Origin of the sequence: Paenibacillus sp. VTT E-133280, assembly GCF_002264385.1 — a bacterium.
Classification (GTDB): domain Bacteria; phylum Bacillota; class Bacilli; order Paenibacillales; family Paenibacillaceae; genus Paenibacillus_AQ; species Paenibacillus_AQ nitricinens.
The window spans coordinates 1-53,430 of record NZ_NFUX01000055.1; the positions used below are offsets into that span (position 1 = coordinate 1).

Here is a 53,430-nt window from a genome sequence, read left to right on the forward strand (position 1 = left end):
CTTCATCCAATCTTCTCGGTGCTGAAAACCATACTTTTTGAACTCGCACTTACAGTAGCTTCTCACTAACTGCCGCAGCTGTTGTTTCTTTATTGATAATGGACTGCTCACTTGTTCTTTTGAAATATTCTACATATAGAATATCCAGCAGATAGAGCTGTGAGATCTTTGCAGATAATGAACCGCCCTGCAGAGGACCCTCATTAGCACCACAAAGTAAGGTAAGATCCGAATACGACGTTAAAGGTGACTTCTCAAATCTCGTAATGGATACCACCTTAGCGCCTCGTTCCTTTGCTTTTCTTGCAACCTCGATACTATCTTTAGTTGAACCGGAGTAAGAAATGATTACAGCTACATCTCGGTTAGACATTAGCGCCGCAGACATCATCTGCAGATGTGAATCCATCAAACACTCCGTTTTGTTTGTGATGCGCATAAATTTAATTTTAGCTTCCATCGCCGTGATTAATGAAGAGCCTACACCGAAAAAAGATACTCGTTCCGCATTTATCATATAATCAATAGCTTCATTGATCTTCTGTATATCAATTAAATTATAGGTCTCGTTCAGTGCACTTACATTTGTGGTCAGCACTTTAGAAGCCACGGCTTCCGTAGTGTCATCCATTAGAATTTGATCCGTAAGCTGCGGGATCTCATTCTCCACAGTGATACTATGAGCAAGTGCAATCTTGAACTCTTGATACCCTTTATAACTTAAAGATTTGCAAAATCGAAAAATACTTGATTCACCTACATCGCACGCGTCTGCAAGATCAGTAATCGACATATAGACAACACTTCTCGTGTTCTCAAGGACGTAGTCCGCTACCTTCTTCTCCGTATTCGTCAAATTATTGTACTTGGAATGAATCGAAGAAAAAATACTGATTGTTCGCAAATAAGCCCCTCCTTTATAATGATTTAATGTGCGAATAAAGAGGAAGCGCCTAGCAAGCCTGCCTTATTCCCAAGTGAGGCCTTAACAATTCTTACACCCGCGAAACTCTCCATAATTAAAGATTTCGTCCGTTCCTCAACCCTTTGAACTAAATCTTCTTGCTCCATAACGCCGCCTCCAATAATTATAGCGGATGGATTGAAAATATGAATAATTGAAGCTAAGCCCACGGACACCTCAGTTACCCATGAATCCAAAATCTGTTTTAGAGCTTCGTCCCCTTTGTTGATTTTATCAAAAAGGACTTTTCCGTCTATACATTCAGGATCTGCCTGCTGAGCCGCCTTTACCAAGGCAGTGGTTGAAGCATACTTCTCATAAAAAGGCAGTCCCTCCACCGCATCTGACAATGGATGTGTCAGGATATGACCAAATTCGGCCGCCACCCCATCTGCTCCTTTATAGATTTGGCGGTTCATTACTATGGCACCACCAATGCCCGTGCCAAACGTCAAACATAAGAAATTGTTAAAGTTGTGGGCAGCACCATAATGAGCCTCGCCTAATGCTGCTGAATTCACATCGTTCTCTACCATAACAGGTTTATGAAAATGATTAGTTACAATTTCCTTAATCTTCATCCCTGTATATCTAGGTATATTTTCGTTAGCATAGACTATAATTCCTTCTTCAGCATTGACTTGACCGGCCGTACTTATAGCAATGGCATCAAAATCATCATTTTCTGCAATTTTATCAAGTAATCTTGAGATTACATGCGGCCCTCCCAAGAGGCTCTCTGTTGCATACTCCTTAAAGTTATGAACATTCCCAAGTTGATCACATATACACATCTTGGTATTGGTACCGCCAATATCTACAGCGAGAATTCTCATCCTTATCTACCCTCTCCGGCAATCTACTGAATAGCGTCTACAAACCTTTTGGTAATCTCCATTGGTCTTGTAATCGCTGAGCCGACTACTGCTGAATAAACACCCAGATCGAACATTGTCTTCAGTTCTTCAGGAGTGGAAACACCGCCTTCAGCTATCACAGGCACAGAGAAGTTGGTCACGATTTGTTTGACTAGCTCAAAATCCGGGAGTGAACGGTCTTTCGTATACTTTGTGTATCCACTTAAGGTGGTTCCTATAAGATCAAATCCCAGCTCAACAGCTTTAGCAGCTTCTTCAAATGTAGAGCAATCTGCCATAAACAGTTGATCTTTATAGGTCTCTCTTATGTGAGGAAATAGTTCTGAGATGGTTGATCCATCCGGCCGAGTCCGGTCTGTCGCGTCCATAGCAATGATATCTACCCCTTCGCGGTAAAGCTCATCTACTTCCTTCAGGGTTGGTGTAATAAACACTTCAGAACCTTCATATACCCTTTTGATGATCCCAATGATAGGTAAATCCACTGTTTTCTTAATTTCTTGAATATCTGCTACACTATTTGCCCGAATGCCTGAAGCACCGCCCAAGTATGCTGCATAAGCCATTCTTCCCATTATAAACGGACTATGCAGCGGTTCTTCGGGTAAGGCTTGACTGGAGACGACTAGTTTATGTTTTATCTTTTTAAGTACATTATTTTCAGTATTCATCAGTAACCCACTCCACATTTTTATTTATTCTTTCACTGCTCCTGCTGTAATTCCATTGGTGAAGAACCGCTGAAATAACATGAACACTAGCAACATCGGAATTGCAGCAATGGTGGCTCCGGCCATTTTATATGCGAAATTAGGATTCAGATCCTGCATTAAGGTTGCAGTACCAACCATTAATGTTTTCATTTTGTTCTCTTGGCCTATAACCAGCTGCCACAAATAATCATTCCAGACTTGCACAAAATTCAGAATAAATAAGGCTCCGATACCAGGTTTAATAATAGGCACCATGATGCGAGTGAAGATCCTCCATTCATTTGCACCATCTATTCTCCCGGCTTCTCTTAAAGCATTAGGGGTTAAATCGAAGAATCCTTTTAATAAGAACACTCCAAATGCACCCGCAACGTTCGGCCAAATCATACCGTTATACGAATTCACCATTCCAAATTGCTGTGTAATCCGGAATAAAGGCACGATCATAATTTCTTTAGGAATCATCAAGCTAGATATGAAAATAATGAAGATGATATCTTTACCTTTAAAATTGATCTTTGAGAACGCATAGGCAGCCATAGCGCCTACAATAATAACGATAATCGTAGATACGCCTGAAACATAAATACTATTAAACGTCCATCTCAAAGCCGGTTGGTTCTGAAACACATCCACATAGTTGGAGAAAGTGATCGATTTAGGCCACCAGTCTGGAGGCATCTTCACGACATCTGAACTGTTCTTGAGAGAACTTGTGAATAACCAATATAATGGAAAAAGATTAAGGAGCGCGAAGAGGACAATGATCACATTCGATATCACATCAAACTTCTCTCTCTTCTTCTTATTTCTTATTTTCGACATGTTGTATTCCCCCTCACTTCACCTTAATCATGCTTCGTAGCTGAGGCACAGATAATAACAATGTAATCACGAACATGATAACGCCTACCGCAGAAGCTACGCCGAGTTGGTTGTACTTAAAGGCATTATTATAGAGGTAGTACATCAAGGTTACCGATGAATTGTTCGGACCACCGCCAGTTAATAACTGGATGACTACAAATATTTTTAGAACAGCAATAATATTGATAATCGTAATATAGGTCGTTGTTGGTCCTACAGAAGGAATGAGGATCTTCGTAATCACTTGCCATCTGCTTGCACCGTCGATTTCTGCTGCTTCAAAAAGCTCTTTAGATACACCAATCATCGAAGCAATATACAGAATAATGGCTTGGCCCACGTTAGTCGCGAAGGTCACAAAGATCACCACTGGCAAAACTGTCTTTGGATTTCCTAGAAGATTAATCGTCCCAAGTCCCATATCTTTATATATAAAAGAAATAAGTCCGTTAGCAGGATTCAGCAGGAAGCTCCATACCATACTCATAACAACCATGGATACCATGACCGGGATATAATAACTCCCTCTTATAAAGGAAACGTACTTAGCGTTCTTATCAAATACAGCCGAGGCTACAAATAAGGCAAAGCCCACTGTAAGCAGGACGATAAAGACTACGAATATAATCGTATTGAAGATCGCCTTGAAGAATACCGGATCATTAAACAATGTGGTGTAATTAGCCAAACCCACAAACTTCTCACTATCATAATTAATTTGGTATAAGCTCAGGCGCATCCCTTCTAAGATCGGATAGACAAGAAAGGCTAAGAATACGATCATCTGAGGTAAAATAAACAGATAACCTGTAATATTCTCTTTTAGGTAATTACTACGTAGTTTCATATCGTTTACCTTTCTAATTAACAGCCCTTGGAGCCTCTTCAGACTCTAAAGGCTGTTAATCGTTTATTGTTTACCTGTTCTTAGATTATTGGAAAATGACAGAGCTAGCTTTATTCGTATCAATCACTTTATTACCATTGGTCTGATAATCTTGTACAAACTGTTCTGGTGTCTTTGCTCCCATGTAAAGCGCCTGTAGATCAGGGTACAAAACTTCTCTTAATTGGCTATATCCTGGAACGTTGCCCGTGAAGTTAAACAAATATTTTGAGTTGGCATCATAAGCAGCAAAGAGAGGATTCTCCGACTTAAGTTCTTCAGCCACCGAGCTTCTCACAGGAATACCATTCTTAGAGGATTTAACTAGTTCAGGATCACTTGAAAAGAACTTCACGAAATCTTTAGCCACTTCAGTCTTCTTCGCATCTTTGGACTTAAATACACTAGCACCAACTACATAAGTAAAGGATAGAGGATCTCCGCTTTCGGACGGAATATTAGCAAGACGCATATCAAACTTAGCAGACGTGCCGGATTCCATATTTGCTTTTGTTCCATTAAACAGGATTGGATTGGTGAAACTGATCGCCAGCTGCTGATTCTGGAACATGGCATTGGCATCATTGGAGGATACAGATTCAGCGCCTGGATTTGTATATCCGCCGTCATATAATTTTTTCAGCCATGTTGCAGCTTTAACTCCATTCGCATCATTCAGAACAATGTTCCCTTGATCATCGAAGAACTTGTTGCCGAACATTCTTAAGTATGCAAGGTTCCATGTATCTCCTTGGTTATTCACAGCGTACAGTGCCATTGGATAGGCATTAGAATATTTGTCTTTCGGAAGATTATTTTTCAGACCGTCCAAGATTTGTTGATACTCATCCAAGTTCCAAGTCTTAATTTCGGACTCTCCACCTACGAACTTGTCTAAACCAGCCGCTTTAAACATGTCTGCGTTGTAGACCAAAGTGCCTGGATTGTGTTGGAATGGGTAGAAGTACACATCTTTTCCGAACGTTACTGCATCCCAGTAATTTTGTGCGATATCACTTTTTGCGCCCTCATCGATGATGTCAGTCAAAGGCTCCAAAGCTCCACGATGAACATAATCGCCCATTGGGAATACGCTTTCAAAGAAGACATTTGGTGGAGTTCCTCCGCTCAAGTTAACGTTGAGGAGTTGGTCGCGCTGATCTCCGGCAATAACTTCAACCTGAATGTCTGCATCATATTTATCATATTGTGCCTTGAATTTCTCAGCTGCAGCCTTAAGGAAGCTATCATAGTCAGCTCCTTGTTCCGTTGCATCCACAACACCTTTCCACTGAGGGGTCAGCCATACTTTAATCGCGACTTTTTCCTTGCCAGATTTAGCAGTATTATCGGATGTATTAGAACTTGCTGCATTGTTACCAGAGCATCCTGAAATCAATGAAATAATTACCATTAATGCAACCATTGTTGAGAGTACACGTTTCTTCTTCATTTTAAATCCTCCCCTATTCTAATATCCGTTTGACATGATATTTCACTAAATCAGCCATGTTCCGATGCCCTTGTCGATCAAGATGCATGTAGTCTATTTCATTCATCGATACATCTTCGCTGGCATCCATAAAGTGGATGTCTGTCCCTCTAAGAAAATTCCCGAGATGCTGAGAGATCTCTATGGATTTCTCACTACAATTACTCCCCATTGGCTTACCAATGGGAGTATGAATATACGCTGCCCCAATGGGGGGCGGTGCGATCACAAGTACTTCCGGTGCTTTTCCCGCTGGTCCTGTCCCGCTCCCTCTAGCTTTATGAGCGAGTCTAACAATACCTTGTGCGATGTTATACGAAGTTAATGCAAATCTTTCTTTCGTATCATTCGTCCCAAGCATGATTACTACCAAATGAAGTGGTGCATGTGACATGAGGCATGGATAGAGATAAGATATTCCGGCTAACCCTTCAAATAACGGATCCTCACTAACACTGGTTCTACCGGGAAGCCCTTCTTCTATGACACGATAAGTGTTGTACAATTCTGATTGAAGAAGTCCGGTCCAACGTATTTCATCATTAAACCTTTGGTCCGTCTCTGCGTCGTAGCCCCAAGTATTGGAATCACCAAAGCATACGATCGTTCTCTTCATTTCATTAACCACAATATTTTTCGATTGCTTGATCAATCAATTTCATAATGTCTGCGATTGGACCCGCATCTTCAGCGGCTACCCCTTCAAGCGGTGCTCTTACACTACCAATGTTTACACCTCTCAATCTCAGAACCTCTTTAATTTCCGCATACATAGAACCCTTGAGGGAACAAAGCGCGATGATGATATCGTTAATATCACTTTGAAGTTGTCCTGCTTCTTCAAACTTCCCAGCGAGTACAAATTTATTAGCCTGCAAGAACAACTCCGGCATCACCGCATAAGTACCACCAATGCCTGCATCGGCTCCCATGATTCTTCCCGCTACATACTGTTCATCCGGTCCATTAAAGACCACTACATCTTTTCCACCCACTCTTTTAAATCTTTCAATATCCATAGTTGGCATAGAAGAATTCTTAACACCGATAACCTTATCATTAGCAAGAAGCTTCTGGAATAAAGCCGGGGTCAGTGTATACCCTGTAGTCTGAGGAATGTTGTAGATAATGAACGGTAGCGGAGTTGCGTCCATAATATCGCTCCAATATTTAGAGACTGCGCTATCAGGTAATTTGAAATAGATAGGTGGGATTGCGGATAGTGCATCATATCCTAAGCTCGCCGCATGTTTTGCTAATTCGATACTATCTCTAGTGGAAGGGGCTCCAACATGAGCAATCAGTGTCATTTTACCTTTCAGGTTACTAGCTACATAGCTAAGTACCGCTTTGCGTTCGTCCAGACTCTGGTAGATACATTCTCCAGAACTTCCTCCCACATAAACACCTTGAACTCCTTTTTCAAATAAGTAATCACATAAGGTATGCGTCCGGGATTCCGAAATATTTCCTTGATCATCGTAGCAAGCATAGAAGGCAGGTATAATTCCGTGAAACTTTTCCAAAATCATTGTTAATCCCCCTTAAGATGTGAACGGTTTCTTTTCTACATATTCAAGATATCACTTAAATTTGATTCTGTAAATTATTTTCTCTATTTTTTATAAAATAAAATTTATTTCCACCAGAAGAACAATCATTACTAGAAAAATAATTTCATTTAAGTGAATGCCCATAAAAGAAGACCTTATTTTCCATTTAAAAATAGAATATCGTACGCTATAAGCTGCTGTTCTTATTATCAGAGTAACACTATCTACGAGCTTAAAATCATTCGCCGGAATAGTAATTACTAGAAATTGTTCGCAACGCTTAGGGGCAATTGATTATCCTTTTAAATCTAATGAAAGTGTCTCCTACCAGGAGACGATTTTCTCCATAGGAAGCACAAACCCTAATTAACACACAATGTTCACTTAAAAACTGTGTTTTTCACGTGGACACAGCTTTAAAAAACTAATTTCCATGATATAATGAAAGCGTAACCAGAACAATATAAAATACATTGTTTCTTCGCCAAAGGAGGCTGGAGGAAATGCTAGCAGGTCTTAAGGAACTTAAAAATTGGGTAACGGAAAATTGGAATCCAACGATGAATTCAGGTAATGAGGATTATCAAAAAATGGAATATTCTGTGCAACGCCACTTGCACACTCCAAGATCCCCAAAACCACTCACTTATGAAGAAGAAGCTCGTATCAAGACTGTTAAATTCCATTAATCTCACCACCTTTAGATACAGATTGACCCTATAATAGAATCTTGTCCTAAGGCCGCAGATCCGGAAGTTATTCCAGTAGAGCGGTCTTTTATTATGCCTTGAGATTATGTAAAGAAAAACCTTCCCCACCCTAAGGGTGAGGAAGGCTAAGGGGTTATTTCTTCATTTTCCGATAAATCTAAGGCTTATCTTCCTAGTATCATTTTATCTTATATTCTTCTTTCTTCTGCAAGTCCGAAAGCTTGACAGCCTGACCTGCATTCAATCTCGAATGTTCCGACGCGAATGCGATCAAATGACTCTGCAGGGATGCCGTCGCCGAGGTCAAGCCTTGCGATGGATTGCTGTCAAATTGACGCACATTCCGCAGGAATGAGCCTACCATACGGTCATCGCCGCCTCCATGACCATCACCTTCCACATTGCAGCCAATCTCAACCTTCTCGCCCGATACATAGCGGTATAGCGTGAAGGATCCTTTGTCCATATCCCCAATGATCTCGCCTTGCGTTCCCATAATTTGAACCCGACGCGTGCCGCTCTGTGTCAGCCCTGACATGATAAACGATGCGTTCGCTCCGTTCTCGAACTCCATGTTGACCACCTGGTGATCCACAACATTATTATCGCAGTGATACACGCAGCGACCCCACGGTCCTTCCTTCAGCGCCTTCAAGATCCCCTCTTGCGACAAATCATTCGTCATATAGCGTGCCCAAGGATGTCCCGGGGGCTGAATATATATTTTCATCGCCGAGAAGGCGCATTCCTTCTCAACCTCACAGCCGTTGATACAGCGATCCGTGGAGCCTTCCGGAGCGTTCTCTGCCCTGAAATGCAGTAATGATCCGTACGAGCTCACGCTTGTACACGGTTGATTCATAAGCCAGGAGATGAGATCCAGATCATGGCATGATTTGGCCAGGATCATGGGACTCGTCTCCTCCGAATTACGCCAATTCCCGCGGACATAACTGTGTGTCATATGCAGGTAGCCCACATTTTCGGTTAATTGAATCGTACCTATCGTTCCGAGTTCACCGTCTTCAATGCATTTTTTGATCCCAGACCAGAATGGGGAATATCGCAGGACATGGGTTACGACGAGCAATCGCTTATACCGAAGCGAAGCTTGCTCCAATTCGATGCATTCTTCCATGGAAGGAGACATCGGCTTCTCTAGCATAACATGATAGCCTAGCTCCATCGCTTTCATCGCTGGTATATAATGCATCCGATCGAGCGTAGCAATTATCATCACGTCCGCAATTTGACCCTGATCGAATACTTTCTCCCAAGAATCGTAAACATGCTCTGGGGCAATTCTATGAATCTCTGCAAATCGATTTCTACGTTCATCATCCGGCTCAGCTACGGCAACAATCTTTAATTCATTCGGGAACTTCTCCGCGTAGGGCCCATAAATATATCTTCCTCGACTGCCAGCGCCAAGTAATACAGCTGTTAATGTTCTCAAGACTACTCCTCCTCTTGCGCACCTAGTGTACTTCCATTGTAAGGCGGTAGGAACGGAGGCAAAAGAGATCGTTACTGACATTTCATATACATTTATTGACCTTGATTCTGTATATGGATCCTTGCCATACGGAAATCTTGCGGCGTCGTTTCGTTCTGCTTCTTGAAGAAGCGAATAAACGCAAGCGCGGAGTTGTACCCCAGGGCAGCAGCAATTTCATTCACTTTCATCGATGTGTTGAGCAGCATATCTTTGGCGATCAGGTTACGATAGTCGTTCACATATTTAGATAACCCCATTCCAGTGATTTGCTTATAAAGCCGGGATAAATACGATGGATTCAAGCTAACGTAATCGGCCAGCGCATTTAAGGAGATATCCGTGGAAATATGTTCTTCAATATATCGATGTACTTTATTCACGACCTCTGTCGGCAATTGCGTACCCCGCAGCGCATTCCATTCGAAGAAGCAATCCGCCATTTGCGAGAAGTATTGAATCAGCTCCGACCATGATGCGGAATCTCCATAGCGATATAACTTATCCAGATCCATCAGCGTATTGATATAATCCCGAATTTCCCGATTCTTATGGATATAGAACAGAAAAATAGCTGAAAGTGAATGATACAGTTCGATCTTCCGCTCATTCGGCGACTCCTCATCATTCCAAATGGACGTTAGTTCGGCATACAGCTTGTTGAATTGTTCCCGATGATTATTCTCGAGACAAGACATCAGCAATTGAACACGGGCGTGATAGAAGGCATCGCGGTAGTTCCCACTCAGATCACCGTTCACTTCTCTTTGAATGTCTTTATCGGTCAATATGACCTCATCAAATAATCCATGTCCTTGTACCAGACCGTATTTGATCGAGTGAAACCGATCAGATATGTTATCCCATGTCGTTGCTTCACTTCCAAGAAGGAAAGAAACCGACAAACTCAGCAATCTCTTGCAATTTCCCTGCACAGTCTCCAGAATACCGCTCGTATACCGATGAGCTCTGATCCAATCCTGATCCCCGTATTCGATAGACGATCTATCCGGGATTTTCGGTTGAATCATCCAGATGATTTTGGATAACTCGAATACAACGGAATAGCATCTGACCTGCGTGGACAAATACTCATCGCAAATGTTCTGTACGGCGTAAGTCAATAACGCTTTATCCGGCGTCGTGAACATTTCTTTCCATGCGTCTACCCTGCCTATGAGCAAGTAAACCGGCAATGTCGCATCAAGCGGGATATCGATTTCTTTGAACGCCTGCTTTAATTGGCTATCCGATACATGCTTGCCTTGAAAGAGCTCCCACACATACTCTTTTTGCAGAGAGGGCAATGCCAGTCTCATTTTGGATTGCGCTCTAGCAATCATCTGTTCTTGGTTATTTTCTTCTTCAATTTTCTCAATCGCCCGTTCTACGGACTGAATAATTTTCTCATCACTTTCGACCTTCAGAATATAATCGAACCCACCGTACGTAATTGCGCTCTTAGCATAATGAAAATCATTGTATCCTGTTAAGAAAATAACTTTGCAGGCCGGCCACTGGGATTTGATTTCCCGAAGCAGCTCAATCCCTTCCAGTCCAGGCATCTTAATGTCGGAAATCACGATATCAATACGATGATGAGACAGTACCTCCAGTGCTTCTTCACCTGAATATGCCTTCATAACCTCGAGTTGTAAATGATCGGTCTCATTGAATAGCTCCAGAAGACCATCGACAATAATGGGAAGGTCATCGACGATTAGCAGTCGGTACATGCTGATTCCTCCTCTAGTTCGCGCTCAGATTGATTCTTACTTGAAGTCCACCAAGAGCAGAACGTGACACTGTAATGCCATATTCCTCACCGTACCGCAGCTGTATTCTGCGATGTACATTTATGATTCCGGTTGTTTCCTCCATCCGAGTGGTGGATTGACGCAGCCGCTTCTGAAGCTGTTCGATCTCCGCATCGGAGATGCTTCGGCCGTTATCTTCGACATAGATGGAGAATACATCACCCACCCGCTCACAGTGAACCCATAGCTCACCCTGCTGAATCATATTGCCCAAGGCATGCTTATAAGCATTTTCGATGATCGGCTGCAGAATCAGCCTCGGCACGAAGAAATCGGGAACATCACCTTCGAACTTGACTTGAATACGGTCTCCGTAACATATGGTTTGCATGTCTACATACGTGCGAGAATGATTGACCTCCAGCCCCAGCGGAATATCATCCTCGTCATCGCGAGTAATGAACTGAAAATATTGTCCGATGTACAGGCAGAATTGATAAGCCTTTTCCTTCTGATTCTCGGATTTAATTAACCGGCACAATACAAAAAAACAATTATATAAAAAATGAGGATTAATTTGCGATTGCAATCGTTTCAGTTCGGAACGCTGGTTCCTGATTTGCTGCTCGTAATTTTCCTCGATTAGTGTTTTCAAGGATCGGATCGTATTATTAAAAGCGTGGTACAAATACCCGAACTCATCAGCTCCGCGATCGATCACGATCGGTTCCAGCCTATTCTGCTGAACGCGCCGAAAGGAATGCACAAGTTTCATTAATGGCCGATAGATAAATCGTAATAGAAAGTAGGAGAAGAAAACGACAATACCTACAGCTAGCACGCAAGCCCACCAGAACAATGCTCGATAGATCTCAAGGGAACCCAAGATCTTCTCCTCGGGAATGCACATAATCGAATAGGAATTCCAGAGACTGGAGTATTTATATACCGTAAGAAACCGCTTACTATTATACATAATCGTTTCGTATCCTTCGTCTTTTTGCAATTCCCGCTTATCCGCAGCGAAGGATTTCATGTGTTCCAACAGTTCAGGATCCATGTCACTCTCGATCTCCCAACCACGTTCCAGATTGAGTAATACGCTCTGTCCACCACGCGAGCTGCCGATTTGAGATAACGTTTCTCTGATTTTGGTAGTCGATAATTCAACCGCTACGATATAAATCGGATTTTTAACGGTATTAATGGGGTATTGCATGGAAATAAATAATCGATCATTCCAGTAAATGAAAGGTTCTTCGTATAATCCCTTGTTTTGCTGCATAGAAGCATATTCCTGCATATTCGTCGAAGTTTCAAATTTATTGCTAAGTATCGTTCGGTCGATAAGAGGGATATACGCCCTTGCTTCTTGTATAAATGGACTTGAGTTCTTCATCAATTCAAGCCGTCTTTGGATATCTAATATTTTTTGCGCACGATCGTAATAACTCATGTAATTGCCTGTAGTTGCAATTTCCATCAAGTCTTTGTCCATCACATAGTTCGGCAAATAACGGCTGATCCGGTCTGCTTCCTTGTCGAGTGAATCCAGATAGAAGCGAGTCGTATTTAGAATAGACTCGGAAATCTCACTCCGAATATTGTCCGAACCCTTCTCATTAATCAACCAGGTAATCGCCATGAGCGGAAACAAGGCTGCCAGAAAGGCAGCCATTATTTTCTGGAATATAGAGGAATCTTTAATCAAGAATCGGATTTTCATCGTTTGTTCTCCTGCAATGCAATGTCTTAGTTTGAGTGCCCTATTTTATTCTTTGACACTCCCCATCACAATTCCTTTAATGAAGAACCGCTGCAAGAACGGATACACGATTAGAATCGGAAATGCTGCTACGAAAATTTGAGCGGCTCTGCTCGTACGATCGGACAATTTGAGCATTAATTCTGCCCTCTCAGGTTTAATAAAGCGGAAATCCATTTTGATAATGATCGTCTGCAGGAAGGTCTGCAGCGGATAATTCTCGGGATGATTCATATAAATCATACCGTCAAACCAGCTATTCCAATGCCCCACCATGGTGAAAAGACCTGTCGTTGCCAATGCCGGCAACGATAGCGGCACATATATTTTCCATAAGGTAGTAAATTGACCCGCCCCATCGAGCAGCGAAGATTCCTCAAGTTCTTTGGGCAGACTGCGATAGAAATTCAGCAGCAGAATAACGTTGAACACCATAATCGCTCCTGGCAGCACCAAAGCCCAGATTGTATCGAGCATCCCAAGGTTCTTCACGGTTAAATAGTTTGGAATAAGCCCGCCACTGAATAAAATCGTGAATACGAAGAACCATGAATAGAAGGTCCGCAGCCGAAATTGGCGAGAATCTTTGGATAATGGATAGGCCGTGATAATCGTCAGGAACATGCTGATTGTCGTTCCCATAAGGACCCGCTGAATCGATACCCAGAATGCACGTAAATATTCAGGTTTTCCAAATACGTTAGCATAAGCAGCCGTTGTGAATTCAACTGGCCACAGGATGACTTTTCCGGCGGATGCTGCCTGCCCGGAGCTGAACGAGAGCGCCAAAATATGAATAATAGGCATGAGGCATAAGAAAGATACGGATCCCAGAAAAATGAAATTACATATCAAAAACAATTTCCTTCCGAATGATCTGTTAGTACGCACGATGTGTCTCCCTTCTGAATTACCGACGATCGCATTAGAAAATGCGGTAATTCGCTACACGATAGGCTAAGATATAGGACATAGATACGAATACGAAAGAGATGACTGATTTCAGTAGTCCTACGGCCGTAGCGAAACCGAACTGTGCTTGCTCAATCCCCATACGATATACGAAGGTATCGATAATATCCGCACTCTCATAGACCGGAGGACTGTATAGATTGAAGATTTGATCAAATCCGGCATTCAGTACATTCCCGATACTAAGCGTGAACATGAGGACGATAATAGGAAGCATCCCCGGCAGCGTCACATGTAACGTCTGCTTAAAGCGTCCTGCGCCGTCGATCTCCGCTGCCTCGTATAGTGACGGATTAATACTGGTAAGCGCAGCCAGATAGACAATCGTACCAAATCCGAACTCTTTCCATACATCCGATATGACCATGACATAAGGGAACCATTTATTGTCTCCCAGGAAAAAAACAGGGTCGATACCAAACAAGCCAAGCACTTGATTGAGAATACCGGAAGATGGAGACAATACATCGATTAGAATACCGCTTAACAAGACCCATGATAGAAAATGCGGCAAGTACACGAGCGTCTGGAAGGTCCGTTTGACCCATTCTTTCCGCAGCTCATTCAGCAGTATCGCTATGGTGACCGGAACGACCATGCCTGCTACAATTTTCATCACCGCAATGTATACTGTATTGAAGAATATCCGGCCGATATCGGGGTAATCCATCAGTAACTGAAAGTTTTTAAGACCAATAAATGGGGAGCCGAACAACCCTTTATTCGGTACGTATTTCTGAAAGGCCATCATAATGCCGGCCATCGGGATATAACTGAAGATGAGGACCAATACGATCCCAGGAACCAACATCAAGTGAAGCGGCCACTCCCTTTTCCACATACGCGTTAATACATTCATGCCATCCACCTCGCTATAGGACTAAAAAATTAAAAACTAGGTTAAAGAAAAGAGAGGTCGTTTGTGTCCAACCCCTCGATTCTCCTGCTATCATTGTTTGTTAGTCGCGTACCATTCATTGACTTCTTTGGTCATTTCGTCGCCGCCAAGCTTTTTCCACTCTTCCACGAATTTATCGAATTCATCCACGGATACTTGATTCATCATAATCTTGAAGTATACTTCATCCCGCTTCTTCTTCAGGATTTCTTGTCGATCTGCCATGGTTGGAGTCGGTGCGCCGTAGAATTTGTTCTGTAGGTACTGTTTATTGTTCTGAATTTCAGGAACAAGTGAATATGCGCCTTTTGGACCTGAAATCAGATATTCCCACCACATGTTGATATCCGTACCGTCAACATACTTCATGGCACGCTCGTAACGAGTTTTTTGATCTTTCGTCTCCAAAATGCTCTCGTCTTTGTTCTCGATCGCTTTTGGCAATATTTCACCGTTATTATCCTTTTGTTTACCAACACGAAGCGGGCTTAGAAGCCAGTAGTTGTTGCCTTTCTCCTTCAGGTCTTTACCATACTCATACACTTTCTGTTCTGGCGTCGGATGATTATCCACGACAATCCAATGGTTCAGCAATTTAATAACGCCTTCCGGATGCTTCGCTTGCTTGGAGATAACATAATATTCGTCAACACCCAAACCGATCTGTGATAGTGCAGGTTCGCTATCCACCGATGGAATCGGGAATACGCCCCACTCTTGTACGACTTTACCATCCTTTACTGCGCCTTTAGCGAGCTGAGCCGGCACCCAAGACTGGCCGTATACGATACCTGCATTGTTGTTGTAGAGGAGCTCTGCCGCTTTCTCCACATCTTTAACAGAGAACTCAGGATCAATCAATCCTTTCTTAAACATTTCCTGCATCGCCTTAAGTGCGTCTTTCACTTGAGGCTGAATGTCACTGTTGACCAAATTGCCATTTCCGTCTTCCATCCAAAGATTTTCATAAGCATGGTAACTATTCAAGAATGCTATTAGTCCTGTAACACCTGTGGAATGGTTAAATGGATCTTTGCTAATTGCAATTCCATACGGTTTCCCAGTGCCGCCTGGATCTTTTGTTTTGAACGCTTCGGCGATCGTCATGAGATCCGCCATCGTCTTTGGTTCCGGCAGGTTCAATTTCTTCAGCCAGTCCGTGCGTACATAGAGGAACTGATACTGGTACGGATTATAAGAACTTGGAATCCCCATGAGTTTACCGTCGAAAGTGGCGGTCTTCAGTTGCATTCCGCCATCCATCGATAAGAATTTCTTCGTCTCATCCGTCGCATTCTTGTCATATACGTCCGTGATATCCATAATCATATCCGCTTCGGTCAGCTCTTTCAGCTGTGTAGCATTAACCTTCATGAAGTCCGGAAGATCATTGGAGGCGATGGACATCTTCACTTTCTCCTTGAATTGAACGTCATCGGCGGACACCCATTTATTCGTGAGCTTCACGCCGATATCTTTCTCATACGCATCATAGACCGAGTTCTTCTCAAAGCTCTCGCCCTCATCGAATTTGAGATACTGATCGCTTGCCGAAACTGTTGAAACTTCAATCACTTCATTTTTTTGTTCCACAGGTGTATCTGACTGCTTCTCTGGCTGCTTCTCCCCTTCATTTGTGGTTTTGCCGCATGCCGTGATAGTTAAACTTAGGATCAATGCGACGATCAGAAGTATTTTACTTTTTTTCTTCATATTACCCCTCCACATGGTCTCAAAATAGGTCGTGCATCTACTTCATGCAGCTTCTCTTCCTAGTTCTAGTATAGGAAAGGGAGTGATCCCCATCTATATACTAGTCTTTACTTTCGTATACACCTCTTGACTACCGTCAGGCTTGCCCCTAGAACGCACAAGAGAGGGGGAGTCTCCCCTAGGTTAGGTTGACTCCCCCTTCGCTTCGTTGAAACGTTATCGTGTAATAACTCGAATATTCAGCTCCCAAAGGCTAATGGTTATTCCCTCAGCTTTCAATAAACCTAAGCGCGCGTTCAGATTGATAATCAGCTAAACCTTTTGCGAATTGTTGATCAGGGAATCCTCTATGCAGTAGCTTTAAACCCGCTGAGGTTAATGATATATGGTGGTGAAGTTGATAAAATAGCAGTCTGTCAGGGTCAAGCCTATCGTTCTTAAGGTACCGGTAGAAATCCCCAAATCGCATCTCCAAAAAACTATGCTCATGCTCAATATCAAAAAACATGGCCCCTTCGATATCGATCAAAAAGGGTTCCAGCTTATCATTAACCAATACATGGTCAGGACCCATTTCCCCGTGAATAAATCCATACTGCTTTCTAGGCTTCATTCTTGCTTCTAACGCGTACAGCTTATCGAGTAGTTTACTTTGATTAGCCCTGATCTTCTCCATATGTTGAGAGGCATAAGCTAGCTGTACTTTCGCATTTTCCATTTTTAACAAATGACATGGTTCTGTGCTGATCTCGTTAGCATTGACTTTCCCAAAAATTCGCCTCTCGTTGGTATGCATAGTTGTAAGCATATCCCCTAGCCGCTGAAACACTTTATCTTGAACACGTAAATCAGCATGATGAAAATAGTCTTCTGCCTTACGTCCATCTATATATTCAACGAGCGCATAATCAAATGGGTAACGATCTTTTTCATTATTTAGATCATAAAGTGCAGGGGTCTGGATTCCATGTTGTATTAAGAACTTGTTGTTTAATTCAAATAATTCACTTCCATAGGACTGTTCATTTATATCTTCATTCGCTTTTTCTTCTTCAAAATAATTCATAGAAAGATCCCACACATACAAAACGCAGGAAAATCCATTACTGCACTCCATCTTGTAGACCACCTTTTGTGCGCCACCATGCATTCGTGAAACACAATTAACTACATAACTGGTACCAAAAATCCGTCCAATATAATCCTGTAAGTCGGCCTGATCAAGATGATAGGTAACGTCCATTAACAACACTCCATTTATTAAGTTTTGCCGGCTTCACAATAGTAAATAAAATCCAGCCCAAAGTATAGACTTTTTCTTTCTGATCAATTATGATGTTGAATAAGGTCTTGAAAAAAATAAGCATACAAAAAGCCTTTGGATTTTATTCCAAAAGGCTTTTTTTGATGAAATTTGTTGCGAGTGTTTGCAGTGCAAATACTGAATATTATACTTACTGAGAACGACATGCTGGAGCCATGCCTACTCTGAAATCAAAAAAAGACTTTCTGCTGTAACAGCAAGAAAGCCTCTTTTGTTATTTTATTCTAAGCTCAGCGTAATGAATCAATACACCTGACCAAGCAACTGGTAAGCATCTTCTTTGGATTTAACTGCTAAGAGCTCTTCCCTGAAATCATCATCCATCAGCTTGCGGGATAAGATTTGCAGCACTTTAAGATGGGCGTTCCCCTTACTGCTCCGCGGCACCGCAATCATAAAGATCAGTTTAGCTTCGCTTCCGTCTAAGCTGTTCCAATCTACTCCGTTCTGCTTGATACCAAACACAATGCTTGGCTTCAGTACAGCATCCGATTTACCGTGGGGAATGGCTATATTCAGACCGATGCCTGTCGAGCTTTCTTCTTCCCGGGCCAATATAGCCTCTTTAAAATCAATGGTAGAGCTTACCGCTCCGGCTCTATCCAGCGCTCCTATCATTTCGTTAATAATAGCGTCCTTAGTATCTCCATTCAGATCCAGGTTAATCAAATCTGGCGTAAGGATATCGGTTAATTTCTCAATGTGAATGGATGTCACTTCCGTCGTGGTCCGGTCATTTTCCTGTTCCGATGTAGACACGTCTGTGGCAGTTGTCTCAGCTACTCCGACAGAATATTCAAGATCTGCTTCTCCCAGGACATCCTGGCCTGTAGCTGTAACATCCTTTTTCAGCAGCCTGATCATAATAACCGTTACCGCCGAACCGGCAATGATGGCGATAAAAAACATCAGCACATTGTCAACGGCGCCTAGCACGGCTACAATCGGTCCGCCATGGGCTACTCTGTCCCCAACATGGCCAAGCATCGCTATCACCGAACCGACCATCGACCCTACCATGATACTTGGAATGACACGCAGAGGATCTTGTGCCGCAAACGGAATTGCACCTTCTGTGATACCAAATAGTCCCATTGTAAATGATGCTTTGCCGGCCTCTCGTTCCGCCGGTTCAAATTTACGTTTGTTAATCATCGCTGCAAGTCCCATACCAATTGGAGGGATACAAATAGCGGCGGCGATAGGGCCCATAATTTCATAGTTTCCTTCTCCGATCATAGCTGAACCGAATAGGAATGCAACCTTGTTCACTGGACCGCCCATATCGAAAGAAATCATCGCACCCAGAATCAGGGCTAGCAGAATCGAACTTGTACCCTGCATACCTGCGAGCCACCCCGTCAAGGATTCAAACACCTGCGCGATTGGGGAACCAATCAAGAATACAAAAATCAAACCTACAATCAGGGAAGTGAATATTGGAATAATGATGATTGGCATGATAGGTTTTAGCGCCTTAGGAACCTTCATTTTCTTGATTCCAAGCGCTACATAACCCGCTAGGAAACCGGCGATAATTCCGCCGATGAATCCGGCTCCCGCTTCACTCCCGTAAAAACTACCGTTCGCGGCGATGAATCCGCCGACCATACCCGGAACAAGACCTGGTCTGTCCGCAATACTCATCGCGATAAAACCAGCTAATATGGGCACCATGAAGGTAAATGAGGCCGATCCGATATCCAATATTGTCTTCCAGAATGAATCGTCCGGTACGACCAGACCTCCCGGGGTTTTCACACCACCTAGGGTCAGCGCAATTGCAACCAGTAAGCCGCCGACAACGATAAACGGCACCATATAGGACACACCGTTCATCAAATGGCGGTAAATCGGATTTTGCTTCGATTTTTTCTCTTGCTTAATATCTTCAGCAGACCGTAATTGTGCTCGGTAGACCTTCACTTCATCGCTCATCACCCGTCTGATCAGCTCTTCCGGATGGCGGATGCCTTCTTGTACGCCAACTACAAGCAGCTTTTTGCCGACAAACCGATCCTTTACCACCGTTTTGTCCGCCGCGATAATTATGCCATCCGCTTCACGGATATCCTGCTCGGTTAACTGATTCTCCACTCCAATAGAGCCTTGAGTTTCAACCTTCATATGGATACCTAGCTTAGCTGCCGCCTTTTGAAGATTTTCGGCGGCCATATACGTATGTGCTATTCCGTTAGGACATGAGGTTATCGCTAATATTTTCATGTTCATTCTCCTTCACTATAAATGTTTCCGCTTACATTCATAGTATAAACGCCAAACATACTCTTATCAGATTGAAGTTTTACCGTAGCTTCCGGAAAAACTAAATTTATTATTGTCAAAAAAATAAAACGATATTAATAGGTCACGCTTTTTCGTGTGTAAAGCCTATTTAATTTAGCCTTTCAGTCTGCTCAGAAATTTCATCACGTCAGTTTCCTTGGACAAAGCAGTGACAAAAGCCGGACGCTCACTGATCAGGGACAATTCCTTAAACAACTGCCTCGCTTCTTCCCGTTCTTCACTTTTTAATGCAAGCATAAACACGAGCTCCACTTTTTCAGTTTCCCAGAGGAGTGGCTGCTTTAAGGTGGCGATTGCAATCACCGATTGTTTGATCAATTGAGGGCTACCATGCGGAATGGCAATCCCTCCACCTATAGTTGTAGATGACATTATTTCTCTCCCCAGAGCGCTTTCCGCATAACCTGCCTCCGCATATCCCTTGTCCATCAATACTTGTCCCAGCTTAGATATAATCTGGTCTGGGTGCTGTACGTCTTGCTGGAGAAAGACCAGAAATGGGGATGTGTACTTCAAAAAAATAGATTCTTGTCTGTTGTTTGGTTCATCAAGCTGTTTAATTTCATTTTCCAGCTTTCGCTCGTCTCTAGCCTCCAACAAGGGGGAGACAAGTATATGTGGGATCTTCAGCCCCGAAAGAGCGACGGTAGAAATGACAAGATCAACTTTATGGATTGCTAGATAGTCATGGACTTCCGCTTTGGCCATTGATGCTTCCACATACACAGACGGAAATCTACGTTCAATTTTCGTTCGAAGCAGCTGGGACATGCCAATGCCCATGTGACATACGATAATCACCTTTTTGGGATGACTTTGGCCTTGATGAAGCCTTTCAACAGATGCCTGGAAATGCAGCGTCAGATAGGCCGCTTCTTCTTCGGGAATGGATAAATGAAGCGATTCACCCATCTCTTCCAGTGCCACAATGACCCGGTCAAACATAAAGGGATACATTTTCTTGATCTCGGACAGCATCGGATTGGACACGGCTAGACCGTAATCAAGACGGTTCAGGGTAGTATATAAATGAACTTTCAAACCATTCATCAGTACCTGATCTTGGGAAAATTGAATCATGTTGAGCACAGACATCCGGTGCGTCAGCTGCTCGACAATACCCTGTAAGAGAGGCTGCCTGTCCGCCAAATCGTCCCTACTAGAACCCTCACTATCCTGACGATAGCGGAATTTCCCGCCAAGTAGGCGCAATGCTAAATAAGCCGCTTCATTGCTGGGGAAAGACACGGCAAACAGCCGTTTCAACCGCAGCAAAAACTCCTCGGCCCATGTAAATTCCGCTTTTTCCTGCAAAAAAACAATTTCTTGATCGGAGAGAGAGATCGGCTGTTTAAGTTTGGTTCGTTTGACCATCAGCAAAATATGTAGCATTAGACTTTCAAAGGCTTCATCTGTGTAATAAAGCGAATGCCGCTTTTGCAATGCCCTTAATTCATTGTATACGCCAGCAATCTCGTGCTGTTCAAACTGTTTCATCATCATCTGTCCCGTCAACTCCGAGCTGTCTATCAACTGGTCCAAGCGCACCAGCGCCGTCCTTTTGTTTTTTTCGGAGCCTTCAATTGCAAGGCCAACTCTCTGCTTGGAGATCAAGGCTAGATTAAAGGGTTTCAACCACGCCTCAATTTTCTCTACATCTTTACGAATAACTGCTTTGTTCACAAAATACTGCGACGCTAAGTCCTGAATGGCTACGGGCTTGGCATCCATCAGCAGCCGGTAAGCGAGATGCAGAACTCTTTCCTCGTCGGATTCATGTCTAGCCGAGCTTTCTTCCGCATAAAGACGGTGGAATAAATCAGCCTGATCGGCTTCGTCAATCTCCAGATAAATACCCCGTCCCGGCCTTTTCACCAAGCTTGTATTTGAGTACCTTCCAATATATTCTTCTATGATTTTCAGATCGCTCCGAATGGTTTTCTCTGAGCAGTTGATCTCATCAGCTAGATTCTGCACTAACAATAATCGGTTCGATTCTGTTAATAAAATGCGAAAAATCTCTTTTTGCCTATTATTCATCAGATCTCCCTGCTTCCATCATGTTTTAGTGAGGTACAAGAGCAGGGATTCTCCCCATTAATTAATGATTAGTTTATCAACCTGAACTGAACCGTTCCATAATCAGATTCAGCCTCTTCAAGCTCTATCTTTACTGAAATAAACAGCATAATTATAGAGCTTACTACAAAAAAATCAAAAATAGAAGCTAGGCCTTCGCAGTTGACGGGTGAAATGGTCATGAAGATTATCCAGAATCTAATTTGTAACTTTGCTCAGCTTAAACTTCCACTAGTTAGCATTACTCAAGCTAATCAACGAACTTTTTCGCAAATATTGTAGGTATTCGTATCATTAGGAAACAAAAAACACCCGTTGGGGTGCCTTTGTTTACTCCAGTAATTATTTCTTGTGGTAAAAATAGATTGTCAATTTGATTTCCATATCGGTGTCGTATTTATTGACTCGTTATTCTATGTCCAACGGAAAATCAAGAAGTCGTGCCTGCACTCATATCCAGTGTAATTGTCCAAGGCGCATCAGATTAACTGCCAATAGAGAGCTTAAGGTCTCCCTGTATACTTTTCTAGTTTTTCATATAGCCCCCTTTTATGAGCACGTTTAACAATTAGCCCAAAGATAGTACGCTGTATCCAAAGTGGAATGCCAACGATTAGTGTGTTTTGTAGTGACAACACTAAAGCGGTGTGTGCGAGCAATTTTGGATTACCCTTTGCATCTGTTAGACCATCCTCCATTAGCCCATAATGAATTCGAACAGACTGCTCGAACTGGCTTGGTGGTGTTAATCGAACACGGAATACAACAGGCTCGTTGTGATTATTCTTAAAGGTATGTGGTGTTTTAAGAGGGGCCGTACGACGTTCTTCCGCTATTAGAATGTGGTCCGTTTTGCCTAATGTTACCGTGAGCTTGCCAGAAATCACTTCAAATTCTTCTTCAAAACGGTCATGAATATGTAATGGTGGACCTTTGCCATTTGAGGGGAGCGCAACTTCAATTAATAAATATTCTCCGTTCGTATCCTTTGCCGTTTCTATAAATGTAATTTGTTCGCCCGTAACTCGATTCGTTACAGTTTGTTCCATACACACTCACTCCCTTTCGTTAATCATTAATAAAGTGAACTCAAAGGTCTGTACCTTAAGCCTCAATTCTTTCAATAATAGAGAATATATAAATTGTCGAGTAGTGAGTGTTGTCATCACTTTGTCATGTGACAATATGGATTTTTATGTAATAAAAATGACCATAAGTTTGTTACCCCATATTGTTAGGCAAATTATTTAATAGTCTTATATGATGCTGCTGTATCTCTAGTTACTTTTTTGAGCCACCATCTTCATTAGTATCGTTACCGCCAATCAAATCGTTCTGCTATTACATTGTTATCCCGTTCTATTGTTACATCATTTAAGATGATCAGTCTGTAACCTTGACTACAATTTACAAAAGTTTTAGGACCATCCTTTGCAGGATGGCCCTTTCATTGAGCTAGCGTTGTTCAATTATCATCTTCGTTAACACATATCTACATTTCTCTTCAGTAAAAAAGTTATTTTTTCTTTACGGGTATCCAGATTTCCCCTGTAACATTCACTGCCATGCCATAATACATTTCGAAACTAGGGCCATCAACCTGCTCATATTCAGATGTTGGAAACCACTCGGAGTATATTCGTTCCCACAGTTTTTGCAGATCACATTGCGGCTCCGGGAAAATGGCCCATGTTAATGCCGGGACAGAAAGCTTTGTAAATCTCTCTGGAATTTCAAGCCCCTTAGGTAAATTGTAACAAATCATATACTTGAAAGATTCTCCTGTATGATCATATAAGGCAGCATGCAATACGGTGTCACCAAAACGTCCTAATATTTCGTTCATAAGATCAACACTGCCATCATCATCACATTTTCCACGAAATTGAGGAACTTCTGAGAACGCTGTTTTCATGTCCGAATTAATTAGACCATACACTCCGAACAGCTCAAAAGGCCCTCTTTGTTCAATTCGGTAATTCATCTCGACATCTCCTTTTATAGAAATATGAAAGGACATCCGAGGATAGGCTTTTAGAGAAACACCTTTATCGCGCGCAGATATGGGTACTATCCCATGAAGATTCTTAAACGCTCGTGCGAACGCTTCCGGAGAATCATATCCGTATTTCATAGCTACATCAATAACCTTTATTTTTGTTGTCTGCAGCTCAAAAGCCGCCAATGTCAACCGTCGGCGTCGAATGTACTCAGATAACGTTATTCCTGTAATAAATGGAAACATTCGTTGAAAATGATAACTAGAACAACACGCGATCTGCGCTATGTCATCATATGAGATTTTGTCTGCTAGATTTGTTTCTATATATTCCATGGCGCTGTTCATTCTCTCCAGCCAATCCATCGCATTCCCTCCCTTCGAGATAAAGTTTAGTGCAGATAAGAAATAAATGCCGTGCATTTGCTGCACGAAAAAGTCAGTAAAAAACTTGCCCAACTTATGATACGGTTCACAATCCATGAGGGCTTGATTGGATCATTGACTTTTATTATTATCCTAAAATAGTGCATAATCATATTTATCGGTATTTCAAACTTCATCTTAAAAAAACATTGACATGTGCACATGTATGCATATAATAACTTTAGGGGGCAGAGCTATGGGATTAAATCTTGATTCAAATAAATGTAAAAAGCTGATAGAAGACAATATTGACATTGAGTTTTTCCGAGCAGTATTTGATCCCGTGCGGAGTGAGTTATTGGTTTTCCTTTCTGTAAATGGTGAAATGACAATCGGTGGTATTGCAGAATATTTTCCACAGAATCGTTCAGTTATTTCTCGGCATCTTGACTTCATGAGTCGTTTCGGAATAGTTCAAAGGAGAAAAGAAGGGCGAGAAGTTTATTACAAAACTAATAATAATTTCATTGTAGATAAATTTGAACAAACAGCCAACAATATGAAAGCACTCCTGAATTTGAAATAATGTAGTGCTTTTTATTTTAATATTTATATGCATTTGTGCGCACATATACATCAAAGGAGGTTTTATTTTGATACAATCAAAAAGGAAATGGTTAGTTTTAGCCACGGTTAGTTTAGCCGTATTTATGGCTATGTTAGATATTACAATTGTTAATGTTGCATTACCAGAAATACAACAAGCTTTTTCAGCGAATTTTTCAAATCTGCAATGGGTGTTGAATGCCTATACTTTAGTTTATGCTGCAATGTTGTTGCCAGTTTCAAAATTAGGGGACATTATCGGACGTAAAAAAGTATTTTTATTAGGATTGGGTATTATTGTAATTGGCTCTTTAGCCAGTGGATTAGCAAACAGTGATATTTGGTTAAATATCTTTCGAGGATTTCAAGGAATTGGTGGAGCAGCTATGATGTCATTATCATTAACGATAGTTACTTCTTCATTTCCCGAAAAACAAAGAGGACTTGCACTAGGTATTTGGAGTAGTGCCGTAGGACTTGCTATTGCCGGTGGTCCTTTGATCGGTGGGGCATTGGTTGATAGTTTTGGTTGGCGATCTATTTTTCTAGTTAATATTCCTGTTGGGATTGCAGCCATTTTATTAGGAATGTTTGTTATTAAAGAAAGTGAAACCAACAAGAATGAAAGAATTGATATCCTTGGGCTGATTTTCAGCACAGCTATGATTTTTACGATGATTTTGGCCTTAATTCAAAAGTCGGTGCATGGAGATTACGCATGGACTGATTGGCACATTTTAAGTCTACTTGGATTTTCACTCATTTTGCTTATAGCATTTATCGTTACCGAAAGAAAAGTGAAACAACCAATGATTGAATTATCCATTTTTAGAAATTGGTCATTTAATGGTGCTAATATCGCGGCTTTTGTATTAGGTGCTGGACTATACGGAGGTTTTACTTACTTAACCATTCTTATGCAAAACTACATGGGTTATTCAGCTTTTGATACAGGTGTAAAAATGCTGCTCATTACTGGTTTTACGATCGTTCTTGGTCCTATTGCGGGAATTATCTCAGGAAAAATTGGTAATCGTTGGTTAGTCAGTGGAGCACTATTTATCGGTGCAATCGGAATATTTGTTATGCGTTATATGATCAAAGCTCCGTTTGAATGGAGCTATCTAATGCCTGGTTTTATTCTTTTAGGTATAAGCAATGCTCTAGTCAATCCACCTATTACAAATGCTGCTATGAGTTCAGTTGATAAAGAGTATGTAGGTATGGCTTCTGGTATCTTAAATGTCTTTAGACAAGTGGGTATCTCCTTTGGTGTTGTAATGCTAGGAATTAAGTTAACAGAAGGTTATAACGATTCGTTGAATAATAACATCATGAATTTAGCCAATATTCCTAGCGAGTTTAGAAATCAAATGCTGGCTATTTTCCATAAAGCTGGAGCTTTTGCAGGTTCACAAATTTTTGATAGCAAGCAAGCTGAAGCATTTAAAGTTATGCCGGCTTTTGATGAAATGAAGAAGATCGTTTTTAATGCTTTTAATTCTGGTATGCAAAATGTAACACTATTAATTGGTATCTTCTTATTAATGGGTACATTGGTGAGTGTAATTTTGATTAAAGACAACAAGAATACACAGAACGGGAATTAATCTTTTTTCACCAGTTATTACATTCAGATCAACTTTCTGCGGTACCAGCATGCGCGATACGGTTCACCGCGCTGTCTGTAACAGCAAGCTCTAGGTCCATCCCTTGTGGGATGGACCTTTCTTTGGATCGTTATTGAGTCCCAAATAGCTATTTGTCTTCATTATTGATACAGCCATATCCCTGAAATCGTCATCACCGCTGGCAGTGCAGCCTCGTCCACCGCCACATTGTCATACCAGCCGCCCACCGCAAGGTTAAGCACCAGATAAAAGGGTTCATCAAAGGGCATCACGCCCGGCTCTTGGCGACGTTCTGCAAAGCAATGTCCATCTACCAGCCATCGAATTGAACCTGCATCCCATTCCAGTGCATACTCATGAAATTCATTAATGGTTCCGCTCTCGAACTGGTGTGTGAACTCCTCCACGATTTGATGTTCCCAATCCTTCCCGTAGTGCAGCGTTCCGGATATTTGCTTAGGCAAGCGGCCTTTGGCCTCCATAATATCTATCTCACCAGAAGCCGGCCAAGAACCGTAAGCTTGTTCCTGCGGAAGCAGCCAGATGGCAGGCCATATTCCCTGTCCTACCGGCAGCTTTGCACGCACAACTAACTTTCCATAGCAAAAGGAAAAATGGTCCTTTGTATCCAAACGGGCTGAGGTATATGCAAAATGCCGTCCATCCTTTTCGATGGATTCGCTGCGTGCACATAGATTTAAGCCAAACTCATCGGTATATAGATTGTTGGCCTGATCTGTATAATACTGCTGCTCACCGTTGCCCCAACCTGGGTCTATGGGCTTGCCATCATTATCTAACAAATCGTTGCCAAGGCGGAGATTCCATAGCTTCAAATCGGCATTTCTATCTAAGAAATTCTGTTCCCATACGAGCTTGTTCATTCTTCGCACACTCCCTTCATTTAATCACAGCATACTTAAATTTTGCGCCTGGTCAAACAAATCTAAAAAAATGGGATAGGGTCGATAATCCTGGGCTTTTTTTCCTATGCGCTTTTTCATACGATGAAATAGAAAGGGGGTACGGTACATGTTCCAATACAGAACGGAACAAATGAAAGCGCTTGTTAAACAGTGGCAGTTGCAAAGCATGGTTGTCCCGGGAATCCTCTGGATGTTTATCTTTTGTTATCTCCCCATGTTTTGGCTCATTATTGCATTTATGGACTACAGCATCGCCAAACCCTTACTAGAATCACCGTTTGCGGGGTTGAAGCATTTTCACGATTTTTTGACGGATGATCGATTTTGGCGTTCGATCCGCAATACCCTGGGGATGAGCAGCATCAAGCTGATCTTGGGTTTTCCCATTCCGATCTTGTTTGCTTTAATGCTCAATGAAATACGGGGTCTTCGATTTAAGCGAACGGTACAAACCATTTCGTACCTGCCGCACTTTATTGCCTGGACGATTTTTGGTGGCATTGCACTCAATTGGCTGGGTGAGGGCGGTGTGATCAATCAGTTGATGATGGCAATCGGATTCCAGGATCGTCAAATCCTGTTTAACAGCGACCCTAAGTACTTTTGGTGGATTACCTATTTCACCGACACGTTAAAAGAAACGGGTTGGAGCGCCATTATCTACATAGCAGCAATATCCGGGATTGATCCGGGACTGTACGAAGCGGCCGAGCTGGATGGCGCAAATCGACGGCAGCGTATGTGGCATATCACCATTCAGAGCATACGCCCCACCATCGCTATTTTGTTCATCCTCGCGGTCAGCGGGATACTCGGCAGTAACTTTGAGCAGATTTTTATGTTGAAGAACAACATGAACATGAAGATGGCGGAAAGCCTGGACTTGTATATCTATAATATGGGGTTGGTCTCCGGGCGCCATTCTTTCTCAACAGCCGTCCTGTTCGCCCGCTCTATTGTAGCGCTAGGTTTGTTATTTTTGGCTAATCACTCATCCAAAAAACTAACCGGCGACAGCATTTTTTAAAGGGGGAGAACAGAGGTATGGAAAGACGCAAAAGGTTTCAGCAAATTGGAGTATTTGAAGTCTGCAATACCCTGCTGATGCTGGCGGTTTGTTTTTTAACGCTCTACCCGATGTGGTTTGTATTCATTAACTCACTTAATGCGCCGCAGCAGGCATCACTGGGCACCGTCAACTGGTTTCCCAAAGAATTATCACTGGCCAGCTATAGTGTTGTATTCAATGATAAGACGATGATGAACGGTTTTTACATCACCACGCTGCGCACGGTACTCGGAACAGCGATGCATGTATTCTTTACCGCTGTTATAGCTTACGGAATGAGCAAGTCTAATCTAATCGGCCGCAAAGTGTATCTCAAAATCGCACTGGTTACAATGCTGTTCTCAGGTGGTCTGATCCCTACGTTTATTCTGATGACAAAGCTGGGTTTATATGATAATTTTTGGGTATTTATAATTCCTTCCATGTACACTTTTTTTAATATGGTCATTTTTATGAGCTTCTTCCGCACCATTCCCGATAGCCTGGAGGAATCTGCGAAGGTAGACGGTGCTTCAGACTATGGCGTTCTGTTCAGAATTGTATTGCCCAACAGCATGGCGGTTATTGCGACCATATCGCTTTTTTCAGCGGTCTATCATTGGAATGATTATTACCAGGGCGTCATCTATATTCGCTCGCAAGAGTTACTTCCACTGCAGACCATGTTGTACAAAATTATTGCAGAGAATTCCATGTCTTTCATGCAGCAGCAAGCGATGGCACAATTCGGCGCTAGGCTGCCCGGCAACTCTATCAAATTTGCATCCATGATGGTAGCCACATTACCAATTCTCGTAGTCTACCCCTTTATCCAACGCTATCTGGTCAAAGGGGTGATGATTGGCGCCATTAAGGGATAAGTGCATAGGTCTCGAAACGGATATTTTAAAAAATTCAGAAGCAGCAGAGAAAGGATGATTATGTGATGAAACGCAATCTGATCAAGCCAGGCTTGACCCTCGTTCTGGCCGTAATTCTGACACTAGGCACGGCCGCTTGTAGCAACAATTCAGCCAATAACAAACCATCACCACAACCCACGGACAGTACATCCCCGCCGCCAAGCGAAGCAACGCTCAATCCCGATGAACCGGCATGGAAGCTCGACACCAGCCCTGTAGATCTAACTTGGTTTGTAGGCGCTAACTGGTACGCCCACACTTGGGGAGACAGCTTGGTCTCCAAGTATGTAACGGAAAAAACAGGTGTCAACATCAAGTTAGAAGTACCCTCCGGCGAAGCGAACGAGCATATTACCCTGATGATGACCTCCGGCAAGCTGCCAGACTTGATCTCGATGGGTTCATGGGAAACGGCTGTCAAAAAGCTATGGGAAGGCGATCATGTCTATGCCTTGAATGAATTGGCTGACAAGTATGATCCTTACTTCTTCAAGGTCGCCGGCGATGGCACACTGAAATGGTATCGTCAGGAAAATGGAAATACCTATGGTGTTCCGAATGATTCCTACAGCCCCAACCTGATGCATGAAACCGGAATGACAGCCGCCAACCAGACTTTCCTGGTGCGGAAGGATCTGTATGAAGAGATGGGCAGCCCGGATCTTAGCACGCCAGAGGGCTTTCTAGGTGCATTGCAATTAGTGAAGGATAAGTATTCACAGTATAAAGGCCAACCTATCAGCCCCTTCTTTGCGCAAGGGAATGTCCCTTACGGGATGACCGAATATCTGCAGAATTTACTGGCCGTCCCGCAGGAGAAAGACGGAAAAGTATACGACCGCATGACTGATCCCGATTATATTACCTGGTTAAAAACCTTCCGCACGGCATACGAGCGCGGGCTGATTAATGTAGACTTTCTGGTAGATTCCGACACTCAGGTCGAGGAAAAAACGAACAATGCACGTTATTTCATGATGGTTCGCGAGTGGACTGGGATGGCGGCTGTCAATCCTATGCTGGCTGCAAGTGGAAATCCGGATTCTTACTACATCGCAGTTGATGGCCCAAAGAACAGCAAAGGGGATGACCCTAAGCTATTCCCTGGTAACATGGACGGCTGGATGGTAACGATGATTAGCAAATCCACCGAAAACCCTGAACGGGCCATCCGCTTTTTGACCTATCTGGCCAGCGAAGAAGGCCAGCGCGATGTATTCCTTGGCAAGGAAGGCGAAACATGGGAAACGGTAGACGGCAAACCACAGCTGAAGCCTGAAATGGTACAATTACTCGAAAATGATATTGAGAAAATGGAGAAAGAATATGGCATCATGGATACCTATTGGATGATGCGAAACCCTGTAATCATCAACCAGTGGAGACCCGAGAAAGCCCCTGTTCTTAAGCAAATGGAGGACTTCGCCAACCAACGGGCTGATATTGACAGTGGTATCTACAAGGGCTTAGATCCACAAGGCGATTCTGATGTATCGGTAGCCTGGTCGCGTATTTCTCAAAACTGGGAGGAAGTGCTGCCTGAGCTGATTACAGCTAAAAATGAGGCAGAATTCGATAAAATCTTCGAGAATTTCCTTGACCGCCGCGAGAGTTATAGCTTTGACAAGGTGATGGAATTCCGCCAAGCTGAACTGGATGTGCGAAAGTCCAAAATGGCAGAGTAATAATGCCCATATTAAGATTACTGCCGGCCACCGAAAGGGTGGTCGGTATTCCCTTTTTAGCGGATTCTCCCCATTGGCGAGTCAGCCTGGTTCCCTACCAGACGATTTGTAATATATGGTATATTACAAGGGTAGGAGGCTATTAAATGAAATATTTGCTGACTAAAATGAAAAAGCTTTACCGCAATTCCCGCATATCCAAAAAATTATTTTTGGCCTTCAGTATGATGATTGCCATTCCTGCGATTGTGGTATCCTTTTTATTTATCCGCACGCAGGAAAGCCAGCTATACAAGGACGCTATGGCCACCGGCAGCAGTCATGTTTCACGACTTAATGAACAGCTACGCAGCAGAATGGGTATTATTGAGAACGCTTCCTCTACTGCGCTGAATCAAAAGGCATTTGTAGATTTTATTCACTCCAATATGCGTGGGGATGGCCTGCGTCTTGTGAAATTTAGACAAAATCAATTTGAGCAAATGCATAATATCATTCAAAGCCACGAGATGATCAGTGAGCTCAGTTTCTATGTCGATAATCCAAACCTTTTTGAGATTTGGCCTGAAATCTACCATTATGACAAGTTTCAGCCGCAGGACTACTGGGTGACCCTTCGGGAGGAAGGCGGTGCGGCATACCGCTTATTTGCTTTCAAGGATGGCGACCATACATTATCCTATTACCGGCTGGTACGCCTTCAGGGACAGCAGCAGAAACGCCCTACCATTATGGAAATTCGCGCCCAGCATAACGTCTTTTTCAGTGACCTGCTTGAGGATAGCGGGGGAGATTTCTTTTCTGTAGTGATGGACGGAACCACCCCTTCCCGATCTGTATACAATCCTGAGCATGTCTTTGCTCAAACTGCCGGTGAGGAGTTGGATAAAATTCTGGGCAGTATTCATCAGCGGCTGGATGTCATTCAGCAGAGTAGCCCTATTAAGGTCGAGGTCGGCGACCAGACTTACTACGCTTTGTATCGCTACATTGCCCCTTTGAACGCTTATGTCGTGGATATTGCCTCTCATCAGGCACTGATGAAAGGCCCGCGGAGCTGGTATCTATTTGTTGTAGCGATCACATTATGTGTTCTGCTACTGATGTTACTGCTCGTATCACATACTACCCGGCGGATATTTAGGCGGCTGGACAGGGTTCTGATTTCTATGCGCAAGGTGCGGCAAGGCCAACTGGATGCAAAAATCGATACCGGTCTCGGGGCGAACGAAACCGGTGACGAAATTGACGAAGTGGCCGTCAGCTACAATAACATGTTAGACGAGATCAAACATCTGATGACCCAGGTGGTAGATAAGCAACTGGTTGCCAAAAATGCACAACTGCACTCCCTGCATTCACAGATCAATTCACATTTTTTATATAACGCGCTGGAATCTATTCGTATGCTCGCAGAGGTTCAACGACAGCCGGCAATCGCCGATGCGTTAGTGTCTCTCGGTTCACAACTGCGTTACAGCATGCAGTGGCGCAGCGATACGGTTTCCCTTAGCGATGAACTTGCCAACATCCACAGCTATATCCGCTTCATAAACTTTATGGAGGGCGGCAATATTGTATTGATGGCGGATCTCCCCCTAGAGGTGCTGCGTTATACAATTCCGAAAATGTGCATGCAGCCCATCGTCGAAAATGCCGTTCATCACGCAGCCCCTTCGGGAGGCAGTGTAAACATCGAAATTACCGTATCTGTAGAGAATGACCGCCTTTTGCTAATAAAGATACGAGATGATGGTGCAGGTGTTGACCCGGAAATGCTGTACAGTTTGCAAGCTGTGCTGCTGGGCGACACGGATTCACCGATTGTTACCAGCAAAAACGGACTGGGCCTGGAGAACGTGCATAAACGCATACAGCTTCATTATGGCAAGGGCTGCGGTCTTTGGATTGACAGTGTGCAAGGTGCCTACACCTGTGTAACCATACGTTTGCCTTGGGAAAATGTGAATCTTGGAGGATGGTAGTGTATGATCAATATTCTGATTGTTGATGATCAAAAGCATATTCGTGATGGGCTCCAGGCCATGCTGCGCCAATTCCCCCTGCAGCTGGACAACATTTACTGTGCCGTAAACGGCATCGAGGCCTTGGGAGTATTGCGTCAGCATAGCATTCAACTAGTGATTACAGATATCAGGATGCCTGATATGGATGGATTAATGCTGATGGCGCAGAGCAAAGAGGAACGCTTCGAGGTGGAATACCTGATTATTAGCGGCTTCAGTGATTTTGCGTATGCTCAAAAAGCCATCGAGCTTGGGGCAAAGGGCTACCTGCTTAAACCTGTGAAACGTGAAGATCTGCAAACCGCGGTAGAACATGTAGCGCATGAAATCAAAACACGGCAGGCGCTCTCGCGCAATATGGAGCATATCTCCCGTCGTGCTCAAGAGACAGACCGCAAGGAACTGAGTATGTATATGCAGGGGGCGGTGAGCGATGAGGCATGGCTCCTCCAAACCCAGCAGCAGAATCCAAAGTTGTGGAGTAATTACCGTCTGTGCCTGCTACGGGAGGAACTATGGATTAACCAACCGGGAGCCCATAGCAGTCACAGCATGGAATCTATTGCCTATCGGATATATGGCAAACAAGGATGCATATGCTTGCAGCACCGCCCATATCTCGTCCTCGCTGTGGATGCTTCCGTAGATACGGGCGCCTTTCCGGCCGCTCTCAAAGCAAGGCAGATCGATTCCATCACCGCTATGACCAGCCCGCAGCAAGGGTTGAAGGAACTGCCCCGCAGCTATATACAAGCGCTGGAGCTGTATCGCCACAGTTACCTTTTTCCAGAGAAGAGCTATATTCTACCCACGCATATTCAGCGGCTGGAGCAGCAGTGGGAGCTTCCCTATGAGGAGCTGTATGCCCTGTTCCAGTTAGTTGGCAGTAAGAACAGCGGCACCATCACCCAAGGCATTTCTAAGATATTTCACAAAGATACGCTGCAACGCTATCACATCCAATACACCCAGCAGCTATGCCGCGCCATCGTGCAGATGCTGGAGGAATACGTGCGTGTGATCCGCCCATATATGGGGGAAGAAGCGCTGGACATCGAATGTTTGCGTAATCTGTTCGACTATCCGGGTATTCGTGATTATATTCAGGCGCTGCAACAACAGCTGCTTCGGTTGAACCAATTCTATTATGAATATAAATGCAGCTATCGTAACTCGCAGGATTTGAATGAGGCCATTCGTTTTATACACGAAAGTTATCATAAACCACTGGATCTGGCGATGGTATCCAACCATGTGTCACTTAATTATGCTTATTTTTCTAACCTGTTCAAGAAGAATATCGGCAAAGGTTTTGCAGAATACCTGCGCGATGTGCGTTTGGATAAAGCTCGTCGGCTACTGGCTGAGACCGATCATAAAATCGTCGAGGTAGCCACTATGGTAGGGTATGAAAGCTACAAAAGTTTCACACGGGCCTTCCGGGATGTCATGGACATGCAACCTACAGAGTACCGCCAAATGATTCGCCGGAAGCATGACAGAGAAGAGAAGTATCAGGACACCGCGCTATAAATCAGGGGGCCACTGCTTAAATACACGAATATTATCAAAAGCCAAAAAATTGGGTTATAACAAAAATAATTGTACCTTTTAGCGGATTATTATATTCGATAGAATAAAGGTGTTCCTACATGTAAGCGGTTTCTATAACTAATACTTTATTACAGGAGGGCAAGTATGAAGCGACTTTATAAAACGAAGAGTGGTTTTAAGCAGAGGGCACTGAGTTTATTCTTAGCAATAGTACTATTGGCTGGTATGGGCCTGTTGCCAACATCGAAGGTTCTGGCAGCAGGGAAGACCGTTACTTCTATGGCTTATTTTTCAGCAGCAGACGGGCCTGTCATCTCAAAATCCGGGGTTGGGCAAGCCAGCTACGGATTTGTCATGCCTACATTCAATGCAGGCTCCGCCACCTGGAATGAAGTTTCCGATGATGTGGGTGTAAAAGTAAAAGTAGCTGGCAACTGGGTTGATATTGACAGTGCTGGCGGCTATACCTATAACCAAAACTGGGGACACTGGAGCGACGGCGGCTTGAATGGCTACTGGTTCACGCTCTCCGCAACCACTGAGATTCAGCTGTACTCCAAAGCTAATGGGGTAACGCTAGACTACACCCTAGTATTTCAGAACATAAACAAAACAACCATCACGGCTATGGCACCTACACAAGGACCGCAGATTACGGCAGGTTTTACCGGCAGTGCAGGCTTTACTTATCCTGCCTTCAACAACGATTCCTCTGTAACGTATGAAGCAGTGGCTGACGATTTGAAGGTATATGTAAAACCTGTAAACAGCAGTACCTGGATTGATATTGACAATAACGCAGCCAGCGGCTGGATCTATGATAACAACTTCGGACAATTCACCGAAGGAGGCGGTGGCTATTGGTTCACCATAACGGAGTCGATCAATGTAAAGTTACAATCCAAAACCTCTTCGGCTAACGTCGTCTATACCCTCACCTTTAATCAACCTGTAAGAAATTCTTATGTTCTTACTCCCTATGATGGAACGACCTTTACTGCAGATGCGAAAGGTGTCATAGGTGTACCGCTGCCCAAGATTGATGGAGGCGCGCCAATCGGTACCGAGCTTGGAAAATACGTATACCAGATCAATATTAACGGACAATGGGTGGCTATGAGTGATTCCAGTCAGAGTGGATTTGTATATGCTGGTAACGGCTATAACAACATGTCCGATGCTAACCAGTGGGGATACTGGGCTGACTATATTTATGGCCTTTGGTTCCAGCCCGTCCAAGAGGATATACAAATCCGTATAGGCTATCCATTAAATGGACAGCCGGGCGGTAATGTGGGCAACAATTACGTCAACTACACCTTTATTGGCAATCCAGATGCCCCGCGTCCGGATGTCTCTGATCATGATGACATTGCCATTGGAACGCCAACCGACCCGACCATTGAGGGTATGAATCTCATTTGGCAGGACGAATTTAACGGAACCACGCTCGATACGAGCAAATGGAGCTATGAGCAAGGGTATTATATCACTGATGATCCCAACAGCTGGGGCTGGGGTAACGCCGAACTTCAACACTATACAGACAGTGCACAAAATATATTTGTGCAGGACGGAAAGCTGAATATCAGGGCGCTACACGATTCCAAATCCTTTCCGCAGGACCCAAACCGGTATGCACAATATTCCTCTGGTAAGATTAACACCAAGGATCATTTGTCCTTCCAGTACGGCAGAGTAGACATCCGTGCCAAGCTGCCTACAGGCAATGGTGTCTGGCCAGCACTATGGATGCTTCCGAAAGATTCAGCCTATGGTGCATGGGCCGCATCCGGCGAAATTGATATTATGGAAGCCAAAGGACGCTTGCCTGGCACGACCAGCGGCGCCATACATTTTGGCGGACAATGGCCGGTGAATAGATATATTGCGGGTGAATATCACTTCTCTGAAGGCCAGACCTTCGCCAATGATTATCATGTGTACTCCATGGTCTGGGAAGAAGATAATATGAAATGGTATGTGGACGGCAATTTCTTCTTTAAAGTGAGCAGAGATCAATGGTATTCTGTAGCTGCACCGAACAATCCCAATGCTCCTTTCGATCAGCCCTTCTATCTCATTATGAATCTGGCGATCGGCGGATTTTTTGACAGCGGCCATACCCCGGACCCATCCGATATCCCTGCAACAATGCAGGTGGATTATGTGCGTGTCTATAAAGAAGGCAACGGCCAGAATCCGGGTAATAACGTCACGGTTACCGGAGTAACGCTGAATCAGAACACTGCACAGGTCGAAGTCGGAAAAAGTGTACAACTGAACGCAAGTGTAGCTCCGTCAAATGCAACGAATAAGCAGGTCACTTGGAGCATTTCAGGGAACAGCGTAGCTTCTGTGAGTCCAAATGGTCTCGTGACAGGAATTTCTCCGGGCACGGCAACTGTTACAGCTACAACAGCCGACGGCAATAAGACAGCCGTCTCCACCATCACGGTTGTGCCAGCACCATCCGGTACTATCATCATCGGCGATGAGGTCCGGGGTCTGAAGAAAACAGGCAATGATCTGCTGTTCTATGTGAACGGCGCAACCTTTGCCGACTTACACTATAAGCTCAATAACGGCGGTCAGCTGAACGTAGCCATGACTCCGGCAGGGAACGGCAACTATACCTACCCTGTAAATAATCTGCAAAATGGCGATACCATCGAGTACTTTTTCACCTATAATCCAGGGCAAGGGGCCGTCGATTCCCCGACGTTCACGTATATCCATGGGGTAACCCAAGGAACACCAGAATAAGTAGTTGAACCCTAAGCAAAATGCATGAACACGAATAGGCGAGGAGGAAGTGTTAAAGCCTCCCTCTCGCCTATTTTGTTGTTTCTGCCATGTGCTGGTCTCCTCGGTGGAAGATCAGTTGCCATGCGTGATGCTCGACCTCCTTGACGACAAAGCTCACCTCTTAGAACGTCATAAAACTAACTATTGACACCAGCCTCTATCTTCTGATCAATAAATGGTTTGAATCGTGTAAAATACCGCTCTGATGCCTCCCAACGCCTAAGGTTCAAAAAAGATAGGTCCTGCTTACCATATTGATCCGGCGGCTGATAATACCGGGAAACATAAGTTTCATTGCCCAGTGTATAAAAATAATACACTCCATCCGGAGTCTTAATTTCAATCTGACCAGGTAGAAGGTCTCCGACCTCATCCGTATGCGCTTGACGGAAGCTGTAACATTTGGATCCGTCCCAGAGCCCGTCATTCTCCTCCTCTTCCAAATATAATTTCTGAATTACAGCGTGTTGCAGAATGTCTTGCACATACTGGACCTCAATGTTTCGTAAATATAGCTCAGCCATATTAATACAGGTCAACAGGTCCAACGGCTTCGAATACAGCCCATGTTGCTGCAGGAACATCTAGTTTCGTTAAATTTCCGGGGTATTCCTTGGTTGTAGCCACGTGCGAAAAAGCCGGTTCATCACCGGACACTTTTCGCACCTTCGCTGGCTTGCCTAAATTAACACGTCGAAATGGCCCTCCGAGTTCACCGTCGCTGTCCGGGGATCGGTCAGACCGATGCCCTTGAGGCCTCCCTTCCACTCATTCCGCCAGAGGGGGAGGTGATCTTGAAGCGGAGAAGCCGGTACAAAATTTACGGAGGTGCTACTCCCGCTTTTCTGTACGAGTTGGGACTCCAGCAGCCGGATTTGCCGCTGCAGCTGCTCCCGGCGATAAGGAGTCTGCATCTCACTTCCTTGTACTGCATTCACTTTATCCAGTTCCATCATCAGCCGGTTCCGCTGTTTCTCCAGGGAACTGACATCACTCTGTGTACCGCCGTAGGCCGCAATGGCCTGTAACGGACTGATGCCTGCTACTGTCAGTGCCGCCATGATCTTCCCCTCCGTTTCCTTGGCTCCCATTCCAAATTCAGCCAATTTCGAAGATCTAATCATCTTTATTACCCACCAGACCTCATCATGACAACATCACAGCCTCAATTGGAAAATAACCGTCGTATAGTCACAGTCGGCCATTGGTTTCGACCCTACCAAAGACCCACCGAAGGCTGGCTAAAGTCCCTACACAGCTCCCTTACTCGTCCTTCAACCGCCGTTGATACAAAATGACAGATACTACTGTTAATACAACCGTCCATGCCAAAGTAATAAGCAGGGGTTTTAATAAATCTCCAGTCGTATAGCCTGTATTGCTTATCCCTAGCAAATGCACAAGCTGACTGCTTGGCATGTAATCCAGCACTTTGAGGATCGGATAATCATTCTCTAGAAATGCCCCCCATGGTGCCCCAGTGAATATGAACGCTACAGGAAGTATGGATAAAGAAGCATCAAGCAGCGTCTTGGAGAATAAACCACATATCGTCCCGGCTGCTGTATATAGAATAATCGAAAGAAAGATTGTTGCCACAAATGCCCATATGCTGGCTGGCTTATAGCCAAATATAAACGTAGCTATAGCCAGAACAACTACAGACATAACAAAGACTAAAGAGCTTTTACCGATTAGAACATCAAGGGTCGTGGCCGGAGTCATCATTAATGACCGTAAGGTGTTACGCTCCTTTTCTTCCGCAATCAAGCAGGCTTGTGCGAAACATGTTAGTAATACAAACGAGGTATTATAAAGGAAACCGCTGGCTCCAGGCAAAGACGCGCCTGCGCTTCGAAAAAGAACGGCAAACATAATAGGCAAAATTAACATAATGGAGATCCCATAATTGCGTGAAAACTCTTTGTAATCCTTCACAAAAATCGCCTGGGCACGTTTTAATGAGATACTCATAATAGCTCACTTCCTGTCATTTTAATAAAAATATCACCCAGACTTGGCTCTTTCGTTTCTAACCGGTCAATTAGCCCCCGTCTCATCCAATCCGTTATTTGATCAGCCGTTCCCTCATCGATCGGGAGCTCGTACGTTTCCCCATTGATTAAGTCAACAGAAATTATGTTTTCTCGATGCTGTCGTTTAAGCTCCTTCGGTGAGCCGATCGTTTGGATTTGCCCTTGATACAGAATCGCTACGCGGTTGCACATCAATTCTGCTTCAGCCATATCATGCGTAGTCAGAAAAATCGTTGTCCCCTTCTTATTTAAGTAGCGTAAGCCTTTATAAATATGCGCTGAGTTTACCGGGTCTAAAGCCGAAGTAGGTTCATCTAAGAATAATAATTCTGGCTCATGGATAATTGCGCAGGCCAGCAGAACGCGCTGTCGCATCCCTTTCGATAGGAGTTTAACCTTCTTTTTGCGCTCTCCGCTTAAGTTCACAAACTGCAGCACCTTATCGACCGCAGATCTGGGAAGATCATACAACTGACAATACAGCTCTAGATTTTCCTCAATGGATAATCTCTCATATAGACCACTGTTATCCGTCAGAATTCCAAAGCGCATCTTCTTTGCAGACTGCTGCATCCTCTCCGCTGGCTGGTTAAATATATTTGCCTGTCCACTTGTCGGATTTAATTGCGCCGTTAAAATTTTAATTAAGGTCGTTTTTCCTGAACCACTCGGACCGAGGAAACCAAAAATCTCCCCTTTCGGAATGGAAAATGACACATCTGCTAACGCATCCTTATTTCCAAATCTCTTTCGAATATGTTCTACCTGGATAACATTCACAAATACCACTTCCTTAGCATTGATGACCTAAATATATAGAGATTACATACTTGCAGCCATCAAAACCCGCCGAAATGTAGCTATTACCGCTTGAATGGTACCCTTTAAATGTTAAGAAGTGCTTTTAGCTCCTGTAATTTTGAACGAGATAACGGCACCACGGCATCTTTACCTGTATTCAAACGCAAGCTGTAACTATTCTTCGTCCATGTAATAATCTCTCTAACTTTTTGCAGATTAACGATGTAGGATCGATGACACCTGAAAAAACCGAAATTTAACAATCTCCGCTCCAGCTCGGTTAGAGTCAAAGCACAGTCGTAATTTTCCCCACCCACATGAACAAGGATCGATCCCTCTATACTTTCTATAAAATCAATTTCAGGCGGATTAAATAAAATCACTTTGTCATTTCTTTTGGTAGATATCTTCTGCAAGGTTATATTGGCTTCATCTTGTTTCTGTACTTCCTGCTTATCCTCTTCTGAGTCCCGAATATCCAATGGATGACATCCAAGTTCGTTCAATCGATAAATGGCGTCACACGAAATAATGGCATCCTCTAAATTCGAAGTTAAAATTAAAATCTCCTTTTCTTTCGAAAGGTCATCTAGTATCCGTTTAAATTGACGACGATCTTGCTCCTCTAAGTAAAAATAGGGTTCCTCCAGTACAAGTGTAGGCTGATGCGCAAAAAAGACACGCAGCAATGTCACATATGTCCTTTTCGAAGAGCTTAGGTCCTTGATCCTTACCTTCCGTTCTTCTTTTAAAGCAAAATAATCTAGTAACAGAGCGACACGCTCATTCCTCTCCGTTACTTTGATTAGAAAATGAATCAGCTCTTCCACCGTTAAATGCATATACTCGTTTTGCCCGGCTTGAAATAAATAATAGTGGGAATGATTCAATAATTGATTCATTAATAGCTGCTTTCGCTTCAAATCTGTTATAATGCCAATCGATTGGTTCTCTGTCATGTTTAATTCGATCTTCGGTAGAAGTAATTCCCCATCAAAATATATTGGTTGAAATTGCATGCCGTCCCCCTGGTCAGAGCTACTATAGGATATTTATAACAATTATAATGTTCGGATACTTTTTTGTCAGTTTCTACTGAAAATACTTACTGTTAACAACACAAGTATAAAGAACGACGAAAAAAAACACTTCTCAATGAGAAGTGTCAGAAATCATATTTAGATCATCTGCCAATGATGTTGCATGTCAATTCTTTTATTGCCGGAGCATGTTCTCATCTAGCCTTATTAAGTTCTTTTACTTCTATTATCTTTTTACTAAACTGATACTTTACAGTAACATTTTCAATAATCTCAGTATTCTGGTAGGCAAGAGAACCCTCGAATTCTAGAGTATCATTATCTTTCCACACTAGGTTATCTGCATTGCTATAATTCTCGTGATCTGTGCGAATCCATGTATCTATTTCTTTTTGTGCACCATATTTGACTCTTGCAGATTCTATTAATTCGGGACTTATCATTCCCTCTTCAATATTGCTAATTTGAATGAAATCACTTTTATTAGAGCATGTTACGATCGCAACTAACTTATGATTGGGTGAAGGAATCATTTTTTTTATATACATAGAGGGTGTTGAAAAACTAAAATACGCATTAAGCTTATTATCTTTTATTCTCCAAATGACATTTTGACTTCCATAGTCCGAATAGTTATTAAACAACGTAAATATCATACTTCCGTCTGCTAACTTAACAATATAAGGGCTTTTATAACTTTTCGATAAAATATCTACAGCAAAAGCAGCTGCATCGGCGATTTTTTGATTCTCATTTTTTAAAAATGGCTGAAGTTCTTTCAACGCTTTTACTCTCAACGTGGAATTATTAAAGGTTTCTACCAGCCTATTAATAGCAATATATACATATTCATTATTATCACTTTTTAAAGCATGTAGAAATTTTTCCGCATCATATTTAGTAGCAGGCTGTAACTCCATATCTTCAGCTTTTAAATAACGTATATAAGGCTCTGAATTTTGATTTTTATAATATTCTGTCGCTAATAAAGCTGACGCAGTTGAACTATATAGGACAAGACAGGCAACCAAAACAACCCACTTTTTTGAAATTCCTTTTTTCCTTTTCTCTGTTCCATTGTGCCCAGCCGCTTCAATTAAGTTCTCATCAATGAGTCCGATCTCCTTAAATAAATCTTCTTTTTTCATAGGTTAACCCCCTCTTTGTCGAGATGAACTCGAAGTTTATTTCTTGTCCTAAATAATATAGATTTCACTTTACTACTACCCATATTAAATCTTATAGAAAGCTCATCTATTGAATAGGAATACCAGTACCTTCCAATAAATATGTTTCTTGCTTGCTCATCTATGCCATATAAAAATTGATTTATTAAGTTTGCGATCTCACCTTCTTCATACTCTGTTTCTACAGTATCAGGCGAAGCTAGACATTCTTCTAGTTCCGTTAGAATGACTTCAAACTCACGACTACGCTTTTTCGCTGTATTATAACCATACTTATCAAGCGCAATATTACGGGTGATCCTCCCTAAAAATACCGAAAAATTCCTAGGCAGATTAGGCGGTATCGCATTCCATGCTGCTAAGTATGTATCGTTCTCACATTCTTCAATATCCGAGAAATTTGAAATAATGTTTCTTGCAATCACCCTGCAGTAAGCCCCATATTTATTTTTAGTCTCTAAAATAGCTTGCTGTGAACGCTGTATGTATAGGTGGATTATTCCTTGGTCTTCCATCCGTTATTCTCCTTTTAAACACTCTTATCTATATAGTAGAAAATTCCTAGAATACGTTGCACTTATATTAAAAATTTACACCAATATATAAAGACAACCCCCTCCTAAACAAGGAAGGGGTCTGCCTTTGGGTCATCTCTACAATCCAAAATGTTCTCTAACTAACCTAAATTGTTCTTCCACGCTCATACTTGGTATTCTTTCAACGGTCTTGATCCCCATTTTAGTACAAGCATTCTTAATCTCATTGGAGAACTTAACCATAGATTTGTTCCCGTGTTTAATCGTTTCTTCTGGATTTATCGTGTAGGCGTTAATACAATCTAAAATCATCTTATGATCTTCTCTGAAGTAATATAATTTCTCTATCTCATCGTCGGACGTATAAAAACAAATCATTCTCTCTTCCGGGATAAACGGTAGTATACGCTCAGGCATTATTCCCAGATCAATTATTATTGGTTTGTCATTAGACATTGTTAACAAATCAATGATAAAGAAGTCCATCATCTCTTCGACAATTTGAAATAACCACTGGCAGTGCTCATCTACCGGTTTATTGAACCACTTATTCCAATCCAAATCAGGATTAGGAAATTGAAGGGCAGGGTATTCAACAGGACTAGTGAATGGTCTGTATTTTAAGACATCATCCCCCAATGTTTGAAATCCAAGTACCTCTACAAATTTCTTGGTCATGGTCGTCTTCCCAGCACAAGGCCCCCCATTAAGCCAGTAAACATGTTTTAATCGTTCCTTCAAATAATTATTATTTATCTTCATCCGGTACACCCCATTTGATTTATAAAGAACTTTACTCTAGCACGTTGGTTTCGGGGAGATGGCGGATTCTTATCTTCCTATAACAGTGAAAACACATAGAAATTCTCCTTTCTTGACACAAGTAGTTATATTCTACGAGTGGGGAGTTCTGTTAGCGTAACGACTTACTCTGTTGAATTTCATGTTCCTCAACATAATTTCTATACTTATTACCATTGTAGTAATTAAGAATGTCCTGATTAATCTCAGGATACAGTTGAATAGAGTGTAGCTCCGAAATAGGAATCCACGTTACACCAGTTTGCTTAGAATCTGGTGATTCGGGAAGTCTTGGATTTGATCCCGCTTTCAATTTACAACTAAATGTAACTCCTACTGAATGAGTATCCCCGTATATGTAATTACTTTTTGTAGGTTGATATTCGTAAACAAATGCAACGGGACCGACCTCTATCTCAACACAAGCCTCTTCTTTCGCTTCCCGTTTTACAGCTTCAATCAGTGTTTCTCCTGGCTCAAGGCCACCTGCTGGAAGATTGTAGTGCACGCCATCAAGATTGTCATTCTCAAACTCCACTAGTAAAATGGAACCCTTCTCAATTATTAATGCACCAGCGCGCAGTCTTATCTTTTCCAGAATAATCACATCCCATAGTCATTAATTTCTATATGGGATATTGTACCATTTAATGCTTCTAAGGGAAGAGTCTTTAATGAATCCTTTACAAGGATTGCATAACTTCTATAGCACTTTTAAGAGCGTTGCTGTCCCTTAATCGTCCTTTTTCTGGTACTGTCAAATTTATTAACTTAAATGCCTCTTCCTTGCTTACCCATCGAATTTCTTGTGTTTCATGATCAAAACTATGTACTTCTCCTATAGGTCTTAATAAAAAATACTTAGTTATACATGTCTCTGATTCAAATGCCCCTGGGATCGGTGCGACAACTTCACAATCATACCCAGTCTCTTCTCTCACTTCTCTCAATGCTGTATTTTCAGGAGATTGATCTTGAGGTTCGCTTCCACCTTTAGCAAAAGTCCAAGCGTAGCCTCCCCAAAATCCGCTAGGGCTTCTCATCAATACCTCACCAGCATTATTGATAACAATTCCTCCATAAGCGAGTTCACTCATCTTTTATCCATCCCAACAAAAAAATAAATTCTGATTTAATCACACTATTCCATTAAATATTCATATTCCCCTGATTCCTAGTTACTATCATCACATTCTGAGCCTAAAAAGCTCTGATTATCAATCTTTCTCCTATCACTTTATCTTTAATACGATCTTTCCTTTTGCCCGGCCCGATTCGGAATACTCCATCGCCTTTTGAGCTTCTTCAAAAGAAAATATTTGATCAATTACAGGCTTTATTTTCCCTGCCTCTATAAGCTCCGAAATGATCTCCAGTTGTCTGCCGCTAGGTTTCATGAACAAAAATCTGTATTTTACATTATATTGCTTTTCTAATTTTGTTAGCTTACGGGTAACCAATCGAAAAAGACTCGTTTTTATAAATCCAGACCCATATTCAATTCCGAAGCGTGCATTGGGCAGCCCAGAAACCGATACAATTTGTCCGCCTGGTTTGACTATTTTAAAAGCCTTTTCTAAGGTCTCGCCGCCAATCGTATCGAATACTCCATCATAATTTTGTAAGACTTTATCAAATTGTTCTGTTTTATAATTAATTATTTGATCTGCCCCAAGAGATTTGACCAGATTAGCTCCAGCATTGCTAGTAGTTGTAGCCACATAAACTCCCATCGCTTTGGCAAGCTGGATAGCAAAGGTCCCAACGCCGCCCGAACCAGCTTGAATCAATACCTTTTGCCCTGCCGATAGCTGTAATATATCATGTAAGGCTTGATAGGATGTAAGCCCGACTAATGGGATTGACGCCGCCTCCTCAAAGGAAAGGTTTTGAGGCTTTAAGGCTATATCGTCCTCATATATGGAAATATATTCTGCGAAGGTTCCAATTCTATTTTTTCTTGGCCGTCCGTATATTGCATCGCCTATTTTGAAGTTAGTTACTTTTTTTCCTACTTTGGTGACTATCCCTGCAAAATCATTTCCTAATACAAGCGGCATATCGTATTTCAACAGCATACGAGTTTTGCCATCCCGCACCTTGAAATCGATAGGATTAATACTCGCCGCATGGATTTCTGCCAATACATCATAATCACCCACTGAAGGTATTGGAATGTCTGCCATCAGAAGAGGACTTTTCCCGTATTTTTCAATGATCATCGCTTTCATCAAGAAACCTCCATTTCTAGTAATATTGTTCCATAAATTCATTGAGATGGTTTATAAGATTTTTTAACACGCCTAATTTTGTTCTAACGTCCATAAAATAATAATTTTTAGAGCCTTCTTTCCTCACCATTATAATTCCGGCTTCTCTTAAGATTCTTAGATGATGGGAGACCGCTGGCCGTGAAAGATGTGTTTTTTCAGTAATCTCACCTACGCGTAATCCGTTCGTACAGGTAGTCTCCATAAGTACTGTAATAATGGATTGTCTTGTCTCATTACCAATAGCTAAAAAGACCTTCTGGCACATCTTGAAATCATCTTTGATGTCTTCGACTTGTTGCTGCTTATTAATGATTCTCACCGCTTTCGTCTTGTTCAATCGTTTAACTTAGTGAACCATTTGCTGACGAGTATGTCATAACAAGATATGCTCTGCAACGTTGGGAAAGAAAATCGAGACCACAAGTAAATTTTTTACATTTTCTTATTCCCAACCCTCAAAGCAGAATTGTCGAAACATCTAAAATCGTATCAAGAACAATTGACGTTGAGTGAGCTGCCTGCACTTGAAGTACTGGTAAATAAGCTTATCGCATGGATTGATTGGCTTATGAAAAATCGCCGTCCGACTCCCAATAGGGAACATGAACGGCGATAATTTTTGAGTTATTCTATAAACGGCAGTTCAAAGTTAAGCCGATCTGCTCCACAAATCGATTAGGGAAGTTCCTCCAGTGTAATCTTGACGCTATATCAATTCGTACTTCAATTTTCGGATGCAGCTGTATTTTTAAAGGTTTTCTTTATAAAAGGCATTCAGTTTTTCAACAGCTAGTCTAACTGGTTCTGGTTGATCGTATAAGTCATAATGACTTACATTTTCAAGAATGAACAAATCCTTTTTCGTTGATGCGGCTCTATTGTACAGTTCATGACCATCTTTGTATGAACCAAATGCACCTTGTTTATCACCTACAATAATTTGCAAAGGTTGTGTTAGCAACTCTTCAACGAAATGGAAAGCATCAAAACCTAAGACTGAAGCTAAACTGGTATATTTCAATTTATTTGGAGAGTTAGAGCTTTGCCCTCTAGGCGTTGTATAATAATCGACAGCTTCCACAATATCTATATCTGTTATACCTGCCTTCTCTCTTTCCGCTTGATTGCTAGGGATCCAATTCACTATCATTGGCTCAGCTCCACGAGCTTCCGCAGTACGTTGTTGACTAATGGCCTCCAAAGCTTTAATTGGATCGCCGCTTTCACGTTGTACACGCCCGATATTAGCTCCAACGACAGTGCCAACTGCTTGTATACGACGCTCTGTCATTGCAGCATTTACAGCATAACCCCCTCCGGCACAAACACCTAATACACCAATACGGTTCTCATCAACAAAATCAAGTGTAGTCAGGTAATCTACGGCACAACGAATATCTTCAACACGCGCAGCCGGAACTTCAATATATCGAGGGTCACCTTCGCTTTCACCTTGATATGATGCATCAAATACAATCGTCACATATCCAAGTTCAGCAAGCTTCTCCGCATAGATACCTGCAGTTTGGTCTTTACAGCTACTTCCTGGATGAACACAAACGATTGCGGGGTTATGTTTCTTATTTTCAGCATTTTCTGGCACATTAAGAATACCTGCAACTTTTAATCCATGCGCCATAAATTTAACTTTCTTTTTAATAACTAACATATGTGGCCTCCTAATGGATGATTTAATATAATACACTTGAGTGTTTTATTACACCCGTGTATATTTAAAATACATTAGGACTATAATGCTTTCAATGACCACATCTTTGTTTTCATGTAGTAATACACATTCTTTCAAATGTGTATATTAAAAAGGAGTTTTCTTATGAATAATCCAATAGATCGAAGAATCATAAAATCGCAAAAAGTAATTCAATCGACTTTTTTAACTATGCTGCTTGAAGATGGATTTGATAAAATTACAGTTAAAGCGATCACTGAAAAAGCCGACATTAGCAGAAAGACGTTTTATCTGCATTATGTCGATAAATATGATTTGCTGGATACTATCGTGAATAAACAATTAGAGGAATTAGGAGTCATTTGTGAGCAAAAAAAAGAGAAGGGTTTTATCGAGGGTACCGTGATTTGGTTCAATTATTTTGAGGAACATAAAGCTTTCTTTGCAGCTTTGTTTGCAAGTGAAAGTACCGTCTCATTTCGAAAACAGCTTCTGCAATTCATCATGCATCAACTCAATCTAAAAATAATTAAACTCAACCCTGAAAAAGAGGCAGAAATCCTTTTAAAGTTTTTAAGCATGGCTGTTCTAGGCATCGTAGAATCCTTTGTTCTGAATCAATTAAAAGCCAGCACAGAAGATACAGCAAAACAAGTGGGCGAATTACTGGAGCAGAATATCGCGATGGTCTCACGTTAGTAGGCTGATGAAACTTAATTTTAATTTATTCCAATTCATATCTATCAAAAAATCCCCAAATTGCTTTAGGACTCCATATTCATATCGAACTAATAGCTATTGCTAAATCTATTCTGGTCATTTATATCAAAAATATGAAGGCCTGAAAAATACCAAATAACATGGACGACTGGCCCTTTCCGCTAAAACGGCGGAGGGGGCTTTTGCTTTCAGTAAGCAAAACCGTCCCACCAGATACTACATTATTTGGTGAACCCAGAATGCTTGGAGAATCCCGTGTGGGCTGATTTGCCCAAGCGGTGCAGTCCCCGGATATCTTAGGTTTAATTTTCGTTGTAACCTTCTAGCTACCTACCCGATCTAATATTTAAGTAACGTTACGAACATCCTAAGACTTTTAGTCAAGAAAGCAGGTAAATCTTTGCATATTAATCCTATTGTCGTCAAAGCCAAAGCTGGGGACCCAGAAGCATTCGTGCAGTTGATGCAGGAGATAGAGTTACCTTTATATAGAACTGCAAGGACCATCGTCAACAAAGAAGAAGATTGTGCAGATGCCCTGCAAGAGACGATGCTTAAAGCCTTTAAGTCCATCCATACACTCAGAGAGCCCGCTTTTTTCAAAACGTGGATCTTCCGGATTCTGATTAATGAATGCAATAAAATGCTCAAAAACAATTCAAGAGCCCTCCCTTATGGAGAGCTTCCCGAAGTCCCTTCCATTTCAAAGGATTATGAGAAAATCGAAATATGGGATGCCGTTCAACATCTTGAGGAGAATCTACGGATTGTCATTCACCTTCATTACCTACAAGACATGCCGATCAGTCAAATTTCCGACATTCTCGAAATTTCTACGGTAGCCGTGAAGACCCGGCTGCATCGCGCCCGCAAAAAGCTAAAGCATTCATCTCAATTCATTCAAGAAATGGAGTTGCGACATGGTAAACACTAAGTTAGAAGAACAATTAAAGAGCTGCCAAAGCCTACTTCCCGATCAGTTATCGGATATTGCCCGCTCCAAGCTGAATGAGACTTACCAAATCATCAGGGAAACCGATAATTCCAATTCCCACGTTCAGAAAAAGAAAAATGTATCAAAATCTTTTAATAGATGGTGGATTTCCACTGCAGCCGCTGCAATTCTTGGAGTTACAGTCCTTGCTTCCGGCTTTGTATCGCCCGCAATGGCTGATGCACTCAAGCAAATTCCGGTTCTGGGACAAATCTATTCATTATGGGGTGAAAACAACGGAGATCCCGGTGTTCAACAAGCCGAGGATTTCATCACAAACGTAAACCAAAGCGTGACCCATGGCAATGTTACTATGAATATTCCAACGTTGTTATTTGACGGGACCCGGATTCTTATGAACATAACCACTCCTGGAAACCGTCTGGCTTCGGAGCCCAATTCGCCGCCTTCAGATGCCAATAAAGGAGCGGTGGATAAGTTTGAGGTTCTCTATAAAGGCCAACCTCTGCTCTGGAGTTACGAACACATGGACGGTGAGACTGCTTCCAGCATAATGGTTCAGGTTTTGGACACTTATTATGAGCCGAGCACGACAACACAGACTGTCCAGTTCCCTGATCAGTTTGACTTGACTGTAAATGTAACGTTAAAAGGCTACGATGCCCCGTTCGAATTCGTTCTGCCTGTCACAAAATCAACGCCCGTTACCGCACTAACTTCAGAGGAAACCAAGCATCACGATAACATTAACTTGCAGATTAGTAAGGTGGAAATCACCCCAATCACAACGCAGTTATCCATTGAGTACACAACCAAACCGGGCCAGAGCAAAGAAGAAATGCTTGCTTCTGTCCCTTCGAAATATAAGGGTGCTAACGGAAGCGTCATCGCTCTTCAGTTTGACATTGTGGATGAACGTGGTGTTCAACTGAAGCCCATCGGTGCTCACCCCTTAAGCGAATCTTATAATGTTCGTTTTGAGCCCTTCAAGACTATACCGAGTACCATAACCATCAAACCGTACTTAGTCGTTTCCGAAGGTCAAGCCCCAGCTGGGACTACAGGACTGTGGGAAGACAACAATATGGTCAAGGAATATATTCCTGAGCTGGAGACTGTACTTTCGGTGCAATAGCATTTGTAAAAAAGACCTAATACTCCAGGAATAAAAGGATGTGTAAATCTACAAAAGACGAAGCCATAATTGGCTTCGTCTTTTGTTTGATATTTAAATGAATTCAGATAGATTCAATTCCAATAAGGTTATTTAGATGAAGCCAGCTTCGATATTTTGTCGGCAATATCTTCCGCTTGTAACAAGGAGGAGTAGGAATCTGCTGCAAAATATTTCTCCATATCAATCTCAATCACTCGATTATTTTTAACTGCATCTAACATTTTCCATGTTGCTGGTAACTTAGGCGGCTGTTTGTCTTTCACAGTAAGGACAATGACATAGTCGCCTACATAATCATTTACGGTTTCCCAAGAAACTTCAACACGGCTCATTTCCTTATCAATGATTTCACTTTGAACTTTTGGAGTAGGTTTCATACCCAAAATATCGTAAGTAGCTCTGCCGCCTCTCTCCCCCTGATTACCAATGACCATTAAAAATTTCTCTACCGTGATATAATCTACGATAGAAATAGTTGCATCTTTTGCAATGGCATTTTTAATTTTTTCGCGGGCAGCTATTTTACGTTTTTCGAAACCTGCCACAAACTGTTTAGCCTCTTCTTCTCGATCAAGGATTTCTCCCATAGCTGTAATCTCTTCTTGAATCGTTGCGTATTTACTTGTATCAAATAATACGGTCGGTGCGATCTTAGAATAGTTACTATAAGCATCTTTATTCCAGGTTATGATGATGTCTGGCGCTAGCTCTAATACTTTCTCAAAAGAAATACTTCCTTCTGCCCCTATATCCTGTACTGTCTCATCTAAGAAAGGTTTGAGAAACTGAGAATACTCCAATTGTGTATTTGATGCTCCAACCGGTATTACCCCAACTGCTAAGACTGGCCCCAAATCCCAATCAACTACAACACGTTGGGGATTGGCTGGAACATTAACATCCCCCATGACTGTTGTTATTTTCCGTAAACCCGTATTTTCAATGGCTTGATTGGAAGGCGTACTCTGTGTCGGTTCTACTATCTGATTGCTATTACGGCTAGTGCTCCCATTTCCACAAGCTGAAAGTAACAGTGTAAACACAAGCATTAGCGTTAATCCTATTTTCGTTTCGGTCCCCTTAAACATCTGTTTATCTCCTTCAAGTTTATATTGATAATGATTATCATAATCAATATAACAAGAAGAGGAATCTTTGCCCATGGAGGATAAGAACTCTTGCCATGGACTATCTGAAACGATCAAACCTGTCTTCACCTTATTTTTGTATTGAACGGGCGTCGCCCCGACCTGCTTTTTAAACAGACGTGTAAAATAAAAGACATCATTATAACCTACGCTTACAGCAATCTCCTGTACGGTAGCATCGGTCTGAATCAATATCTCTTTCGCTTTAGCCATCCTCGTCTGAATTACATATTCAATGGGACTTCTCCCTGTCCGGCGTTTGAACTGCCTCGATAAATACTGAATGCTATAATTCCATTCTTCGGCCATAGATTCAAGTGAAATAGGCTCATTATAATGTTTGTGAATGTATTGAATGATCTGTTCAACTAAATCTGTTTCTTTGAGGGCAACTCCCTGAAGCTGTAACTGCTGTGCAAGAGTATATACGAACTGATAGAAATGGATTTTCGCTTGGAACCGTTCCATAGCCGGTCTGCGATTCCATTCCTCATACATCGATTCCGCATGACGATATAAAACAACCGGAGAAATAGGTTTACATGTGTATTGCAGATGAAAAGGGTTACTTATATGATAGGATTTCAATAATGTTTTACTAGCTTTAGTAGAAATAGTACCTCTATATAAAATGTAATAGTAGGTTACATCCTCATGTCCAACCTCGAACTTGATGTTACTTCCTTTTCCCGCATGTAAAACAAAGAATCGTTCTAATGGATGTCGATTACCATCCAACCAGATCGTACCTTGTCCACGCACGACAAATATAAAACTACTAGCTGGGAGTACATGTTGCTGCTTACTCTCTCTGCGTATCACATGTTGGCGAATATCCACCAGTTGAATCCATGAAGTGTCCCATATCTGGATGTATTCTTCCCAATTCACTGTTAATCCTCCCAAGTCCAATAGCTTGCTAATCCTTTGCAGCTGCAAATCCCTATACAAGCCAAAATCGTAAACGATAACCATTATCATTGTCAAATGATTGGTGACTAGTCAAACCAATTTTAATAGATCAAATCTGACGCCCCCGGAGAGTCTCCAACCAAGTCGATATAGCCATAGCTACCTCAGCTCTTATCTGCGGGATTTATACCGTACATTCCACCACTCC

46 protein-coding genes and 1 pseudogene are annotated in these 53,430 nt (G+C 42.4%); 12 read left to right on the plus strand and 35 right to left on the minus strand.

The annotated features are described in order from the left end of the window. Nucleotides 1-49: 49 nt before the first annotated feature. The 8 genes from CA600_RS21445 to CA600_RS21480 all read right to left on the minus strand — a co-directional run bounded on the left by CA600_RS21445 (nucleotide 50) and on the right by CA600_RS21480 (nucleotide 7,332). Nucleotides 50-904: a MurR/RpiR family transcriptional regulator gene (locus CA600_RS21445; RefSeq protein ID WP_094872738.1), complete on the minus strand. Its 855-nt coding sequence runs from the start codon at nucleotides 902-904 to the stop codon at nucleotides 50-52. A gap of 23 nt (nucleotides 905-927) precedes the next feature. Beyond that, nucleotides 928-1,800 carry an ROK family protein gene (locus CA600_RS21450; protein ID WP_094872741.1) on the minus strand — a complete coding sequence of 291 codons (873 nt, stop codon included), beginning with the start codon at nucleotides 1,798-1,800 and terminating at the stop codon, nucleotides 928-930. Nucleotides 1,801-1,823: 23 nt separating this feature from the next. After that, nucleotides 1,824-2,513, minus strand: a complete 690-nt coding sequence (locus CA600_RS21455; RefSeq protein WP_094872743.1) for an N-acetylmannosamine-6-phosphate 2-epimerase — start codon at nucleotides 2,511-2,513, stop codon at nucleotides 1,824-1,826. 24 nt (nucleotides 2,514-2,537) lie between these two features. Continuing rightward, a complete protein-coding gene (locus CA600_RS21460) occupies nucleotides 2,538-3,380 on the minus strand; it encodes a carbohydrate ABC transporter permease (protein ID WP_081390001.1) in 843 nt (280 codons plus the stop codon). A gap of 13 nt (nucleotides 3,381-3,393) precedes the next feature. Further along, the gene (locus CA600_RS21465; protein WP_094872745.1) at nucleotides 3,394-4,269 is read right to left on the minus strand and encodes a carbohydrate ABC transporter permease; all 876 of its coding nucleotides are present in this window, start codon (nucleotides 4,267-4,269) and stop codon (nucleotides 3,394-3,396) included. A gap of 85 nt (nucleotides 4,270-4,354) precedes the next feature. Further along, entirely contained in the window at nucleotides 4,355-5,761 is a 1,407-nt protein-coding gene (locus CA600_RS21470; protein WP_094872747.1) for an ABC transporter substrate-binding protein, read from the minus strand. Between the two features lie 13 nt (nucleotides 5,762-5,774). After that, nucleotides 5,775-6,416 carry a GDSL-type esterase/lipase family protein gene (locus tag CA600_RS21475; protein WP_094872749.1) on the minus strand — a complete coding sequence of 214 codons (642 nt, stop codon included), beginning with the start codon at nucleotides 6,414-6,416 and terminating at the stop codon, nucleotides 5,775-5,777. A 4-nt stretch (nucleotides 6,417-6,420) separates the two neighbouring features. Further along, a complete protein-coding gene (locus CA600_RS21480; RefSeq protein ID WP_094872751.1) occupies nucleotides 6,421-7,332 on the minus strand; it encodes a dihydrodipicolinate synthase family protein in 912 nt (303 codons plus the stop codon). 524 nt (nucleotides 7,333-7,856) lie between these two features. On the opposite strand from CA600_RS21480, the gene CA600_RS21485 reads away from it, so the two are divergent. Beyond that, nucleotides 7,857-8,042: a hypothetical protein gene (locus CA600_RS21485; RefSeq protein ID WP_042130754.1), complete on the plus strand. Its 186-nt coding sequence runs from the start codon at nucleotides 7,857-7,859 to the stop codon at nucleotides 8,040-8,042. Nucleotides 8,043-8,241: 199 nt separating this feature from the next. Here the strand turns inward: CA600_RS21485 and CA600_RS21490 are convergent, their stop codons facing one another. From CA600_RS21490 to CA600_RS21540, 11 genes are all read right to left on the minus strand, one after another. Further along, entirely contained in the window at nucleotides 8,242-9,519 is a 1,278-nt protein-coding gene (locus CA600_RS21490; RefSeq protein ID WP_094872753.1) for a Gfo/Idh/MocA family protein, read from the minus strand. 92 nt (nucleotides 9,520-9,611) lie between these two features. Next, a complete protein-coding gene (locus CA600_RS21495) occupies nucleotides 9,612-11,294 on the minus strand; it encodes a response regulator (RefSeq protein ID WP_094872755.1) in 1,683 nt (560 codons plus the stop codon). 13 nt (nucleotides 11,295-11,307) lie between these two features. Beyond that, nucleotides 11,308-13,041: a sensor histidine kinase gene (locus CA600_RS21500; RefSeq protein WP_094872757.1), complete on the minus strand. Its 1,734-nt coding sequence runs from the start codon at nucleotides 13,039-13,041 to the stop codon at nucleotides 11,308-11,310. Nucleotides 13,042-13,086: 45 nt separating this feature from the next. Beyond that, entirely contained in the window at nucleotides 13,087-13,971 is an 885-nt protein-coding gene (locus tag CA600_RS21505) for a carbohydrate ABC transporter permease (RefSeq protein WP_094872759.1), read from the minus strand. 34 nt (nucleotides 13,972-14,005) lie between these two features. Beyond that, a complete protein-coding gene (locus CA600_RS21510; protein ID WP_179281692.1) occupies nucleotides 14,006-14,911 on the minus strand; it encodes an ABC transporter permease in 906 nt (301 codons plus the stop codon). Between the two features lie 90 nt (nucleotides 14,912-15,001). Then, nucleotides 15,002-16,663 carry an extracellular solute-binding protein gene (locus CA600_RS21515; RefSeq protein WP_094872761.1) on the minus strand — a complete coding sequence of 554 codons (1,662 nt, stop codon included), beginning with the start codon at nucleotides 16,661-16,663 and terminating at the stop codon, nucleotides 15,002-15,004. Between the two features lie 268 nt (nucleotides 16,664-16,931). Next, nucleotides 16,932-17,861: a phosphotransferase family protein gene (locus tag CA600_RS21520; RefSeq protein ID WP_094872814.1), complete on the minus strand. Its 930-nt coding sequence runs from the start codon at nucleotides 17,859-17,861 to the stop codon at nucleotides 16,932-16,934. 369 nt (nucleotides 17,862-18,230) lie between these two features. Next, a complete protein-coding gene (locus tag CA600_RS21525) occupies nucleotides 18,231-20,213 on the minus strand; it encodes a PTS fructose transporter subunit IIABC (RefSeq protein WP_094872763.1) in 1,983 nt (660 codons plus the stop codon). A 174-nt stretch (nucleotides 20,214-20,387) separates the two neighbouring features. Next, nucleotides 20,388-22,334, minus strand: a complete 1,947-nt coding sequence (locus CA600_RS21530; RefSeq protein ID WP_094872765.1) for a BglG family transcription antiterminator — start codon at nucleotides 22,332-22,334, stop codon at nucleotides 20,388-20,390. Nucleotides 22,335-22,876: 542 nt separating this feature from the next. Continuing rightward, complete coding sequence (locus CA600_RS21535; protein ID WP_094872767.1) at nucleotides 22,877-23,422, minus strand: cupin domain-containing protein; 546 nt, start codon at nucleotides 23,420-23,422, stop codon at nucleotides 22,877-22,879. Nucleotides 23,423-23,889: 467 nt separating this feature from the next. After that, complete coding sequence (locus CA600_RS21540) at nucleotides 23,890-24,738, minus strand: AraC family transcriptional regulator (protein WP_094872769.1); 849 nt, start codon at nucleotides 24,736-24,738, stop codon at nucleotides 23,890-23,892. Between the two features lie 256 nt (nucleotides 24,739-24,994). Between CA600_RS21540 and CA600_RS21545 the strand changes: the two genes are divergently transcribed. Together CA600_RS21545 and CA600_RS21550 are read left to right on the plus strand one after the other, a co-directional pair. Further along, entirely contained in the window at nucleotides 24,995-25,324 is a 330-nt protein-coding gene (locus tag CA600_RS21545) for an ArsR/SmtB family transcription factor (protein WP_094872771.1), read from the plus strand. A 67-nt stretch (nucleotides 25,325-25,391) separates the two neighbouring features. Continuing rightward, on the plus strand, nucleotides 25,392-26,954 hold the full coding sequence (locus tag CA600_RS21550; protein WP_094872773.1) for an MFS transporter: 1,563 nt from the start codon (nucleotides 25,392-25,394) through the stop codon (nucleotides 26,952-26,954). 161 nt (nucleotides 26,955-27,115) lie between these two features. Here CA600_RS21550 and CA600_RS21555 read toward each other — a convergent pair whose 3' ends face one another. Next, entirely contained in the window at nucleotides 27,116-27,859 is a 744-nt protein-coding gene (locus tag CA600_RS21555) for a glycoside hydrolase family 16 protein (RefSeq protein WP_094872775.1), read from the minus strand. 148 nt (nucleotides 27,860-28,007) lie between these two features. On the opposite strand from CA600_RS21555, the gene CA600_RS21560 reads away from it, so the two are divergent. From CA600_RS21560 to CA600_RS21585, 6 genes are all read left to right on the plus strand, one after another. Continuing rightward, complete coding sequence (locus CA600_RS21560; RefSeq protein WP_094872777.1) at nucleotides 28,008-28,928, plus strand: ABC transporter permease; 921 nt, start codon at nucleotides 28,008-28,010, stop codon at nucleotides 28,926-28,928. Between the two features lie 17 nt (nucleotides 28,929-28,945). Continuing rightward, entirely contained in the window at nucleotides 28,946-29,830 is an 885-nt protein-coding gene (locus CA600_RS21565) for a carbohydrate ABC transporter permease (RefSeq protein ID WP_094872780.1), read from the plus strand. Between the two features lie 65 nt (nucleotides 29,831-29,895). Beyond that, nucleotides 29,896-31,557, plus strand: coding sequence for an extracellular solute-binding protein (locus tag CA600_RS21570; protein ID WP_094872782.1), 1,662 nt, complete (start codon nucleotides 29,896-29,898; stop codon nucleotides 31,555-31,557). A gap of 146 nt (nucleotides 31,558-31,703) precedes the next feature. Continuing rightward, a complete protein-coding gene (locus tag CA600_RS21575; RefSeq protein ID WP_094872784.1) occupies nucleotides 31,704-33,542 on the plus strand; it encodes a sensor histidine kinase in 1,839 nt (612 codons plus the stop codon). Between the two features lie 3 nt (nucleotides 33,543-33,545). After that, a complete protein-coding gene (locus tag CA600_RS21580; RefSeq protein WP_094872786.1) occupies nucleotides 33,546-35,117 on the plus strand; it encodes a response regulator in 1,572 nt (523 codons plus the stop codon). 165 nt (nucleotides 35,118-35,282) lie between these two features. Continuing rightward, nucleotides 35,283-37,904 carry a family 16 glycosylhydrolase gene (locus CA600_RS21585; protein WP_094872788.1) on the plus strand — a complete coding sequence of 874 codons (2,622 nt, stop codon included), beginning with the start codon at nucleotides 35,283-35,285 and terminating at the stop codon, nucleotides 37,902-37,904. Between the two features lie 179 nt (nucleotides 37,905-38,083). Here CA600_RS21585 and CA600_RS21590 read toward each other — a convergent pair whose 3' ends face one another. The 14 genes and pseudogenes from CA600_RS21590 to CA600_RS21650 form a co-directional block, all read right to left on the minus strand. Next, nucleotides 38,084-38,431, minus strand: a complete 348-nt coding sequence (locus CA600_RS21590; RefSeq protein ID WP_179281693.1) for a hypothetical protein — start codon at nucleotides 38,429-38,431, stop codon at nucleotides 38,084-38,086. Between the two features lie 55 nt (nucleotides 38,432-38,486). Continuing rightward, nucleotides 38,487-38,573 (minus strand): annotated as a pseudogene (locus CA600_RS31340) (AraC family transcriptional regulator); the annotation flags it as partial. Between the two features lie 53 nt (nucleotides 38,574-38,626). After that, complete coding sequence (locus tag CA600_RS21595) at nucleotides 38,627-39,070, minus strand: hypothetical protein (protein WP_094872791.1); 444 nt, start codon at nucleotides 39,068-39,070, stop codon at nucleotides 38,627-38,629. A 139-nt stretch (nucleotides 39,071-39,209) separates the two neighbouring features. Further along, nucleotides 39,210-39,920, minus strand: coding sequence for an ABC transporter permease (locus CA600_RS21600; protein WP_094872792.1), 711 nt, complete (start codon nucleotides 39,918-39,920; stop codon nucleotides 39,210-39,212). Further along, nucleotides 39,917-40,762, minus strand: a complete 846-nt coding sequence (locus CA600_RS21605; RefSeq protein ID WP_094872793.1) for an ABC transporter ATP-binding protein — start codon at nucleotides 40,760-40,762, stop codon at nucleotides 39,917-39,919. The genes CA600_RS21600 and CA600_RS21605 overlap by 4 nt, the downstream gene beginning before the upstream one ends. 104 nt (nucleotides 40,763-40,866) lie before the next feature. Beyond that, the gene (locus CA600_RS21610) at nucleotides 40,867-41,802 is read right to left on the minus strand and encodes a LytTR family transcriptional regulator DNA-binding domain-containing protein (protein WP_094872795.1); all 936 of its coding nucleotides are present in this window, start codon (nucleotides 41,800-41,802) and stop codon (nucleotides 40,867-40,869) included. 215 nt (nucleotides 41,803-42,017) lie between these two features. After that, on the minus strand, nucleotides 42,018-42,971 hold the full coding sequence (locus CA600_RS21615; protein WP_094872796.1) for a hypothetical protein: 954 nt from the start codon (nucleotides 42,969-42,971) through the stop codon (nucleotides 42,018-42,020). Beyond that, complete coding sequence (locus tag CA600_RS21620) at nucleotides 42,968-43,525, minus strand: RNA polymerase sigma factor (RefSeq protein WP_094872798.1); 558 nt, start codon at nucleotides 43,523-43,525, stop codon at nucleotides 42,968-42,970. Before CA600_RS21620 ends, CA600_RS21615 begins: the two co-directional genes overlap by 4 nt. Before the next feature lie 138 nt (nucleotides 43,526-43,663). Further along, nucleotides 43,664-44,308, minus strand: coding sequence for a hypothetical protein (locus CA600_RS21625; protein WP_094872799.1), 645 nt, complete (start codon nucleotides 44,306-44,308; stop codon nucleotides 43,664-43,666). A 151-nt stretch (nucleotides 44,309-44,459) separates the two neighbouring features. Continuing rightward, complete coding sequence (locus tag CA600_RS21630) at nucleotides 44,460-44,954, minus strand: NUDIX domain-containing protein (RefSeq protein WP_306440407.1); 495 nt, start codon at nucleotides 44,952-44,954, stop codon at nucleotides 44,460-44,462. Between the two features lie 76 nt (nucleotides 44,955-45,030). Further along, a complete protein-coding gene (locus tag CA600_RS21635) occupies nucleotides 45,031-45,444 on the minus strand; it encodes an NUDIX hydrolase (RefSeq protein WP_094872801.1) in 414 nt (137 codons plus the stop codon). 135 nt (nucleotides 45,445-45,579) lie between these two features. After that, nucleotides 45,580-46,578 (minus strand): NADP-dependent oxidoreductase, encoded by a 999-nt coding sequence (locus CA600_RS21640; RefSeq protein ID WP_094872803.1) that lies wholly within the window; start codon nucleotides 46,576-46,578, stop codon nucleotides 45,580-45,582. Between the two features lie 16 nt (nucleotides 46,579-46,594). Next, nucleotides 46,595-46,885: an ArsR/SmtB family transcription factor gene (locus CA600_RS21645; RefSeq protein ID WP_373455900.1), complete on the minus strand. Its 291-nt coding sequence runs from the start codon at nucleotides 46,883-46,885 to the stop codon at nucleotides 46,595-46,597. A 483-nt stretch (nucleotides 46,886-47,368) separates the two neighbouring features. After that, nucleotides 47,369-48,289 carry an alpha/beta hydrolase gene (locus tag CA600_RS21650; RefSeq protein WP_094872804.1) on the minus strand — a complete coding sequence of 307 codons (921 nt, stop codon included), beginning with the start codon at nucleotides 48,287-48,289 and terminating at the stop codon, nucleotides 47,369-47,371. 165 nt (nucleotides 48,290-48,454) lie between these two features. On the opposite strand from CA600_RS21650, the gene CA600_RS21655 reads away from it, so the two are divergent. The 3 genes from CA600_RS21655 (at nucleotide 48,455) to CA600_RS21665 (ending at nucleotide 51,120) form a co-directional block, all read left to right on the plus strand. Beyond that, nucleotides 48,455-49,009, plus strand: coding sequence for a TetR/AcrR family transcriptional regulator C-terminal domain-containing protein (locus tag CA600_RS21655; RefSeq protein WP_094872806.1), 555 nt, complete (start codon nucleotides 48,455-48,457; stop codon nucleotides 49,007-49,009). 421 nt (nucleotides 49,010-49,430) lie between these two features. Next, on the plus strand, nucleotides 49,431-49,964 hold the full coding sequence (locus tag CA600_RS21660) for an RNA polymerase sigma factor (protein WP_094872807.1): 534 nt from the start codon (nucleotides 49,431-49,433) through the stop codon (nucleotides 49,962-49,964). Beyond that, nucleotides 49,951-51,120 carry a DUF4179 domain-containing protein gene (locus tag CA600_RS21665; RefSeq protein WP_094872809.1) on the plus strand — a complete coding sequence of 390 codons (1,170 nt, stop codon included), beginning with the start codon at nucleotides 49,951-49,953 and terminating at the stop codon, nucleotides 51,118-51,120. Before CA600_RS21660 ends, CA600_RS21665 begins: the two co-directional genes overlap by 14 nt. A gap of 128 nt (nucleotides 51,121-51,248) precedes the next feature. Here the strand turns inward: CA600_RS21665 and CA600_RS21670 are convergent, their stop codons facing one another. Next, on the minus strand, nucleotides 51,249-53,201 hold the full coding sequence (locus CA600_RS21670) for an AraC family transcriptional regulator (protein WP_179281694.1): 1,953 nt from the start codon (nucleotides 53,199-53,201) through the stop codon (nucleotides 51,249-51,251). Nucleotides 53,202-53,430: the final 229 nt, after the last annotated feature.

Bases quoted from the DNA above. Each gene is read 5' to 3' on its own strand.
- CA600_RS21560 (WP_094872777.1), top strand. From the start codon at position 28,008: ATGTTCCAATACAGAACGGAACAAATGAAAGCGCTTGTTAAACAGTGG.
- CA600_RS21650 (WP_094872804.1), bottom strand. From the start codon at position 48,289: ATGTTAGTTATTAAAAAGAAAGTTAAATTTATGGCGCATGGATTAAAA.
- CA600_RS21535 (WP_094872767.1), bottom strand. From the start codon at position 23,422: ATGGAACAAACTGTAACGAATCGAGTTACGGGCGAACAAATTACATTT.
- CA600_RS21600 (WP_094872792.1), bottom strand. From the start codon at position 39,920: ATGAGTATCTCATTAAAACGTGCCCAGGCGATTTTTGTGAAGGATTAC.
- CA600_RS21540 (WP_094872769.1), bottom strand. From the start codon at position 24,738: ATGGATTGGCTGGAGAGAATGAACAGCGCCATGGAATATATAGAAACA.
- CA600_RS21470 (WP_094872747.1), bottom strand. From the start codon at position 5,761: ATGAAGAAGAAACGTGTACTCTCAACAATGGTTGCATTAATGGTAATT.
- CA600_RS21570 (WP_094872782.1), top strand. From the start codon at position 29,896: ATGAAACGCAATCTGATCAAGCCAGGCTTGACCCTCGTTCTGGCCGTA.
- CA600_RS21450 (WP_094872741.1), bottom strand. From the start codon at position 1,800: ATGAGAATTCTCGCTGTAGATATTGGCGGTACCAATACCAAGATGTGT.
- CA600_RS21625 (WP_094872799.1), bottom strand. From the start codon at position 44,308: ATGAAGATAAATAATAATTATTTGAAGGAACGATTAAAACATGTTTAC.
- CA600_RS21460 (WP_081390001.1), bottom strand. From the start codon at position 3,380: ATGTCGAAAATAAGAAATAAGAAGAAGAGAGAGAAGTTTGATGTGATA.
- CA600_RS21595 (WP_094872791.1), bottom strand. From the start codon at position 39,070: ATGATTAGATCTTCGAAATTGGCTGAATTTGGAATGGGAGCCAAGGAA.
- CA600_RS21530 (WP_094872765.1), bottom strand. From the start codon at position 22,334: ATGAATAATAGGCAAAAAGAGATTTTTCGCATTTTATTAACAGAATCG.
- CA600_RS21645 (WP_373455900.1), bottom strand. From the start codon at position 46,885: ATGTGCCAGAAGGTCTTTTTAGCTATTGGTAATGAGACAAGACAATCC.
- CA600_RS21500 (WP_094872757.1), bottom strand. From the start codon at position 13,041: ATGAAAATCCGATTCTTGATTAAAGATTCCTCTATATTCCAGAAAATA.
- CA600_RS21635 (WP_094872801.1), bottom strand. From the start codon at position 45,444: ATGAGTGAACTCGCTTATGGAGGAATTGTTATCAATAATGCTGGTGAG.
- CA600_RS21580 (WP_094872786.1), top strand. From the start codon at position 33,546: ATGATCAATATTCTGATTGTTGATGATCAAAAGCATATTCGTGATGGG.
- CA600_RS21665 (WP_094872809.1), top strand. From the start codon at position 49,951: ATGGTAAACACTAAGTTAGAAGAACAATTAAAGAGCTGCCAAAGCCTA.
- CA600_RS21525 (WP_094872763.1), bottom strand. From the start codon at position 20,213: ATGAAAATATTAGCGATAACCTCATGTCCTAACGGAATAGCACATACG.
- CA600_RS21515 (WP_094872761.1), bottom strand. From the start codon at position 16,663: ATGAAGAAAAAAAGTAAAATACTTCTGATCGTCGCATTGATCCTAAGT.
- CA600_RS21510 (WP_179281692.1), bottom strand. From the start codon at position 14,911: ATGAATGTATTAACGCGTATGTGGAAAAGGGAGTGGCCGCTTCACTTG.
- CA600_RS21655 (WP_094872806.1), top strand. From the start codon at position 48,455: ATGAATAATCCAATAGATCGAAGAATCATAAAATCGCAAAAAGTAATT.
- CA600_RS21640 (WP_094872803.1), bottom strand. From the start codon at position 46,578: ATGAAAGCGATGATCATTGAAAAATACGGGAAAAGTCCTCTTCTGATG.
- CA600_RS21620 (WP_094872798.1), bottom strand. From the start codon at position 43,525: ATGGAAGACCAAGGAATAATCCACCTATACATACAGCGTTCACAGCAA.
- CA600_RS21610 (WP_094872795.1), bottom strand. From the start codon at position 41,802: ATGCAATTTCAACCAATATATTTTGATGGGGAATTACTTCTACCGAAG.
- CA600_RS21495 (WP_094872755.1), bottom strand. From the start codon at position 11,294: ATGTACCGACTGCTAATCGTCGATGACCTTCCCATTATTGTCGATGGT.
- CA600_RS21585 (WP_094872788.1), top strand. From the start codon at position 35,283: ATGAAGCGACTTTATAAAACGAAGAGTGGTTTTAAGCAGAGGGCACTG.
- CA600_RS21455 (WP_094872743.1), bottom strand. From the start codon at position 2,513: ATGAATACTGAAAATAATGTACTTAAAAAGATAAAACATAAACTAGTC.
- CA600_RS21475 (WP_094872749.1), bottom strand. From the start codon at position 6,416: ATGAAGAGAACGATCGTATGCTTTGGTGATTCCAATACTTGGGGCTAC.
- CA600_RS21545 (WP_094872771.1), top strand. From the start codon at position 24,995: ATGGGATTAAATCTTGATTCAAATAAATGTAAAAAGCTGATAGAAGAC.
- CA600_RS21555 (WP_094872775.1), bottom strand. From the start codon at position 27,859: ATGAACAAGCTCGTATGGGAACAGAATTTCTTAGATAGAAATGCCGAT.
- CA600_RS21465 (WP_094872745.1), bottom strand. From the start codon at position 4,269: ATGAAACTACGTAGTAATTACCTAAAAGAGAATATTACAGGTTATCTG.
- CA600_RS21485 (WP_042130754.1), top strand. From the start codon at position 7,857: ATGCTAGCAGGTCTTAAGGAACTTAAAAATTGGGTAACGGAAAATTGG.
- CA600_RS21565 (WP_094872780.1), top strand. From the start codon at position 28,946: ATGGAAAGACGCAAAAGGTTTCAGCAAATTGGAGTATTTGAAGTCTGC.
- CA600_RS21480 (WP_094872751.1), bottom strand. From the start codon at position 7,332: ATGATTTTGGAAAAGTTTCACGGAATTATACCTGCCTTCTATGCTTGC.
- CA600_RS21575 (WP_094872784.1), top strand. From the start codon at position 31,704: ATGAAATATTTGCTGACTAAAATGAAAAAGCTTTACCGCAATTCCCGC.
- CA600_RS21615 (WP_094872796.1), bottom strand. From the start codon at position 42,971: ATGAAAAAAGAAGATTTATTTAAGGAGATCGGACTCATTGATGAGAAC.